This window comes from Nostoc sp. LEGE 12454, from assembly GCF_056620565.1.
This window is the reverse complement of the sequence record NZ_JBWQXL010000035.1, coordinates 1-57,671: the sequence shown is the minus strand read 5'-3', so window position 1 is coordinate 57,671 and position 57,671 is coordinate 1. Positions and strand designations below refer to the sequence as shown.

At 39.6% G+C, this 57,671-nt stretch carries 49 protein-coding genes and 1 pseudogene (1 of these 50 running past the window's edge); 22 read left to right on the top strand and 28 right to left on the bottom strand.

Annotated elements, in window-relative coordinates; genetic code table 11:
* From AC1F2U_RS26175 to AC1F2U_RS26150, 6 genes and pseudogenes are all read left to right on the top strand, one after another.
* A protein-coding gene (locus AC1F2U_RS26175) for a glycoside hydrolase family 15 protein (protein ID WP_480263749.1) crosses the window boundary here: on the top strand, positions 1-2,241 show its 3' portion. 156 nt of this gene lie to the left of the window's left edge; only the last 2,241 of its 2,397 coding nucleotides appear in the window; its start codon lies beyond the left edge, outside the window; the stop codon is at positions 2,239-2,241.
* 55 nt (positions 2,242-2,296) lie between these two features.
* Entirely contained in the window at positions 2,297-2,755 is a 459-nt protein-coding gene (locus tag AC1F2U_RS26170) for a cupin domain-containing protein (RefSeq protein WP_334702631.1), read from the top strand.
* 311 nt (positions 2,756-3,066) lie between these two features.
* Positions 3,067-4,251: pseudogene (locus AC1F2U_RS26165) on the top strand (cation:proton antiporter); the annotation flags it as partial.
* A gap of 171 nt (positions 4,252-4,422) precedes the next feature.
* Positions 4,423-5,214, top strand: coding sequence for an alpha/beta fold hydrolase (locus tag AC1F2U_RS26160; RefSeq protein WP_334702630.1), 792 nt, complete (start codon positions 4,423-4,425; stop codon positions 5,212-5,214).
* A gap of 23 nt (positions 5,215-5,237) precedes the next feature.
* Complete coding sequence (locus tag AC1F2U_RS26155; protein WP_480263748.1) at positions 5,238-6,878, top strand: alpha/beta hydrolase; 1,641 nt, start codon at positions 5,238-5,240, stop codon at positions 6,876-6,878.
* Between the two features lie 91 nt (positions 6,879-6,969).
* Positions 6,970-7,860, top strand: a complete 891-nt coding sequence (locus AC1F2U_RS26150) for a DUF3267 domain-containing protein (RefSeq protein ID WP_480263747.1) — start codon at positions 6,970-6,972, stop codon at positions 7,858-7,860.
* 3 nt (positions 7,861-7,863) lie between these two features.
* On the opposite strand, the gene AC1F2U_RS26145 is transcribed toward AC1F2U_RS26150, so the two are convergent.
* From AC1F2U_RS26145 to AC1F2U_RS26080, 14 genes are all read right to left on the bottom strand, one after another.
* Positions 7,864-8,589 carry a hypothetical protein gene (locus AC1F2U_RS26145; RefSeq protein WP_480263746.1) on the bottom strand — a complete coding sequence of 242 codons (726 nt, stop codon included), beginning with the start codon at positions 8,587-8,589 and terminating at the stop codon, positions 7,864-7,866.
* Positions 8,590-8,594: 5 nt separating this feature from the next.
* Complete coding sequence (locus tag AC1F2U_RS26140) at positions 8,595-10,208, bottom strand: alpha-amylase family protein (RefSeq protein ID WP_480263745.1); 1,614 nt, start codon at positions 10,206-10,208, stop codon at positions 8,595-8,597.
* Positions 10,209-10,369: 161 nt separating this feature from the next.
* Positions 10,370-11,452, bottom strand: a complete 1,083-nt coding sequence (pstS, locus tag AC1F2U_RS26135; RefSeq protein WP_480263744.1) for a phosphate ABC transporter substrate-binding protein PstS — start codon at positions 11,450-11,452, stop codon at positions 10,370-10,372.
* Positions 11,453-11,502: 50 nt separating this feature from the next.
* Positions 11,503-12,363: an HAD family hydrolase gene (locus AC1F2U_RS26130; RefSeq protein ID WP_480263743.1), complete on the bottom strand. Its 861-nt coding sequence runs from the start codon at positions 12,361-12,363 to the stop codon at positions 11,503-11,505.
* 154 nt (positions 12,364-12,517) lie between these two features.
* Positions 12,518-13,369, bottom strand: coding sequence for a DUF1206 domain-containing protein (locus AC1F2U_RS26125; protein ID WP_480263742.1), 852 nt, complete (start codon positions 13,367-13,369; stop codon positions 12,518-12,520).
* Positions 13,370-13,427: 58 nt separating this feature from the next.
* Complete coding sequence (locus AC1F2U_RS26120) at positions 13,428-14,843, bottom strand: Nramp family divalent metal transporter (protein WP_480263759.1); 1,416 nt, start codon at positions 14,841-14,843, stop codon at positions 13,428-13,430.
* A gap of 79 nt (positions 14,844-14,922) precedes the next feature.
* Positions 14,923-15,303, bottom strand: coding sequence for a peptidoglycan-binding domain-containing protein (locus AC1F2U_RS26115; protein ID WP_480263741.1), 381 nt, complete (start codon positions 15,301-15,303; stop codon positions 14,923-14,925).
* A gap of 72 nt (positions 15,304-15,375) precedes the next feature.
* Positions 15,376-15,882 (bottom strand): PRC-barrel domain-containing protein, encoded by a 507-nt coding sequence (locus AC1F2U_RS26110; RefSeq protein WP_480263740.1) that lies wholly within the window; start codon positions 15,880-15,882, stop codon positions 15,376-15,378.
* 38 nt (positions 15,883-15,920) lie between these two features.
* Entirely contained in the window at positions 15,921-16,769 is an 849-nt protein-coding gene (locus AC1F2U_RS26105) for a M48 family metallopeptidase (RefSeq protein WP_480263739.1), read from the bottom strand.
* A gap of 231 nt (positions 16,770-17,000) precedes the next feature.
* Positions 17,001-17,804: a hypothetical protein gene (locus tag AC1F2U_RS26100; RefSeq protein ID WP_480263738.1), complete on the bottom strand. Its 804-nt coding sequence runs from the start codon at positions 17,802-17,804 to the stop codon at positions 17,001-17,003.
* 64 nt (positions 17,805-17,868) lie between these two features.
* Positions 17,869-18,672, bottom strand: a complete 804-nt coding sequence (locus tag AC1F2U_RS26095; protein ID WP_480263737.1) for a hypothetical protein — start codon at positions 18,670-18,672, stop codon at positions 17,869-17,871.
* A gap of 183 nt (positions 18,673-18,855) precedes the next feature.
* Complete coding sequence (locus tag AC1F2U_RS26090) at positions 18,856-19,506, bottom strand: hypothetical protein (RefSeq protein ID WP_480263736.1); 651 nt, start codon at positions 19,504-19,506, stop codon at positions 18,856-18,858.
* Between the two features lie 317 nt (positions 19,507-19,823).
* Complete coding sequence (locus tag AC1F2U_RS26085; protein WP_480263735.1) at positions 19,824-20,393, bottom strand: DUF3611 family protein; 570 nt, start codon at positions 20,391-20,393, stop codon at positions 19,824-19,826.
* Between the two features lie 379 nt (positions 20,394-20,772).
* A complete protein-coding gene (locus AC1F2U_RS26080; protein WP_094351958.1) occupies positions 20,773-21,150 on the bottom strand; it encodes a response regulator in 378 nt (125 codons plus the stop codon).
* A gap of 192 nt (positions 21,151-21,342) precedes the next feature.
* On the opposite strand from AC1F2U_RS26080, the gene AC1F2U_RS26075 reads away from it, so the two are divergent.
* The 5 genes from AC1F2U_RS26075 (at position 21,343) to AC1F2U_RS26055 (ending at position 28,862) form a co-directional block, all read left to right on the top strand.
* Positions 21,343-23,421, top strand: coding sequence for an ATP-binding response regulator (locus tag AC1F2U_RS26075; protein ID WP_480263734.1), 2,079 nt, complete (start codon positions 21,343-21,345; stop codon positions 23,419-23,421).
* A gap of 217 nt (positions 23,422-23,638) precedes the next feature.
* Positions 23,639-24,262 (top strand): hypothetical protein, encoded by a 624-nt coding sequence (locus AC1F2U_RS26070; RefSeq protein WP_480263733.1) that lies wholly within the window; start codon positions 23,639-23,641, stop codon positions 24,260-24,262.
* A gap of 511 nt (positions 24,263-24,773) precedes the next feature.
* A complete protein-coding gene (locus AC1F2U_RS26065) occupies positions 24,774-26,582 on the top strand; it encodes a response regulator (protein ID WP_480263732.1) in 1,809 nt (602 codons plus the stop codon).
* Between the two features lie 43 nt (positions 26,583-26,625).
* Positions 26,626-27,675: an AI-2E family transporter gene (locus tag AC1F2U_RS26060; RefSeq protein WP_480263731.1), complete on the top strand. Its 1,050-nt coding sequence runs from the start codon at positions 26,626-26,628 to the stop codon at positions 27,673-27,675.
* Between the two features lie 89 nt (positions 27,676-27,764).
* Positions 27,765-28,862: an AI-2E family transporter gene (locus tag AC1F2U_RS26055; protein ID WP_480263730.1), complete on the top strand. Its 1,098-nt coding sequence runs from the start codon at positions 27,765-27,767 to the stop codon at positions 28,860-28,862.
* 260 nt (positions 28,863-29,122) lie between these two features.
* Here AC1F2U_RS26055 and AC1F2U_RS26050 read toward each other — a convergent pair whose 3' ends face one another.
* The 6 genes from AC1F2U_RS26050 to AC1F2U_RS26025 are packed head-to-tail and all read right to left on the bottom strand — an operon-like array spanning position 29,123 to position 35,565.
* Positions 29,123-30,349, bottom strand: a complete 1,227-nt coding sequence (locus AC1F2U_RS26050) for an HhoA/HhoB/HtrA family serine endopeptidase (protein ID WP_480263729.1) — start codon at positions 30,347-30,349, stop codon at positions 29,123-29,125.
* Between the two features lie 30 nt (positions 30,350-30,379).
* Positions 30,380-30,979, bottom strand: coding sequence for a DUF2238 domain-containing protein (locus AC1F2U_RS26045; RefSeq protein WP_480263728.1), 600 nt, complete (start codon positions 30,977-30,979; stop codon positions 30,380-30,382).
* Positions 30,980-31,023: 44 nt separating this feature from the next.
* Positions 31,024-32,373 (bottom strand): DUF2254 domain-containing protein, encoded by a 1,350-nt coding sequence (locus AC1F2U_RS26040; RefSeq protein WP_480263727.1) that lies wholly within the window; start codon positions 32,371-32,373, stop codon positions 31,024-31,026.
* On the bottom strand, positions 32,370-33,377 hold the full coding sequence (locus AC1F2U_RS26035; protein ID WP_480263725.1) for a mechanosensitive ion channel family protein: 1,008 nt from the start codon (positions 33,375-33,377) through the stop codon (positions 32,370-32,372). Before AC1F2U_RS26035 ends, AC1F2U_RS26040 begins: the two co-directional genes overlap by 4 nt.
* 32 nt (positions 33,378-33,409) lie before the next feature.
* Entirely contained in the window at positions 33,410-34,225 is an 816-nt protein-coding gene (locus tag AC1F2U_RS26030) for an ion transporter (RefSeq protein ID WP_480263723.1), read from the bottom strand.
* A gap of 56 nt (positions 34,226-34,281) precedes the next feature.
* The gene (locus AC1F2U_RS26025) at positions 34,282-35,565 is read right to left on the bottom strand and encodes a TIGR00341 family protein (protein ID WP_480263722.1); all 1,284 of its coding nucleotides are present in this window, start codon (positions 35,563-35,565) and stop codon (positions 34,282-34,284) included.
* 703 nt (positions 35,566-36,268) lie between these two features.
* Between AC1F2U_RS26025 and AC1F2U_RS26020 the strand changes: the two genes are divergently transcribed.
* The 4 genes from AC1F2U_RS26020 to AC1F2U_RS26005 all read left to right on the top strand — a co-directional run bounded on the left by AC1F2U_RS26020 (position 36,269) and on the right by AC1F2U_RS26005 (position 41,543).
* Positions 36,269-37,183, top strand: coding sequence for an S-layer homology domain-containing protein (locus AC1F2U_RS26020; RefSeq protein WP_480263720.1), 915 nt, complete (start codon positions 36,269-36,271; stop codon positions 37,181-37,183).
* Between the two features lie 224 nt (positions 37,184-37,407).
* Positions 37,408-38,292 (top strand): DUF2382 domain-containing protein, encoded by an 885-nt coding sequence (locus tag AC1F2U_RS26015; RefSeq protein WP_480263719.1) that lies wholly within the window; start codon positions 37,408-37,410, stop codon positions 38,290-38,292.
* Between the two features lie 444 nt (positions 38,293-38,736).
* On the top strand, positions 38,737-40,977 hold the full coding sequence (locus AC1F2U_RS26010) for an HD family phosphohydrolase (RefSeq protein WP_480263758.1): 2,241 nt from the start codon (positions 38,737-38,739) through the stop codon (positions 40,975-40,977).
* A gap of 98 nt (positions 40,978-41,075) precedes the next feature.
* A complete protein-coding gene (locus AC1F2U_RS26005; protein WP_480263718.1) occupies positions 41,076-41,543 on the top strand; it encodes a four helix bundle protein in 468 nt (155 codons plus the stop codon).
* A 108-nt stretch (positions 41,544-41,651) separates the two neighbouring features.
* Here the strand turns inward: AC1F2U_RS26005 and AC1F2U_RS26000 are convergent, their stop codons facing one another.
* The 6 genes from AC1F2U_RS26000 to AC1F2U_RS25975 all read right to left on the bottom strand — a co-directional run bounded on the left by AC1F2U_RS26000 (position 41,652) and on the right by AC1F2U_RS25975 (position 47,805).
* On the bottom strand, positions 41,652-42,425 hold the full coding sequence (locus tag AC1F2U_RS26000; protein ID WP_480263716.1) for a sucrose-phosphate phosphatase: 774 nt from the start codon (positions 42,423-42,425) through the stop codon (positions 41,652-41,654).
* Between the two features lie 136 nt (positions 42,426-42,561).
* Positions 42,562-43,947 carry a glycosyltransferase gene (locus tag AC1F2U_RS25995; RefSeq protein WP_480263757.1) on the bottom strand — a complete coding sequence of 462 codons (1,386 nt, stop codon included), beginning with the start codon at positions 43,945-43,947 and terminating at the stop codon, positions 42,562-42,564.
* Positions 43,948-44,077: 130 nt separating this feature from the next.
* Positions 44,078-44,299, bottom strand: coding sequence for a hypothetical protein (locus tag AC1F2U_RS25990; protein ID WP_480263715.1), 222 nt, complete (start codon positions 44,297-44,299; stop codon positions 44,078-44,080).
* A 609-nt stretch (positions 44,300-44,908) separates the two neighbouring features.
* The gene (locus AC1F2U_RS25985; protein WP_094351973.1) at positions 44,909-45,634 is read right to left on the bottom strand and encodes a response regulator transcription factor; all 726 of its coding nucleotides are present in this window, start codon (positions 45,632-45,634) and stop codon (positions 44,909-44,911) included.
* 191 nt (positions 45,635-45,825) lie between these two features.
* The gene (locus tag AC1F2U_RS25980; protein ID WP_094351974.1) at positions 45,826-46,206 is read right to left on the bottom strand and encodes a sulfite exporter TauE/SafE family protein; all 381 of its coding nucleotides are present in this window, start codon (positions 46,204-46,206) and stop codon (positions 45,826-45,828) included.
* A 276-nt stretch (positions 46,207-46,482) separates the two neighbouring features.
* Positions 46,483-47,805: a D-alanyl-D-alanine carboxypeptidase gene (locus AC1F2U_RS25975; RefSeq protein WP_334700542.1), complete on the bottom strand. Its 1,323-nt coding sequence runs from the start codon at positions 47,803-47,805 to the stop codon at positions 46,483-46,485.
* Positions 47,806-48,380: 575 nt separating this feature from the next.
* Between AC1F2U_RS25975 and AC1F2U_RS25970 the strand changes: the two genes are divergently transcribed.
* The 4 genes from AC1F2U_RS25970 (at position 48,381) to AC1F2U_RS25955 (ending at position 50,666) form a co-directional block, all read left to right on the top strand.
* The gene (locus tag AC1F2U_RS25970) at positions 48,381-49,217 is read left to right on the top strand and encodes a sulfite exporter TauE/SafE family protein (RefSeq protein ID WP_094351976.1); all 837 of its coding nucleotides are present in this window, start codon (positions 48,381-48,383) and stop codon (positions 49,215-49,217) included.
* A 1-nt stretch (position 49,218) separates the two neighbouring features.
* On the top strand, positions 49,219-49,599 hold the full coding sequence (locus AC1F2U_RS25965) for a DUF1634 domain-containing protein (protein ID WP_094351977.1): 381 nt from the start codon (positions 49,219-49,221) through the stop codon (positions 49,597-49,599).
* A gap of 343 nt (positions 49,600-49,942) precedes the next feature.
* Complete coding sequence (locus AC1F2U_RS25960; protein ID WP_334700543.1) at positions 49,943-50,380, top strand: RrF2 family transcriptional regulator; 438 nt, start codon at positions 49,943-49,945, stop codon at positions 50,378-50,380.
* A gap of 19 nt (positions 50,381-50,399) precedes the next feature.
* Positions 50,400-50,666 carry a type III secretion system chaperone family protein gene (locus AC1F2U_RS25955; RefSeq protein WP_094351979.1) on the top strand — a complete coding sequence of 89 codons (267 nt, stop codon included), beginning with the start codon at positions 50,400-50,402 and terminating at the stop codon, positions 50,664-50,666.
* A 403-nt stretch (positions 50,667-51,069) separates the two neighbouring features.
* Here the strand turns inward: AC1F2U_RS25955 and AC1F2U_RS25950 are convergent, their stop codons facing one another.
* Positions 51,070-52,995, bottom strand: coding sequence for a transglycosylase domain-containing protein (locus AC1F2U_RS25950; protein WP_480263714.1), 1,926 nt, complete (start codon positions 52,993-52,995; stop codon positions 51,070-51,072).
* Between the two features lie 301 nt (positions 52,996-53,296).
* Here AC1F2U_RS25950 and AC1F2U_RS25945 point away from each other — a divergent pair, with 301 nt between their 5' ends.
* The 3 genes from AC1F2U_RS25945 to AC1F2U_RS25935 all read left to right on the top strand — a co-directional run bounded on the left by AC1F2U_RS25945 (position 53,297) and on the right by AC1F2U_RS25935 (position 56,631).
* A complete protein-coding gene (locus AC1F2U_RS25945) occupies positions 53,297-54,697 on the top strand; it encodes a sensor histidine kinase (RefSeq protein WP_480263713.1) in 1,401 nt (466 codons plus the stop codon).
* A gap of 132 nt (positions 54,698-54,829) precedes the next feature.
* Complete coding sequence (locus AC1F2U_RS25940) at positions 54,830-55,207, top strand: response regulator transcription factor (protein WP_480263712.1); 378 nt, start codon at positions 54,830-54,832, stop codon at positions 55,205-55,207.
* A complete protein-coding gene (locus tag AC1F2U_RS25935; RefSeq protein WP_480263711.1) occupies positions 55,204-56,631 on the top strand; it encodes a sensor histidine kinase in 1,428 nt (475 codons plus the stop codon). Before AC1F2U_RS25940 ends, AC1F2U_RS25935 begins: the two co-directional genes overlap by 4 nt.
* A 229-nt stretch (positions 56,632-56,860) precedes the next feature.
* Here AC1F2U_RS25935 and AC1F2U_RS25930 read toward each other — a convergent pair.
* On the bottom strand, positions 56,861-57,671 hold an 811-nt coding region (locus tag AC1F2U_RS25930), incomplete at its 5' end, for a universal stress protein (protein WP_480263710.1).

Genomic DNA, 57,671 nt, shown 5'->3' with positions numbered 1-57,671 from the left:
CCCACAGTAGACAGTCCCCAAGTTCGGGATTTACAGTATCTAATTTCTGATGGAAAAAGCTTTTTTCACGAAGAGAAACGCCATCTCGAATCAAAAGTTGAACCGATGTGGACTCATGGTTTAGGATATCGCATCACTAATTCCGATCCACAAGGGCGTTATGCTGTAATCAAAGAAGTAATTACCGATCCGCATTTATCCTGTATTTTACAACGCACAAAGTTAACAGGAGATAGCGATTTTATTTCCCAACTCCAGCTATATGCTTTATGTGCGCCGCATCTGGAAGTTGGAGGTAGAGGGAATAATGGTTACGCTGTACAAGTTGCTGGACATCGGATTCTCACAGCCGAGAAAGGAGGAACATGGTTAGCGATGGGTGCAACAATTCCTTTTACCCGTCTTTCTTGTGGCTATGTCGGTGAAAGTGATGGTTGGACAGATTTAGCTGATAACTTTCAGATGGATTGGGAGTTTGATAGTGCTGTAGATGGCAACATAGCATTAACTGGAGAACTAAATTTAGACAGCAGTAAAGAGTTTACTCTAGGACTGGCATTTGGGACAAATCTACATAATGCCATTTCTACACTGTTTCAGTCACTCAATATTCCTTTTGAAAAGCAGAAGCAGCTATATAACGAACAGTGGAAGCGATCGCGCCAGGGCATCAAACCATTAGAAAATAGTTCTTATGATCAGGGTAAGTTGTATCACAACAGCATTAGTCTGTTGTTGGCACATGAAGACAAAACCTATCCAGGTGCATTAATTGCATCTCTGGCTATCCCTTGGGGTGAAGCCAAAGACGACCAAGACCAAGGAGGATATCACCTTGTCTGGACGCGGGATATGGTTAGCAGTGTATCAGGTTTAGTGGCTGCTGGGGAAACTGATACAGCAGTGCGATCGCTAATTTATCTCGCCACTAGTCAGCAGGAAGATGGCGGTTTTCCCCAAAATTTCTGGGTTGATGGGAAACCTTATTGGACAGGTATCCAGCTTGATGAGGTGGCATTTCCCATTCTCTTAGCATGGTTATTGCATCAGCAAAAAACTTGTTTAAACTTCGATATTTATCCGATGATTTTACGGGCGGCGGGTTATTTAATTCGTCACGGCCCAGCTACCCAACAAGAACGTTGGGAAGAAAATAGTGGTTATTCACCATCAACATTAGCATCTAATATTGCCGCCTTAATTTGTGCTGCTCAATTTGTTCGTGAACGTGGCGATGAAGCAACAGCAAACTTTATCGAAGAATACGCTGATTTTTTAGAATCTCACATCGAAGCTTGGACAGTTACTACTGAAGGCACTTTAGTTCCTGGCATCAAACGCCATTACATTCGGATTACTCCTACAGATATTAATAATCCTCAACCCAACGAAAATCCTAACCAAGGAACTCTTGTTATCAGCAGTCAACCACCTGGCGAACCGTCAGAATTTCCCGCGAAGGAAATTGTTGATGGCGGGTTTTTGCAATTAGTCCGCTATGGAATTCGCAAACCAAATGACCCGATTATTGTTGATTCTGTCAAAGTAATTGATGCAGTTTTAAAAGTAGATACATCTGCTGGGCCTTGTTGGCATCGTTACAACCACGACGGCTACGGACAGCAAGAAAACGGCAGTCCTTATACTGGTTTTGGTAAGGGACGCGCTTGGCCTCTCTTAACAGGAGAACGGGGACATTATGAATTAGCTGTTGGCGGCGATGTCAAAACATATATTAAGGCGATGGAAGGATTTGCATCAGATACTTGTTTACTACCTGAACAGGTTTGGGATGAAGCAGATATATCTGAGAATCATCTGTATTTAGGAAAACCAACAGGTTCGGCAATGCCTTTGATGTGGGCACATTCGGAGTATATCAAACTGCTACGGTCAAATCATGATGGTCAGGTATTTGATTTGATTCCACAGGTGAAGAATCGATATCTAGGCGAAAGAAAGCAGTGTAAATCGTTGGAAATTTGGAAATTTAACCGACAAATAGACAAAGTTCAAAAAGGCTATACATTGCGAATTCACGCTTTAGCATATTTTCACTTGCACTGGTCAGATGATAATTGGCAAACCGTCAAAAATACACCTGCTACTTCTACAAAATTAGGGGTTAATTTTGTAGATATTGCTATTTATCATAATCAGCAACAGCCCATCAACTTTACCTTTTTCTGGATTGAAAGCAGCAAATGGGAAGGACGCAATTATATGATTAGAATTTCGTAATTCCTAATTTCTAGTTCGCCTTTCAATACATTTCGGATCAAAAAGAGCCATTATTATGCAGAATAACTCATCACCCAAACCAACAATTGAATACTGGCACGTCTGGACTGACAACGACGGTATAAGTCACCAATCCCGTTGTCAAATTGAAGACTTCATAGAAAAAGGCATAGCCCCGGATACCTCACCGCAGTGGCTTTCTAATTTGAAACAGTCTGGTGCTACAATCACCTTTACTGTGCTACCCGTGGGATGGGTTGGTAACTGGCATGAGAACCCGAAACCCCAGTGGATCATCCCACTGTCGGGACGCTGGTTTGTGGAGACTATGGACGGACAGCGAGTCGAGATGGGTGTTGGCGAAATTTCCTTTGGAGAAGATCAGGGTACGAAAACAGACGCGCAAGGTCATAAGGGTCACTTATCTGGAACAGTAGGCGATGTACCAGCTGTTCTAATAATGGTGCAATTTGAAGAGACTCCGACTATAGAGCAATCCTGTAGATTTAGGTAAGTGAGTTAGTAGCCAATACAGTTCAGAATGAGCAACAAAATATTTGTAGAGACGGCGATTTATCGCGTCTCGAAAACCCAAAATTGTTGCCAGTAGCCCTTAACCCAGGCGTATTGAGTTAGCGATCGCTAGCAGTGCGTTAGTATACTCCTTTAGTGAAGTAAACTATGCATACCCTGTCGCGCCAGTATCAGCCTGTTAAAAAGCTAGTACAGCACAGCGTAAATAGCTATATTTTTTCCTGAAATATAAACCTCATAATTTAGGAAGATTCAATTATAGGAGGTTGTACAGCACGACTTAATTTTTCTATGGAAGAATCCTTGCCCATTACTATTCTGATCAGTGCAACAGTTGTGGCTGGTATTGCTGCTCAAGTTCTAGCTGGTTATTTTCACATTCCTAGTATAGTCTTGCTACTTCTGTTCGGGATTCTTCTGGGACGAGATGGTTTTGATTTTTTAAATCCATCTTTACTGGGCGTTGGTTTAGAAGTTGTGGTTTCGCTGTCAGTAGCACTTATTTTATTCGAGGGTGGTTTAAATCTACAGTTAGGAGAGTTAAAAGAGGTTTCTAGTAGTCTTCGCAATCTTGTCACTTTGGGAGTGCTGATTACATTAACTGGTGCTGGAATGGCTGCACACTGGCTGAGTGAATTTCCTTGGTCAATTGCTTTTCTTTATGCCTCCTTAGTAGTTGTGACAGGCCCAACAGTAATTAATCCACTCCTCAAACAAATTGGTGTAGAAAAAAAAGTCTCAACACTTTTAGAAGGAGAGGGTGTTTTTATCGATCCAATTGGTGCAATTTTGGCTGTGATTGTACTTCACTTTGTTTTGAGTGGAAATGTGGAGCCACTCATTTTAATTAAGGGTTTAGTTTTGCGTTTGGGTATAGGCGTAGTTATTGGTATAGCTGGAGGCTGGTTAATATCCCAACTTATCAAACAGGATCAATTCTTATCTCAAGAATTAAAAAATCTAGTCGTTTTAGCTAGTGTCTGGGGTTTATTTAGTTTGGCACAGGTTTTACGTGGTGAGTCTGGTTTAGTGGTTGCTGTAGTTATGGGGATAGTTTTAAGAGCTAATAACCTGCCTTCAGAGCCTTTATTGCGTCGATTTAATGAACAGTTGAGCATTTTAGCTAATTCGGTTTTGTTCATTCTGTTAGCAGCAGACTTATCAATTGCCAGTGTTTTCGCTTTAGGTTGGGGTAGTTTTCTGACAGTTATAGTGCTGATGCTAATAGTGCGTCCTATTAATATTTTAATATCTACCTGGAATCAAGGTTTTAACTGGCAACAGCAGTTATTTTTATCTTGGGTTGCTCCTCGTGGAATTGTAGCTGCTTCTTTAGCCTCTTTGTTTGCAGTTTCACTGACAAAACAGGGTATCAATGGCGGTGATTCAATTAAAGCCTTAGTATTTTTGACAATAATGATGACAGTTTTTTTCCAAGGATTGACGGCTGGTTGGGTCGCCAGTCTGCTTGATTTACGTTTAGTAGATCAAATAGATCAAGATTCTTTGCAAGCAACTACTGATGATGTCAATAAGCAAAAAGATGTAGATAAAAACAGCTTTACTTCTGAATTAATTGAGTCGTAGCTAAAATTTTTTACTGCCTTATCGAAATTATCACTCTTGTTCTCGTAAATTAGTTTATTTATGCCATCTAAAATTCGTAGTCATCCTTATTTTTTAACTCCCGAATTATCTAACTCTAATTATCCACTCTTTGTATTTCTACCTGGAATGGATGAGACTGGCAAGGAATTGATGTACATTCAAACAGCAGGTTTAGAAGCAGCTTTTGATGTACGTTGTTTTGTCGTTCCCCCTGATGTTCTAACAAGTTGGGATGAAATGACAGAAAAAGTAGCAAGTTTAACCAAGATAGAACTAGAAAAAGTACCGCAATCACACGTTTATCTTTGTGGGGAATCATTCGGTGGTTGTTTGGCGCTCAAAATCTTAGAAAAATTTCCTCAACTATTTACCAAGATTATTTTAATTAATTCTGCTTCTTCATTTCATCGAGTCCCTTGGCTAAATTTAGGTTCATTTTTGTTTCCTTACACACCTCAATTATTTTATAAAATTTCTTCGTTTTTATCTTTGCCTTTTCTAGCTAATTTAAGTCGAATTTCACCTGCTGCAAGCCTTGCTCTTTCAAAATCTACCAGTTCTGCACCAAAAGAAACTGCTAATCAACGGCTATCTTTGATGAGGAAATTTGATATTGATGAAAATAAATTATCTCAAATTACTCAACCTGTATTACTAATTGCTAGTAGAGATGATCGACTTTTGCCTTCAGAAGCAGAGGCTAAACATTTAAATAATATTTTTCCTAATTCTCAAACAATAACTTTACCTCATAGTGGTCATGCCTGCTTAGTTGAAAGAGATATGAATCTCTATGAAATTTTATTATCTGCTAATTTTCTCGTTGCCTAATATAGTATTTCAAGTGATATATAATGACTCAAACTATAAATAAACAAACTGTTTGGCTGAAATTGGCTTTGAGAATTTTTAGTATAGGGTTGCTGCCTACATTAACTGCTTATCCCGCTTTAGGTGCAGAGAGAATAAGATTCAATTACGGTATTTTAGAAAGGTCTATCCCAATTAGTTCACTCGAAACCTATGCTAGAACAGGCAAAGTGGACGAGAATTTAGCTGCATATAGAAAGTATGTAGACAAAAAGCAACTAGCTCAACTGCGAAAAGTTTTACTAACTCGCATTCCCCTAAATCAAGTAGAAGTTTCGCAGTTTCTTTATACACCCATTGGCGAACGATTATTAGAAAAGTTAGGGAAAGTTATTCAGACAGAATCTAACTTGTCAGGGTTTTATGCAATTCGTGCAGCACTGATTTTGTCAGCCGCAGATCAAAAAGAGTTTACGCTTTTAAATGTATTAAGCAAGTTTCCGGCAAGTGCAATTTCAATTAACTTGAACCAGAGTTTGGCAATTGCAGAATCATTACAGAATTTAGTCAATCAAACTCAAAATGCAGTAGCATTTATTAACCAACAATCCCAACAAAAAGTAACTACAGCTTCTACACTTAAGACCGTTCCATTAATGGACTTGGGTAAAACCGGAAGTTTTAATTTCTCAAAACAAACAATTACACTTAATGACCTCTCACGTCAGAGGAGATTTCCTGCTGATATTTACCTCCCAACTGCTCAAACTCCTCGTCCGATAATTGTCATTTCGCACGGACTTGGTTCCGACAGAACAAGTTTTGCGTATTTAGCCGAACATCTGGCTTCTTATGGTTTTGTGGTTGCTGTTCCAGAACATCCTGGCAGTAATTCACAACAAATACAAGCATTATTAGCAGGTATAGCAGATAGAGTTACTAATCCTAGAGAGCTAATCGACAGACCTTTAGATATTAAATTCTTGCTAGATGAACTCACTCGTTTATCAAAGTCTGATTCAATATTTAGGGGACGTTTAAATTTGGAACAAGTTGGTGTAGTAGGGCAATCATTTGGTGGATATACAGCATTGGCATTGGCGGGTGCAAAGATTAATTTTGAGCAACTGAAAGCTGACTGTCCAGCTTTGGAAAATACGTTAAATGTTTCGCTTCTCCTTCAATGTTTGGCGGTCAATTTACCAAACGCTCAATACAACTTATCTGACCCCAGGATAAAAGCAGCAATTGCTATTGATCCAGTCGTTAGCAGTATTTTTGGTCAAGCTAGTCTCAGTCAAATCAAAATTCCGGTAATGATTGTATCTGGTAGTTCTGATACTGTTGCTCCAGCTTTAACAGAGCAAATTGAACCTTTTACTTGGCTAACAACTCAAAATAAATATTTAGCACTTATCAATGGCGGCACACACTTTTCTACTATTGCAGAATCACCAAATGCCACCATACCTGTTCCTACACAGGTAATCGGTTCAAGTCCAGCCTTGGCACGTCGTTATGTTAAAGCTTTGAGTGTTCCATTTTTTGAAACGTATGTTGCCCAACAGTCAAGTTATCTTTCCTACTTGAGTCCAGATTACGTTAATACAATTAGTCAGCAACCACTACCGTTAAGTTTAATAAAATCTTTGACATCTGAACAATTACAAGAAGCGTTCAAATAAGGATTTTGAAGCTAGATAAACCTGTAGAGTGATGAAATAAACACTAAATATTATTAATTTGGAAAGCAAGGATTAATAATTAGCAGAAATTATGAATATAGCAACTCGCAATGAGCCAATTTATGTATTTCGCTTAACTCCAGAAATATCACTGATTTGGACTACTTTAGGTTCATTACTGTTAATATTGGCAGCAGCAGGTGCAAGCTGGTATTATAGCATCATTCACGAACAAGCAGTAATTTTTAGTGTAGAAAGTGCTGGAGGTGGAGCTTGGCGAGGTATTCTTGCTTTTGTGATTTTACTGGCCATTACTTTTATCACCATCATTGTTCATGAATTGGTGCATGGAATAGCGTTTGCTGCCTTTGGTGGTTCGCCACGTTATGGATTTAAATTTAAGTATTTCTTACCTCTTGCTTACGCCACTTCACCAGGTGACTTGTTTCGCCGGAATGCTTTTATTTTCATTGGTTTAGCACCATTGATAGTCCTTGATGTTGCGTGTTTGTTACTGCTAGCAATTTTTCCCCAAGCAAGCTGGTTAATTTGGGTAATTGCATTCAATACAAGCGGTGCAATTGGAGATATCTGGATAGCAGTACAATTGCTACGTTGTCCACAGTCAATTCGAGTCGAAGATAGAGAAGAAGGCATAGCAATTTACGCACCTCATAGTGTGACTTGCCGAGAACTTCCTTTTGCTAAAACTGGTAAGCGTTCAGGTGTAAAAGCTTTGTTAAACCTTGCTTTTATGGCTTTGGCGTTGGTGCTAATTTCTAGCTTTTTACTAATACCAGTATTGAAAACTTTAGAAGTTCCTTCATTTATTATCGGTAATAATCCTTTTTGGATTTTCCGTTGGATAAATAACACAAAAGGATTTAGTATTGAATTTAACTGGATATTTTTTGTGATAGTTATTTTTACATTATTGTTACTAAGCTTTTTAACTAATATGGTTCGGCGACGGGACAGTTAATAATTAAAGAGCTAATAAGAGAATTGCATAGCCGAACGCACCGAATGCAAATGCCCAAAAGCGGCTTTCTCGCTGTTCTGGTAATTCTTCCTTAAGGACATTGAGTACAATACCTCCCGATAAAAAGGCGAAGAGAACCGCAACAGCCGCCTGATGAATTTGTGTACCAATGCCAATTAACCAACCAACAATGATCGCAGCTACTAACAACCACCGCCCAATCCGATCATATATTTGTTTGTGGTTTTCGCGCAAACCATTATCGTTGACTACAAAATGCAGTGCCATCGCAAAAAAATAGAACAATAAACTCTTGATACTTGATTCTTCTCGGTGTACTAACAAGTAGCCAATTAAGGCGTTATAAACAGCAAAAGAAGCAATATGTATCCAAAAAACGTCTAAAGCAGTAACATCTCCCTTCCCTGCTTTTTGATTGCGTTGACGCGACTTGTTTGCAAATCGTTCTAAGCCATAAAACACTGCTAAACCTAAAAGTGCCACCAAATAAACGTGATGCTCTAAAAAAGCAAGTCCAATATTCAAACTGCTTTGGAGTGTTATTTGGGCTTTACTCAGTTCTGGCAAAATGTGAACGAACACATAAGCAACAGATACCCCACTGCCAAATGAGAGCCAACGACTACGCGGTTTAGCTCTAATAAATTGTAGTTTACCTGAATACAAATGTATGATGGCTAAGGCGATCGCACATATTGCAGCGATCATGCTTCTTACTTAACGCGAAACCAGCGATAGCCGTATGCTTCTATTGGGATGGAAGGCAAATTAATGTCGAGAGGTTCGTATTGCGAATCGCCAAATATATCTATTAGATGGTTATACTCATCAAATTTTAGCGTGACTGTACACGAGCGATCGCCTAAATTATGTAAAGCGATCGCACTTTCACCTTCCGACTCGCAGCAGTGAGCAAATACACACGGTTGATCGGTTTCTAGAATTTGCCACTTACCGCAACCAAACTCTGGACACTGCTTGCGAATACGGATTATATGTTCCATCCAGTTGATTAAGGAGTTGCGATCGCGTTGTTGATCTGTTACATTCACCCGTTTATAACCATACTCTCCTTCTTTAATCACAGGTCGGGTAAGAACATCTGACGAAGCGGTAGAAAAGCCGCCATTGATTGCATCTGACCATTGCATGACTGTGCGGACACTATTTCTCCCCTCAAGTGAAAGGTCTTCACCCATCCCAATTTCTTCGCCATAGCGTAGCACGGGTGTCCCAGGTAAGCTGAATAACAGACTGTATGTTAGTTCAATGCGACGTTTATCACCTTCTAACATTGGTGGTAAACGACGACGAACGCCTTTGCCGAAAATTTGCATATTCTTTTCCGGTGCGAAAGCCTGAAAAACTTCTTGGCGTTCGGAATCGCTAATTAAGTCCAGGTTGAGTTCGTCATGATGGCGGACAAAATTTAACCATTGACCGATGTCAGGAATATCAGGTAATGATTTCAGCCCGTCAAGCAAAGTTTGTAAATCTTTACGTGCCAGAGCTAAAAACATATATTTGTTGAGCAAGAAGTTAAACAACATCTGACATCGATCGCCATTACCAAAGTAGACGGGTATTTTGTCAGAACTTACATTTGCTTCTGCAAACAGAATTGCATCACCCCGACGCGAGGTAATAAACTCTCGCATATCTTTAAGGAAAGTTTGCAAGTCTGGACACCCTGGGATGCCAAGTGGATTAATTAAAAATGGCGCAGCATCGATGCGAAACCCCGACACACCAAGTTGCAGCCAAAAACCCATGATTTTGTAGATTTCTTCCCGTACCGCAGGATTAGCAATATTTAAATCAGGCTGCTCTTTGTAAAAATGATGCAGATAGTAAGCATCAGCTTGTTCGTCGTATTCCCAAAGACTATCCTCTACTCCAGAAAAAATTATCTGTTCTGGCTTGGTTTGGGGGGGATTTTCTGACCACACATAGTAATCGTGATATTTAGAGTTTTTATCTGAACGCGCTTGCTGAAACCAAGGATGCTGAATTGATGTATGATTTACTACTAAATCAACTAGGACTCGAATACCGCGATCGCTAGCTTGATGTATGAACTGTACAAAATCTCCCAGTGTACCCAATCGTGGATCAACATTGTAGTAGTCCATGACATCGTAGCCGTTATCTCGATTGGGAGAAGGATAAAACGGTAATAGCCATAAACAGGTAATTCCCAGTCCAGAAAGATAATCTAGACACTTAGTTAGTCCTTGGAAATCGCCAATACCATCGCCGTCTGAATCCATGAATGTCTCGACATCCAAGGAGTAGAAAATTGCATTTTTGTACCAAAGTTTCTGCATTTTCCTGCCTTTTTAATTACTGAAATGTAAATGATAGTGCTGAGTAAAACATTCTCAGACTGGCTGGAATTAAGCCAGGGATGCTGTATATCTGCATCTCTGACTCAACAAAGCTGGCATAGTTGCGATCGCAACAACTCACAAAAGTGATTAATATTACATTAACGAGCCGCTAATTTTTCACTAACTGTTGATTGCACTCTTTGGGCAAGTTCATTCGATATAGGTATATATCCAAGTTGTAAAGCGTATTTGTCGCCCTGAGTCAGCGCCCAGTCAACAAAGTTTTTGAGAGTCGTTGCTTGGGCAGGATTATCGTATTGGTTATATAACAAAAGCCAGGTTAAACCTACAATTGGATAGGCTTGCTGTTCTGGAGGGTCTGGAACTTCCAAAGCAAAGTTTTGTGGAATTGTTTGTCCTTGCAAGGCTCTAGCGGCTGACTCTGGTGATGGGTCTACAAATTGGCCAGCTTTATTTTCTAGAGTTGCCATATTCAAATTACTTTGCTTGGCATAGACATACTCAACATAGCCGATGGCTCCTTGAGTTTGTTGAACTTGCGCTGTTATCCCTTCATTACCTTTAGCGCCGATACCTACAGGCCAGTTGATTGACTTACCAACACCTGCTTTCCAGTTGGGACACACCTCACTAATGTGATTGGTAAAGAGGAAGGTAGTACCACTACCATCAGAACGATGAACAAACCTGATGGGAGTATTAGATAGGTTAACGTTAGGGTTTTGTTTAGCAATCAGCGGATTGTCCCAAGTTTTGATATCACCCTGAATAATGCCACAGTAGGCTTGGCGTGAAAGCCTTAAATTCTTGACATTTCCTCCTAGATTGTATGCAAAGACAACAGCACCACCCGTTAACGGTACTTGAATCGGTTCAGTATTGTATTTTGCTCGAAACTGTTGACGTTCTTCTTCTGTTAAAGGTGCATCGGTAGCTCCAAAGTCTACAGTTCTTCTTAAATACTGGTTAACACCAGCACCACTACCTATTGATTGATAGTCAATTTTGACATTTGGATTCTGTTGATTGTAAACATCGAACCAAGTTTGATACAAAGGAGCAGGAAAGGATGCTCCAGCACCAATAAGAGAGACTTGATTGCCTGGGGTCTGTGATTGGCAAGAGAGCAAACCTGTAGTCAGTACTACTCCAGTTATTGTAATAACCCAATGGGTAATCTTAGCGTTATTAAATGTGATGTTACCTAATTTTTGTAACATGATCGCTCCATATTTTATAGATTTCTAACTCTGCGTTGTTTTTCGCAGTTCTACTCACCTACACTCAATTGCTGCAAAGCAATCCGTTTGCAAAGACCTTCTACCACGAGTGTTAAAGATTGCATCAGTTCAGAATTTTCGCTGTAGTCAACAGGCGCGAGGTTAGCAACCCGTTGACTTTGAGTCATTTTTAAATCTCGTCCCCATTCTTCTGGAGTAATGTCTTTATATAATGCGATCGCTGTACCCTGTTCTTGATTCATTAAAGAAAAGCAGGGAATATCTGACTCGCCATCACCAACATAAATCACCTGTGCCAATGGAATGTGCAATTCCTTTGGTGGTAAATCTCGATATACAAATGATTTACCATCATCTTGGTAATCATCAAAACCTTTGGCAATTTGGAAAAGATAGCGGGTTTTCTCTGTGTGAGTGACAATCTTCTTTAAAAACTCTATACCGTTGCGATCGCCATAAGAAAATTCACAACCCCACATTGCTTTAAAATTTGGAGCAATACAGTTATGACGAGCAATTTCCACCATCCCGCAAGTTATTAAATAAAATTCTACCTCTACTTTGGGATTTAATTCGTGGGCGGATTGTTGCAAGTGGTCAAACATTTTATTAACGCCATCAAAGGGAGCTAATTCTTGACCAAAGCTAGCAATATATTCTTGTGTAATTTTGTTGCCTTGTCGTTTTGACTCTTCAATGAGGGCATAAAATCGAGCTAAAATTTTATCCCAACCTTTGTCAATTAAGGGTCGAATTTTTTCCTGGCGAAACTCCAGAGCATCAATACCTAAGCTTTCTAACAAAGCATCAACGGTATCTGGAACCAGAGTATCATCAAAATCGAAAACTATAGCGATGCGATTAGAAAGGGGTTTGGTCGAAACAGTCATAACAAAAGGTTCTCAACTATGGGATTTTTGCAAAAATATTAGTAATTTTGGATAAAATACTAGAATAGCCAAGATAATTAGTTAAAAAGTCGAGCAATTAATGGCAAAATACCAGCTTTACAAATGCAGTAAAAATTAGCGATTGCGTTAAAAATTATAAATTAGCAATATGCCGATAGCGAGCCTCTATTCCTGAATAGATGCCATAAGCAATCAAACCCAAACCCACTACAGCCAGAAGCCAAAGACCAAAGGGGTGTTGTGTTAGAACTGCCAATGCACCACCCAACCCTCTAGCCTGAGTGCCATCAGATTGAATTGCCGCCAGCATCAAAAAAATGCCGATAATGACAAAAACAATGCCACGGGCAGCAATGCCAAATCTACCCATACGCACTGCCCAACTTTGCTCAGTTAGACTCATTTGAGAAAGTTTTAAATGGTAACGGAATTTGCCTTTATACGCTTTATAAAGGTAAGAAAGACCAACACTAACTACCATCATCCCTGTCAGTGCTATTAGCCATCGTCCAAGGGGTTGAGCCAAGATATATATTGTCCAATCCTCAGTTGAATCGCTATCGCCAACGACTGAACCCATAATCAGTTTTACAGATGTCAAAGCCAAACCTGTATAGGCTAAAGCACTGATAGCATAACCAATCCGTTGGGCAATTCGTTTAGCATTAATTGGTTTTTTACTTTTTTCAGGATCAAAAAACGTCTGAACTAAACGCCAAAGTACATACCCAATAATTCCGAGAGTAACGATACTTAGCAAAAATTTTCCAAAAGGTTGGACAATAATTGCCTTTAACGCACCAGTTGTATTCGTGGTTTTACCACCAGAACCAATGGCTGCTTGGACTGCTAGTAACCCAACAATAAAGTAAACGACACCTTTTGCTGCGTATCCTAATCGTGCTAATCGCTTAAACCAAGGGAGAGAAGTTATTTCTTTAACTGGTTGCCTAATTGGTTCTAGGGGTGAATTAGGTAGTGTCATACGGCATAGTAACTATTTAGAATTCAGAAAGATGAAACTGCTCTCTATACTATATTTATTAACCTGAAGCGCCGCTTGAGCCAATTATACCAAGCAGTTGCAACAGATAAATAATTGCGAATACACCAAAAAAGATGCCAGCGATCGCTGTTCCGCCAAAGATAATTTTTGATGGTTGCAGTTCCTTGGGCAACATTCGATGATTTAAATAAAGAGTCAGTCCGGTGACGATAGGGATGTGAGCAGCTTCAATTCCGCCTGCGGTTTGTAGTAAGCCAACAGGTTCACCGAAAAACAGGTAAACGGCGATGGGTAAGGCTACCAATAGCACTACAATATACAGACGCTGCAAAAACTTTTCATTTGTCCAGCGTCCCCGCACGCCAAACCCTTGCAGTAATATCTGCGTACCATCGGCAAACATTCGTCCAAAACCATCTTCTACCGATAGTACGGTACTACAAAAGGTAATAAAAACGATCGCCACCATAAACCAAAAGCCAAATGGCCCCCAAAGGTCGCCCAGCAGACTACCCAAAGTTTCTGCAACCTGATTTTCTTTGGGTACAAGTCCTTGGGGACGCAGCAACTCACCACCCAGAATCAAGAAAGACAACGCCGCTAACAGCGCACCCACCACTGCTAAAGTGTTGGATATAGTCATCAAATTTAGCCAACCACGCAGCTTCTTTTTTTGCTCCTGGTTGAGTTGCTTGGGGTCTATACTCTGTTTTCCTTTAACACTGGCTGCACCATATCCTCTGGCTTCTACCCAGTAGGAATACCACATTAATCCGGCTGCTCCTGCCAACATGAAACCCAGCCAAGGTAGTATTTCTTGATACTGCACATCTTGTGGAATTTGCGGTACTAACCCAGTTGCTAGTTTGCGAACATTAGGGAAAACGAAAATAGCCGCAGCTACCACTGCTACAGTACGGGCAATCCCTACATAAGAAGAAATCTTTTCTACTACGTTGTATTGCCCCAAAAGTACGATCGCAGCTGTTACAACAATAATAATTACTGTCCATAGTTGCACACTTCCTCCAGCAACCAAAATTAGTGCTGTCGCGGCGGCTCCTGAAAGTCCAGCAACGGTAGAAATTGCTACCACTACCTGCGGCAGCAAAATCAACCAGATTGCCCAGTTTTTGGGGCCGGGAAGTTGTTTGAAACCTTCTAGGATGGTTGCGCCAGTACAAACTGAAAAACGACCAACTTCACCATTAATAAACCATTTCAAAATCACAGCAGCAAGTAGCGCCCATAGTAGGGTGTAACCATAGAGTGCAGCAATTCTTGGCGTAAATAGCAATTCACCTGAACCCGCAGCCGAAAGCATCCACAAAAAACTAGGGCCTAGCCATTTCAAGTTATCCCAACCTTGGGGTGAATCTGGGATGTTTACAGTTTTTTGTGGCTGCTGTTTGTTACTAGTATGTGTTGATAAATCGCGGCTTTTATTAATCATTTTCTGCTCATTTGTACTAATATTGTTAGCCACAATTTTTAGTCGCCAGTGCTAGTAATAAATTAGACTTTTCAAATTTTTAGAAAGCACGACGACGCACGGGTGGTATATTACTGCGTAAAGCTTGCCATGTCAGCGCTCCTACCCTACCATCACCAACTATTCTTTGCGATCGCTGAAAGGTAGCTACTGCTGTAGCAGTTCTAGGGTCATAAATACCATCAATAGCTCCGTTATAAAATCCTAAATATTTCAGAACAGCTTGCACATCTCTCACCGGCTGTCCGCGAGATCCAGGTTTAAGGAAAGGAGCTTTCACAGGAGAGTATTTTGAAAGCCTACCTGTAATTGAGGTTGTCTGCGCCTTAGCAGGTGCAAAACTAAAGGGTAACATCCCCAAAAATAATGCAGAAATTAACCCCAATGGTAAAATTATTGAGCGCATAAATCGAGTATTCATAAATTTATATTTCTCCTAAATTAAACACAGCCAATTTGATACCGATAAGAGAACTTTTCTAACATCCTCCGATCAAATTTTTGCTCTATTTGGATTTCTCCCATTTCTCAGGTTTTCTTCATAGGTTCTGAAGTTGGGATCGTTCAGTTCGTAAAAGTAAGGCTCTAGCGTGTAATTATAAAGAGCAGGAGTACCTAACATACCCGGCATTACTGATGGCACTAAAGGTCGGTAAACCCCTCTAACTTTCTCTTCATAATCATTATCGATTGCTAAATCTTCGCTAAATTCAGGTAGATTTTTTACTTGATCTTTAGTCAAGTTAGGAACAAAAAGATGTTTCTTATCATAGTCAAGACGAGCTAAACCCACTGGGAGCAATACTCTTTTGCCGAAAATCCAGAAGCCTGTATCAATGATGAAATACCGGAAACGTCCATCACTTTCATCAACTAATATATTGACAACAAAGCCAACCATGTTATCATCGGCATAAACATCAATTTTTTTGATGTCATTACCATCAAAAATTTCATCTTTGTAGTTGGGATTGTATTCGCCAAGTTTGTACAAAGCCATATTTTCCTCCTGTAAAAACTGTTTAATTTTGTGATTAACTAACTTAAAGGTTGAATTTTTTCCTCATATACAGTATTGTTTAAACCGCCACCTCTATGAGCTTTTTGAGAATTAGCTGCACTTTTTAAGGCAGTAATGCGATCGCTTGTTGCGGGATGAGTACTCAAAAATGTCGGTACTAAAGGCTGGTTGAGTAACTTTTGCATAAAAGCAATCATCGCAGACTGAGCATAACCAGCACGTCCTAAAGTCCTCAGTCCTCTTTGATCGGCTTCAAATTCATCTTGGCGGCTGTGGGGACGGCGTAATGCCAAATCCACACCAATCTGAACTGCTGTACTACGCTCTAATCCGGCTGCTGTAGCAAAACCACGAGCGATCGCTGTTTCTCGCATCTGTTCTATTGAATGCCGACTAGCAATATGACCAATTTCGTGAGCGATAACGCTGGCTAATTGAGCTTCATTATCTGCGGCTTTTAGCAATCCGGTAGTGACATAAACATAGCCTCCCATTGTGGCAAAGGCATTTACACTATCATCTTGAACTACCTGAAATGTATACGGAATACCAGGACGAGTGCTATTTGTCGCCAACCATTGACCAACTTGGTTGACATAGCGATTCACATTTTGATTGCGATAAAGCTTAATATCGCTATTAACTAACTGTTGATTAATCTGCTTGCCTAGTTGGACTTCCTCTCGATCCGAAATAGTGGATAGCTGGAATATTTGGATTCCTTGATTCAAGAGATCAAACAATGAAATTGCCTGTGTCTTTTGGGGTGAACCCACACCAATGCCAACCGCTACTAAAACTGACAGTAAGAAATATAACCAGCGACGATAGAAACGAGAGTAAATAAAAGAAAAAGAATTTGGCATAATCTTCTTCAAGTTAACTACAGTGTTCAAAATTAGTGAACAACCCTTGCCAGCAAACTTGTTCAAAGTGTTCTAAATCCAGCATTATCCTCAATTAGCTACTTCATTGCTATCCACCCAAACTTGTTACGGCTCTAATCTGTGTAGGTGTAATTGAAAAGCTACATAACGATCTCATAGAGTCTTACAGAAAGCACAGCATTTAAGACCGTCATAAAAAACTGAGAATTTCTAAGAAGGATGATATACAGTTTCAGCAACTAAAATAGGTCTGTTGCCGTACTCAGCCTCTAACTCTCTTTTTACATTTAGATCCCAGGTAAAATTATATTCTTTCTCAATTTCAGTAATGACAAAAGGACGAACTTCACCAGTTATCGATACTGTTTGGTTCTGATTTATTGCTACTTTGGGCGGTGCTTTTAATAAAACTAGCAAATCTTGCCCACCAAACAATTGGTTTTCATCTAGCGTTAGTAAAACCGGACTGCGAATATTTTCTACTTTTCCTGTAACTGTAACTTGACGACGATAATATTGTTTGGGACGTTGTGTTATTTGGCCAGGTTGAGGCGCTAATACAAGGTATCGAGCAATAATTGCAGGTTTATTGATGTAATCTTTGTAATATTCGTCCTGTATATTGAGATTAAACTCTTGCTCAATTTTGGGAATTACTAAATTACGAACCTGACCAGTAACCTGAACTTTGATATTTTCGTCAGATGGTAGATTAAAAGGCACACCTGAAGCATTGACAACTACAAGAGGTTCACCGCGAAAGAAGCGTGCATCACTAACCGTAAATGAACTTGAACCAATTTTCTTAATTACTCTGCTTTTAACTGTTACAGAGTTCCCCATAAATTCGTCCGTGTTTTCAGCGATTTCAGATGTGTTAGTGATAGTTGCCTTTGCGTCAAAAAAGCTACAACTTCTCACTATCAGAGCGATCGCTATCAGGAAAACTAATACCCCTGCCTTACTCAGTGCTTGTAAGAAATCTCCCCTTTGAGAATTGTCATTTATTGCCATTATTCTTATTTGTTTTGAGGCTATTTATCAAAAGTTTTCCTGATAGACAATGCTGTAGAATCCCTTATTGCGGAATTGCTGAGGGATATACCTCTGTTGCAACTAATACAGGTTTATTCCTGTATTCTACTTCTAGCTGCTTTTGTAAGGTTAAATCCCATTTAAGGTCGTAATCTCGTTCTAATTCAGCTACAACAAACGGGCGCAACACACCTGTGACTGCAACTTTCTCACCTTCATTGACAGTTCCTTTCGGATTACTGACGCGGATCACTAACAAGTCTTGTCCACCAAATAATTTGTCTTCATCAAGAGTGAATGAGTTTGCATTTCTAATGTTTTCGACTTCACCTGTCACTGCCAAGTTTTTACCGTAGTATAGTTGAGGGTTTGTGGTAAGTTCACCTGGTTTAGGAGCAAGTGCAATTGATTGAGCGATAATTGCAGGTTGGGTTTCGTACTCTTTGTACAAGTTTGGATCTAAGCCCAAGTTGTAATCTCGATTAATATCTGCAATCACCAACTTACGAACTGGGCCTGTCGCTTGAATTGGTGTATTTGGGTCAGTAGGCAGGGTGAAAGTTTTACCCGAAGCGTTTACAACTAAAATTGGTTTAGCACTAAAAAATTGCTTATCGGCAATTGTAAAAGTTGACGGCCCCAATTTTCTGACGGGTGTACTTCTAATTGTTACAGTTTTACCAATTAGTTCGTTTGTATTATCTGCGACTTCTTCTGTAGTCACATTGGTTTCTGGTACTCCGGCCTGTTGATCTAATTCGTTGGTACAACCTCCAAGCAGCATTGCAGATATTGCTAGAGCAATTGTTCCTTTAGAACTCCATTTAGTTTGCATAAAGTTGGTCATTTCAAAATCTCCATTTGGGTTAACTAATTATCAGGTTCAGATCGTGACTTATTATTCAAAATCTTTTACGTCAGTCCTAGTGATAATTTTTAAACTGAACCTGATATTATTGAACGACTACAAAATTTTTGATTTGTTGTTATCAGCGTTTTCAGGCGTTCAACATTTCTGCGGTGAATTATATTAATTCAAAAAGACTTGACCATCTCTTTGAATTCTCAATACGCCTTGATTGTCATCGAAATTGGTTGTTTCATCTAACGAGACTGCGAGTGTCCCTTCAGAAGTAGACGTGGGCATAACTTTAAGCAGTCCACCATCTTGACGTACCAAAGTAATACTAATAGGTGTTGGTAAGCCTCGTAGGACAAACTCTTGTCCACCTGCTAGATATCGAGGTTGGGTCTGACCAATTGCTTGATAAGAGATACCAGCGTTAGTGTTATTTTTCAATTTCACATCGACTGTACCTGCTGTTGGTGTGATAGTTGCGATCGCACTTTGCCGACTTTCTGGAGCAGGTGGTTGTATGACATTAACATTTGTGCGTCTTCCATTCATAGGATAGGCAGGAACCATAATACTCTGAGAACCAGTATTTCGCTGTTGTCTTTCAAATCTTAAAGTTGCAGCATTCGGTGGACATCCTGCTGGAACCATAACTCGATCGCGGTGTGGTTCTTCATAGAAAATTCTAGGGCAAGGATTAATTTGGGAAATTCGCGGCTGCGCTACTGCTGATTGACTCATTGCAGACAAACCAATTAGCAACGTTCCAAAAATTGTTCCTACCGATCCAACTTTTTTGAAAGAAGAATGATTGAACTTGTGCATAAATACCTCCTGATAATTTTATCTTTGCTTGTTGTTTTAAAATCCCAATAGTGACATCTAGTGAAAGATGAGAAATACTCTTAACTTAGAGAATATTTAATTTTTTTTGCAATAATTCAAATTTTTGATTATGTACTTTAGGGAAAGTTGAGCCGCTCAACCAAAAGAGGAGACATGAAAACAGACTGTATTTTGAGGTTAAATCTCAATGGTGGAAAAGTCGAGGAGAATTCTAATACATTTGGCAAATACTACTTTCGATATAGATTAGTACTTCCATAGCAATAGCTGACAAAATCAAATCAATACTGCACCTATTAATCTTCTAACCAATAAAGTAGACCAAGAGAAGTAACTCCACCAAAAAAGTGAGCGCCAATCATGTTGACATTTGCTAACATTACAAAAATGTCTAGCGAACGAATTACATTTTCTGCCTGATAAATTGCGACACCTTGAGGTTGTGCTACTGCTTTACCCAAAATGATTGAAACCGTCACTTCCGAAGCAATAAAAGCTATTAATAACCCTACCAAACTCACGAGTAATCCAATTCGTAAATTTTGAATTACGTCTTCCTTCTTGGGATGGTTTTGAGAATTTGGTGTTTGTAAAAGTTTAGCCATTTTCCGATAACGCAAAGCCCAATAGACTCGAAAGCACAGCAATAAAATACCAACAATAGCCAAAAATATCCCAAACCCTATACCTGCATTGCTTGTCTGAGTAGTAATGTTACGGCTAAAGTATGCTAACAATACAGCAATGCCAGAAATCCCACCAAGTACTAATTGTACCCAAAAACTAATTCGACTTACTAAACGCAATGTAGCAGCAAATTTTTGTTTGCTTGGTGGATGGGAAAGTGATTCTAAATTATTTATCATATACCCCCTAAGTAGATATTTTAAGTAAATAGATGAAATTAGAGTTTAATCTCATCTATATAATAAAACTCACCAATTAATGTATTTAATTTTTGAAATACTAGTTGTTTTACTGAAAAGAATTCATCTTAAATTCAGAACTACTATTTATTGATTTAGTTCTAAATTAGAGAGTAAAAGTGGAAAACTAGTGGAGGATATATGTTTTCGGAAAAAACTACGACTTCAGAAAGAGACTACCAAAACTATAGATAGACCTTTTTTTAAAGCAAATCTATCCTAAAGTAGAGAGACTACAAGAATCTTATCTCTGGCATCTAAATTACCACAAATAATTTAGGAATAGCTAAATTGGAAACACCAGATTTTTTAATATACTTTAGCTCAGGCTCAGTGCTGCTGCTACTTGAACAGCTAGTTTCTGAGGATTAAATGGTTTACTGATTATGCCTCTGACACCTAGATTATTAAATAAGCTTTTGTCATTATTACGTCCTCTTGCTGTAAGGAAAATCACAGGTATGTGTTTAGTTATTTGATTAGCTTGTAGTTTTTGAAAAGTTGTCAAACCATCCATATCAGGCATCATTACGTCCAAAAGGATAGCATCGGGTTGAGATGACTGAGCTAAGAATAATCCTTGATTACCTGAAGTAGCAGTCAATACCTTCCAGCCCCCCATTATTTCCAGACAAGTCTGAATCAATTGACGGATGTCATCTTCATCATCAATAACTAAGATTTGCTTAGAGGTCATCGTTATTATTTTCCTTTTTTAAATTATTATTACTTAGTGCTTTAATTATTCCAATGTAATGAGGGGCATTGTTTAAAGCTACCATCCTCTTAAGATTAATTTCTAATGGTAAAACTTGAAAGTGGAAAACTAGGGTAGAAGTTTAATAAACAGATGACATAACCAGAAGTAATAGACCAAAAGTAATAGAAAATGTGGAGATTGACACGATGGGCTTTGCCTCGCCTTCCCTACGGAACGCCCCGCGAACAGCGATTCTCGCAGCTAAAAGGCTATAGCATTGCATTCTTAACGGTTTTACTAGCTTTACTGCTGACACTGCTTCTATGGCAGCTACACAGGCTGAATTCTATTTACCCACTGTTTTTAGCTGCTGTCATGGTTAGTTCCTGGTATGGTGGCTTAAACCCAGGATTGTTGGCAACTTTTTTGTCTGCCATAGTCTGCGCCTACTTCCTTTTGCTCCCTTTCTATTCTTTGTCTGTTACTGGGTTCGGTGTGGTGGGGTTGGTTCAGTTTGTGCTGGTAGCAGTGTTGATTACATTACTTAACACCGCACTGCGTCAGGCGCGATCGCAAGCTCAGAAAAACGCGCGAGCCGCCCAGCAAAATTACGAGTCTCTACGTCAAATCCAAGACACTCTGCGCCAAAGTGAAGAACGTTATCGATTGTTAATAGAAGGAGTAACTAATTACGCAATTTTCATGCTAGATCCCAACGGTAACTTTACCAGTTGGAACATTGGAGCCGAGCGTATTTTAGGCTATCAAGAAGCAGAAATTATTGGTCAACCTTTTGAGCGAATTTTTTCACCAGAAGCAATTGAGCGCGGACAACCACAACAAGTATTAACAAAAGCCATAACTGAGGGTTTTACTAAAGAAAATCGCTGGCATATCCGTAAGGATGGGACTTTTTTCTGGGCGCATTGTGTAATCACTCCTTTACGAGATGAAAATGGAAATCTGCGCGGTTTCTCTAAAATTATGCAAGATATTACTGAGCGCAAACAAGCCGAGGAAGAAAAAGAGCAACTGCTGTTACGAGAACAAGCTGCACGCGCTGTGAGCGAAGCGGCGCAAAGTGCAGCAGAAGCTGCAAACCGTTCCAAAGACGAATTTTTAGCAATAGTATCCCATGAATTACGTACCCCCATGACTGCAATTATTGGTTGGGCGGGGATGTTGCAAACGGGTGTGCTAGACGAAGCTAAAGTAACTCTTGCATTGGAGATAATTGAACGCAATGCTAATTTGCAAATGCAACTTATTGAAGACTTACTTGATATTTCGCGTATTGTTAGAGGAGAACTTTCACTCTCCATTGATTTGGTAGATTTAGTAGAAGTAATTACAGCCGCGTTCGAGGTTGTACAATCATTGGCAGATGCTAAGAGTATTCAAATTGAAACTATACTTGATACTTCAATAGAAAAAATTTCGGGTGATTCAGATCGCTTGCAACAAGTTGTGTTAAATTTACTCACCAATGCAATTAAATTTACACCCAACGACGGACGAATTAAGGTGCAGTTGTCAAAGGAATTGGGGAGTGGGGAAGAATTTTCCCAACCCTCAATTTCTAACTATGTTCAAATTCAAGTCAGTGATACGGGTAAGGGTATCAGTGCTGACTTTCTACCTCATGTATTTGAGCGCTTTTGCCAAGCAGATAGTAGTCATACTCGTTCAAATAAAGGACTAGGTTTAGGGCTAGCGATCGCTCGTCATGTGGTAGAACTGCATGGTGGCACAATCCAAGCCCAAAGCCAAGGAATAGGGCAAGGTGCAATATTTACAGTCAAGTTGCCCATTTTAGAAGAAAGCAGAGGAGAAAGTCTTTCCTCCTCATCTCCCTCATCTCCCTCATCCCCCAATCCCCTTACCAACTTGCGAGTGCTGGTTGTAGATGACGAAGCGGATGTGCGGCAGTGGATTACCGCAGTACTCGAAGAGTGTGGAGCAAAAGTTAGTACTTTTAGTTCTACAAGACAGGCACTTGAGGCACTAGAAGAATTACATCCAGATGTGTTAATCAGCGACATTGGGATGCCAGGCGAGGATGGCTACGCGCTGATGCGTAAAATCAGAGAAATTGAAGCAGAACGAGGTGGGCGGATTCCTGCTGTTGCACTGACGGGGTATGCCAGGGTAGAAGATTACAAAGAGGCATTAGCAGCAGGGTTTCAGCTACATGTTGCGAAACCAGTTAGAGCAGCTGAGTTAATTGCCGTTGTTGCCAGCCTGGGTAAAATGTCTGATAAAATCTGAGCAATTTTGCAAATATTGCTCAGATCCACAAGTTTTCCACTTTTCCTAGATAACTTCAAAAGTGTAATTCAGGCGAGAAATGGTGTTATCCATACAGTTAATGAAGTTGGCTGACATCAGCTTGAATCAGTTAGGAAAGTAACAGTAATTTGGTTGCATATTAGATTGCTTTCCAATGCCTGATTCCTTCATGCAAAATTATTTGGAAATTTGAAAAATGAATAGTATTTGGTTACAGCGATTTTCTGCGTTGTTTATTTTCTCCACAATCACAATGCTTGGAAGTGGATTATCTGCTCAAGCACAAATACCGAATCCCGGTAAAATTTCAACAACAGCAGCCGATTTAGTTCCCCAGCCAACACAACCTGCTTCTAAAACTTCTGCTGAGGTGGCGCAAATGGATGTTAATCCAGGTCGAACTACCCGTGGTGGCTCCAGCTATATTGGAGTTGCTGGCAACATTGGTTTAGGCGGTGATTCAGCTTTAGGTGAAGGTAGCTTTATGGTGATCAGCAAAATTGGGCTGACGCGTACCTTTTCTGTACGTCCATCTGTGGCGATTGAGGACGACCCTGTTGTTCTGCTTCCTCTCACCTATGACTTTAACTTTCGGACAGCAGATGCTTTTGAAGATACATTCGCTGTAGCACCATACATTGGGGCTGGCGTAGCGATTGAAACTAGTGATGATGCAGACGTTGGTTTGCTTTTATCGGGTGGTGTAGATGTTCCTTTAAATACTAACCTCACGGCAACAGCAGGAGTGAATGCGGCGTTTTTAGATGAAACAGATGTCGGGCTGATGATCGGAGTAGGTTACAACTTTACTGGGTTGTAAAAAAGGCTGTAATACCCATTTGGAAAATGATTACGATAGATATTTTTTTGAATTGCTGACTGAGACGCGATCGCACTTTAACAAAATCGATGGTGTATCACTGGTGCGGCTGTTAGTCAAACGACATCCGGCTTAATCATACCGTAGGTATTCCTAACTAGATGAACAAAAATATTTAATGTCATTGCGAGCGATCGCAATGACATTGTGTAATTAATTCGGTTTACTTAATTCTTAAGGTAAATAACTGCTTAACTATCGCTTGTTCGTCATCTTTTCGCTCTAGTCTATATCAGTATTGCTCTGTTAATGCTACATTACTACCAGGTTTTCTACTGTCCTGACTTGTAACAGCCCCAAGTAAATGTTTTGTCAAAATAGATTAGACGTGGCGAATCTGTTACTTAAACCTTGCCTTTGATAGATGCCATATAAAACTGAAAAGGGCATAACCTAAGTTATATAAATTCGATTACAGCAATCAGGGTTGCTTCTAAAAGCAAACATTTTCATGAGAATTCTGTTGGTTGAAGACGATGATTTGCTTGCTCAAGCTGTAGCAAGATATCTTACCAAACAAAATTATGTGGTTGATATTGCAGCTGATGGTGAAGCCGGTTGGGAATTGGTACATGTCTGTAACTATGACCTGATTTTGTTAGATATTGTTCTGCCAAAGTTAGATGGCATAAGTCTTTGTCGGCAATTACGACAGTCAGGTTATCAAATGCTGATTCTTCTTTTAACGGCAAAAGAGACTAAAACTGATAAAGTTATCGGTTTAGATGCCGGAGCAGATGATTATGTAGTCAAACCATTTGATTTTCAAGAGTTATCAGCTCGGATTCGTGCTTTATTACGTCGGGGAAATACTTCTTTACCTCCAGTTTTAGAATGGGGAGAGTTGCGTCTCGATCCTAGTACTTGTGAAGTGACTTATGCAGACATTTCTCTAAATTTAACAGCAAAAGAATTTAGCCTTTTAGACCTTTTTTTACGCAACAACCAGCGCATCTTTAGCCGGAGTGCGATTGTAGATCAACTTTGGAGTGCTGAAAAAGATCCACCTGAAGAAAATACGATTAAATCTCATATCAAAAGTTTACGGCAGAAACTAAAAGCAGCAGGTGCATCCTATGATTTTATAGAAACTGTCTATGGAATGGGTTATCGTTTAAAAGCTCTAGATCGTGAGCAAAGTTGCCCAAAACATGAGCCAGAAATAGATTTAAATCAACAGCAAATTCTACTAACAGCCATTGCTCAAGAGCGGGAAAGTTTCAAAGCTAAGGTTGGTTCGCGCATTGCAGTATTGAAACTAGCAGCTGATGCTTTAAGAAAAGGTACACTTGACGCTCAATTGCGGCAAAAAGCAGAGCAAGAAGCTCACAAGCTAGCTGGTTCCTTGGGTAGCTTTGGCTTTCCAAAAGGTTCGCTATTAGCCAATGAGATAGAAGATTTACTTCAAAATAAAAAACCTATTAGCCAAGTTAAATGTTTTTATTTAGATAATCTTTTGCTGGAGTTGCAACGAGAACTAGAAAAAACCCCAGTTGAACAAACCCAAGGTCTACTATTAGTAATTAGTAACGATCAACAAGTAGTTGAGGAATTGAGAAATGAGGCTGAGAATCAGGAACTACAAGTTAAGATTGCTACTAATATCGCCACCGCCAGAAGTATAATCATATCTTTAAATCCTGATGTGGTGCTACTCGATCTTGATATTGAGAAAGATAGTTTGAAGCTAATAACAGAATTATCCCAGCGAACACCACAAATACCTGTGTTAATTTTTACAGAGCGAGATAATTTTAGCGATGCCTGGGGCGGGCTTCACCTACGCCTAGAGGTTGCACGATCTGGCGGACGTGCTTTTTTGCAAAAATCCATGCCTCCTAGCCAAATTTTGGAGTCAGTGGCCCAAGTTTTACAACAAAATCGTATTACTGAAGCGAGAGTAATGGTTGTAGACGATGATGCACAGGCGTTAACTGTCATACGACAAACCTTAGAACCATTGGGACTTACTCTAAAAACTCTTGAAGATCCACGAGATTTCTGGGATACTCTGACAGAATTTTCTCCAGACCTGCTAATTTTAGATGTAGAAATGCCTCATATCAATGGCATTGAACTTTGTCAGGTAGTACGTAACGATCCGTACTGGAAATTGCTGCCAGTGCTGTTTCTGGTTGATAATTTATCAGCAGATATTGTTGAGCAAATATTTGCGAGCGGTGCTGATGATTGTGCAAACAAAAATATTAAACAATCACAACTAATCACTCGAATATTGAACCGTGTAAAGCGAAGATAACTATTAAAAAATATAGAATTAGTAAATAAAAATAACCAAATATATGAATAAACCTGTAAAACAGCCAACTAAAAAAACTTTTTGGAGTAAGCTTAGTACAAATACACTAGTTCGCTTCTTACTATTTGCTGCTTGTGGTTGGGTATTAGTAAAAGTTTTCTGGTATTTCAAAAATGTAGTTTTTATATTTACCTTTGCGACAATTTTAGCACTCATTCTTAACTATCCTGTGCGCTACTTAGAAAGGTTTGTGAGGCGAGGTTTTGCCTTGGGTACAGTCATGGTTATCAGTTTATTAACAATAATTTTCCTATTTGTATTTGTTGGTAATACATTGGTAACGCAAACACAAGAATTAGCAGGTTTACTATTACAAATTATTAGTTCTAATAACAATCCTTTTAATGAATTACAAAGCGCATTAGCCGCTCGAAATATTCAAATAAATTTAGAGGCAGTAGAAACACAAATTCGCAACTGGGTTGTGTATGGCATAAACATTACGTTAGGCTTTTTGCCCAATTTATTAGAAAGTTATGTCGGATTTATCATTATTATTGTAGTTGCCTTTTTTATAATGACTGATGGAGAAAAAATCTGGCAACTGATTCTTAATAAGATTCCCGATAATCAACGCGATCGCTTTGCAACAGCTATTCAAAAAAACTTCATTGGTTTTTTGCGAGGTCAATTGCTAATCTCATTGATTCTTAGCATTGCCACTTTTTTGGTTTTCGCACTTTTTCATATCCCATTCCCGTTTCTTCTAGCTATCACTGTGGGACTTTTTGACCTGATTCCCGGTATCGGAGCTACACTAGGAGTTAGTTTAGTTTCTCTAATTGTATTGGTACAAAGTGGTTGGTTTATTAGTATAAAAGTATTAATCTCTTGCATAGTTTTGCAACAAATACAAGATAATTTGATTGCACCTCGTGTAATGCAAAGCACAGTTCACTTAAATCCCCTAGTAGTATTTTTTGCTCTTTTAATTGGTACACAAATAGCTGGTTTATTAGGAGTATTTCTTTCTATACCCATTGCTGGGGTAATTGTTAGTTTGTTAGAAATTGAGGAATTACAAGCTAATTAAAAAAATAAAATTAAATAATTTATTGAATAAAGGAGAAGTTTGGAAAGTGAATTTTTAGGCTATAAATAGCAAAATTTTGGAGGTGAATTGTGCGTTTAGGGCAATTGATCGGGTTTCTCGCTCTTGTTATATCTCTTTATGTTTTATGGCAAATTCGACAAATACTTTTGGTGGTATTTGCAGCAGTAGTTTTAGCTACAATCCTAAATCAACTAGTGAGGTTTTTTCAAAGATTTCGCATTAATCGAGGCATTGCAGTTGCCATATCAGTTATTCTCTTATTGGTCGTTTTAGTCGGGTTTTTTGCACTGATTGTGCCGCGTCTTATTGACCAATTACAACAATTTGGTAATATTATGCCTATAGGGCTAGAACGATTGCGATCGTGGAATAATTGGTTACAAAATGTAATTCCTGACCAACTATTAGAAAATATTCGAGGACTTAGGTATATCACCCAAGGTTTACAAGATTGGTTAAATCGATTAATAAACAACTTTTTTAGCTTAGTCAGTAGCTCGCTTTCTCTTATTTTAGGTTTGCTGCTTTTTGTAGCTCTTACCATCATGTTATTAGTCAATCCCTCGCCATATCGGCAGGGATTTATAATGTTATTTCCTGCTTTTTATCGTCAGCGAGTTGATGACATTCTAAATAAGTGTGCAGTCTCGTTGACTGGCTGGATAAAAGGCACGCTACTGACTATGCTGGTCATTGCAACATTCAGCTATATTGGACTGTTGATTTTGGGAATACCATTGCCATTAGTTAATGCTATTTTGGCAGGATTATTAGAATTTATCCCCAATGTTGGGCCAACCTTGAGTGTGATTCCGCCTGCACTGCTAGCATTAAATGAAGAACCTTGGAAAATCGCCGCAGTTATAGCTTTGTACTTTGGAATTCAGCAGGTTGAAAGTTTAGTTATAGTGCCTTTAGTGATGAAAAGCCAAGCATCTCTACTGCCAGCAGTTACTTTGGTAGCAGTGGTGTTTTTTGGCAGATTTTTTGGATTTTTGGGTGTATTTCTCGCTGTTCCGTTAGTAATTGTGTTTCAAACATGGATAAAAGAAGTTTTAGTCGAGGATGTACTCAACAATTGGCAGCAAAATAAAAAAGATAATCAAGAAGAGAAAGTATTAGCTGTGGTAAATGGCAAGTCTGAATCATCTGTTGAAAACAGTTGATAAGTCATATCAAGTTCGGGTGATTACTTATAATAAAACTTCTCAATGTAGGTTGGGTTGAACGGCAGTGAAACCCAACATGAACAAGGATCAAGCGTTGCAATACTGCTCGGTTAAGGGAAATTGTAGGTTGGTTAGGAGCGTAAGCGTTACCCAACAAATCTCGGTAAATGTTGGGTTTCGTTCCTCAACCCAACCTACAGATATTATAAGTATTTAACCGAACCTAATATCAGGTAAGCATGATCTACCTGACAAACTTAAGGCTGGATGTTGTTTGGAGATGCCAGTGGTTCAGGTTTTACTGTAAATGCTAAGTTCTGTGCGTTGCGTAGCACTTGGATTTGTAAGTTATTATTTAAGCCATTCTTTTCAATAATTTGCTGAACTTCTTCAGACGTAGTAACGGGTTGATTGTTAATTCTGAGAATAACATCTCCTGGGCGCAATCCGATTCTGGCAGCAGGAGAATTAGGAATAACGCGAATAATAAGAATTCCTTGCTCTGCTACAATGCGGACGTTACTGTTTGGATAATCCTTGACTCTTTTCTTGACTTGAGGTGTTAGTGTCACCATCTGAAGACCTAAGTAAGGATATTCAACTTTGCCTTGAGTAATTAATTGCTGGGCAATTCTTTGAGCTGTATCTATAGGAATGGCAAAGCCGATACCTTCAGCACCTTGGATAATTGCAGTGTTAACGCCTATGACTTGACCGCGAGCATTTAAGAGTGGCCCGCCTGAATTTCCGGGGTTAATTGCTGCGTCGGTTTGAATATAACTACTAGGTCTGGTGGAGAGATTTAAGGAACGGTTGATCGCACTTATAACACCTACTGTTACTGTTTGTTGTAAACCTAAAGGATTACCGATCGCAACTGCCCATTGTCCTGGTTTTAAAGTATTGGAATTTGCGATTTCTACTGCTGGTAAGTTATTACCAGGAATTTGCACAACTGCAACATCGCTCACCGTATCTTGTCCTAGCACTTTGCCCTCAACAGTACGACCGTCAGAAAATGATACCGTCACCGTATCTGCATTGTTAACAACGTGAGCATTGGTGAGAATCCGCCCATTGGGATCGATGATAAAACCGGAGCCTACACCGCGCACTACTCGTTCTTGAGGCTGTGTTGGTACAGTATCACCAAAAAAGCGCCGAAAGAATGGGTCATTTAATGTATCAGGTAATTGTGGTACTGCGCTTCTGATAGTTCGGGAAGTATTAATTTGAACTACAGCTGGTTCTACTTTTTCGACAACTTCAACTACAAAATTATTATCCTCAGCAGTTGGTGTTAGAGGGCGCGAACTTTGATTCTGTGTCTCCTTAACTGTCGGAGAAGTAACAATTGGAGGACGAACTTTTCCAGAAAAATCTGTTGAACAGCTACTCAAAAAACCTGTGGTTATGCCAATAAAAGGTAGCAGCAGATGAGTTGCTAGTTTCCGAGTCAAAAAATAATTTTTTGATGTATTCATAGTTCTCTAAAGTATTAAATCTTATGTAATTTAAATGTATGTCTCAGTTTGCGAATGATTTGCCTCTGCATTACGACTTGTCCAGTTTCGCAACACCCAAAGGCTAATTAAAGCTGCTAATCCAGCACCGAGACTGTCCATAACTAAATCAATAATGGTGTCATCCAAACTTTCAATCACTTGAGTGCTGAGAATTTTACCAGCAGACCATTCCGTGACTTCCCACAAAGCACCAATAGCAATCCCAAAACTAGTAATTGTCACTAAATACAAAAGTGTATGATTCCGAAATATATTCAACATTGAACCATAGACTAAAAAACTGAGTGCTAGGGTAATTGCAGAAGTCGTATAAGCATGAACAATTTCGTCATAGGGGCCTGGTATACCAAACAAATTCCATACCCAACCAGTAGCATTGAGCAATGCAGCCAACACAAACAAAAAATCAAATAAAGTGGGTAATTTATCATCGCGGATGACAAACACAAAGGATATAACAAGGAAGACTGCAAGACCCAGGGCATTTGACCATTTACCTTGAACTGCTGCGGCTATGACAAAAATCGTTAGTAGAGCCTGTCCTATCCATGCGATAATTCGATAACCTTTCCAATTCAGAATTTTCATAATTATTACCTCAAAAATGTTAATTTAAAACGCTATTTTTATACTTAATCCCAATCTTTATTATTGTCATCATTATTTAAGTTTTTAATGACCTGATAATAACTCTCTTCTACATCTTTGTAGTCTCGTTCTTGTGATAGTCCTTCACGGCTATCTTGTAAAATCATGTCAGCATGATGGCGCAGGCTTGCTTGATATTTAGAATTGTTGGTATAAGTAGCAATTGCAGCGATAGCTTCTAACAAACGAATAGTTACTCCTGCATCCGATTTTCCATACTGCCGAATTTGGTTAAAAGCACGATCAACCAATCCTTGAAAATCGACTCCTTCGGCAATGAAGCGCAATTTTTTATTTTTATCGTAGCGGTAGGGCGAAGGGAAATCTCGTTGAACTAAGTGGCACAGCCCTGCGCTAATTCGGTCAATACAGCGAATTGCAGTAAATGGATCATTTATTCCAGGGGAAATGGCACGCAGAGCTATTTCTACTAATTGATCGATTGGAAACTCTATATCCTGTTGTTCTGTACGTTCTTTGCCTAAAATAAAAGCATCATTGATTTGTTTAGTAAGTTTTTTATTTACTTTTTCCCCAGGAAAAACCAAGGCTAAATCGCTACCTTGAATTAGAAATTTTCCCGGTCTAACCTGAAGGCGTATTAGCAAATTATGTTTACAAGCAATTTCCATCAATTCCCCATTATCAATTGCTTGTAAATAACCAGTGCCATTAGCTCGAATCGGTAAAGCTTCTTTCTCAAAGGACATGGGAATTTCTTCTATTCCTTGTCTATGTTCTGGTTCACCATGCCCAATTCTTTCTGGAAATAGCCGCTTAATTGCTGAATGTAAATCCTCACTAACATTTTGGATTACCTGAGATGCCTGAATTATGGTTGAAGCATGATGGATAAAATAAATTAATACACCAATGCTAATAATTGCGAGTAAAGTGCCGACTGTAACCGAAAGTTGTGGCACATATTGTTCGTATCCATCTCCTTCTCCATGAATTGTCCGCAGTACAAACAAGCAGTAGATGAACGTACCAATAAATGTGCCTAGTACAATTTGATTACCTGTATCCTGCATAAAATTACGCAGTAGTCGCGGCCCGAAATTGGAAGCAGCCAATTGAAGTGCCACAATTGTAATTGAAAAGGCTGTAGCAGCAACGCTAATCATCGAACCTGCAACCGATCCTAACAGCGATCGCGCCCCATCTGCTCCACCACCGTAAACCCACCAATAATCAATGTTTACCTTGCCTGTACGGTCAAGATTCAGCATTGTGAAAGCTAAAGCAGTAGCTCCCACCGCCATAACTGCCGGTATGAACCAGTAACTTGAGTGGAGTTGATCCCACAGTTTGCTTATCTTGACATTTTTCATTGTTCGTTGCTTTGAGAATCTATTTTGCCGTTATTATCTTGTGAGGAGCGTGCTTGAGCAAGCAAAAGAAGTGAATCGCTGATGCGGCGAGGCTTCGGTACTTCACCTTTACCAGATGGCCAACCTTCACGCTGACGAGAGCGGTTTCCATCTGTCTCTTCTGTCTGGTCGTGGAACAGAATTTGTTGAGTTGGGAAGGGCAAATCAATACCGTTTGCAACCAGCTTTTTCTTGATTGCAATAATCACTTTATCCCGCGAAATCAGATTATCTGCGCGTCGTGGTGGATGAACCCACCAGCGTACCCGGATGTTGACAGTGCTTTCGGCTAGTTCCATTGCTAGTACATCAGGAGCCGGGTCTTTTAAAACCTCGTCTACACTAAGCATTGCGTCTAGCATTAACTGCTTGGCACGGTCAATGTCGTCGTTATAGCCAATGCCGACATCGTACTCTAATCGTCGATTATCAAATGCAGTGTTTACAGTTACCGAATTAGTAAATAATTCTGAGTTGGGAATGACAATCCGCCGACCGTCATAAGTTCTGATTGTTGTTGCGCGTGTCTCAATATTTTCGACTGTTCCCTCAAAGCCTTTAAAAACAATTTGGTCATCAATTTGAAAAGGTTCAGTCAGCAGAATTAAAATTCCAGCTAAGAAATTTTGCAAAATATCGCGGAAAGCAAAACCAATTGCAACACCACTAATTCCCAAAAGTTGTACCAAATCACCGGCTCTAAATGTAGGAATCACAATGGAAAGGGCGATAAACAACCCAATCAAAATTGTTAGTCCTTGCGCTAACCTTCCTAGTACTAGTCCCAGATTTCGCGCAGAACGACGATTGCGAGTTAACCGCTTGACCACTACTTTAATTCTGCTGGCAACAAACAAAAAGAAGATGAAGACAATTAACCCTAATACAATGTTCGGTAGCAAAGCTATGAACCCGTTAACCATGCTTTGAACCTTATCCCAAGCTGTCGAGATTTCTGCATTCATCAAGTTTCCTCACAAAGTAATTTTTGCTAACGTTAACGCTCAGAATTTTGATGCAATAATTCTTGAATTTCCCCGCGCAATGCTGCGATTTCACTCTGAAGCATTTGAATTGATTTCGCTCCAGCTAACTCTGCTTCGTCATCATCGGCATCACGACCAATAAAAAACGTCGCCAGAGTTGCAGTGACATAACCAAACACGGCAAACGCATATAACGCTAAGAAAAAACAAAGCACCCGACCTTCGGGCGTTTTGGGCGAATAGTCAGAACCCATTGTTGTCATTAGCATTGCTGTCCACCAAAAAGCAGTGCTGTAGTTATGCAGCCCTGATTCCACAGGAACTTCGTTTTCAAACGCATACATCCCTGCTGCTCCTACTACAGTAACGATCATTGTTAACGCCACAACATAACCAAACCCTCGACGGCTAATACTTGCTGCTAAAACCCGCATTCCTCGGTTAGCACGAGTCATAACTCGCAACAGTTGTAGCCCTCGTACAGCCCGTGCTGTTCTTAATACCCGTACCAGCCGTATAATCCGAAAAGTACGCAGCGCTGGTAACACCAAAGAAATAGCTGTTAGCCAGTTGCTTTTGATATAGTCAGGTTTGTGAGGAGCGATCGCTAGTTTAAGTAGAAAATCTAATATAAAAATAATCCAAATAGTGATGCTAAAGGCTTCCAGTAAAGAGTTTAATCCCCAGATGATCTCGATGATGAATAGTGCTAGCCATACAAAGCCCAGCACTAACATTGGAATTTCTAGCCAATCTTCCAACTGTTGCAAGACTTCATTACGTTCTCTTTCTAGGGCTTGTTTTTCTGAAAGCTTTGGACTACTCATGAGATTAATTCGTAATTCGTAATTCGTAATTTTAGAGAATTTTTAGAGAATTGTCCTTATTGTTTACTAGCAGGGGTTTCTAGTACTTTGACATCAACTAGAGGTGTCACATTTAAGTCCTGTTTCAATAATTGGGTTTGAATTGATTGGGTGAGGCGTGAGCGTATTTCTTCACTAGACGCTGTAGCTCCCGGTTGACGCTGTACATAAATAACAGATAATAAGGTATCCTGCCCTTCAATATTGGATCGTGTGAAGCGCACATTTGACTCGACTAATTTTGCTAAACCAACTTGCTCCACAGTTTTCTGAACTTGGGCGTTAGCACGTTGGGCTAGGCTAGAGCGTTGTAAATTGGGAGAATGAGAAAACTGCCAAGTCAGCAAAAGAGCCAATGCGATGACAGTTATCACTAAGGCAGAAAAGAATACCCGTTTTTTACCACGCCCATAGCGAGTTCCTTGAGCAGATAACCCGAACACTCGGAACAAGAGTGCTGCTGAAAAGTTAATACCGCATAGTTGCAAAAACAGTAAGAATAGCTCCGAAATTACCATGTCCCATCTGCCAATTGCACTTGCCATACCTACAATTCCCGCAGGTGGAGCTAAGGAAGCGGCAACTAACATTCCGGTTGCTGCTCCAGATACTAAACTACTCCGTTCTGACTGCACCAAATTGAGCGCCCCTGCTGCTCCGGCTGCCAATGGTAAAATCACTGCTACTGCTGAAACCTGGCTACTTTCTACCATTAAACTGGTGGGAATTTCTTGCCGTAATATCAGGCTAAGTAGCCAAGTAGTGGCAATTGTGACTGCTAAAGCGGAAAAATATCGTAAAATACTCCGTCCTAAGAGTTTGCGATCGCCCCATGCAGTAGCGATCGCTGTATTCATGGCCGGGCCTGCAAACGGTGCAATCAGCATTGCCGCCACCAGCAAGTAAGCTGTATTAGTATACAAGCCAATCCAGACTACAAAGCCTGCCAGTGCTGCATAACCAAGAAAGCCTCGCCAAGAGCCAACACTTTGCAAACCAGAAAGAAAAATCTCAATCGGACTGCGTTCTTCCACATCTACAACTTGTTGCGGCGCTTCCGATGCGGGGGGTTGCAGAGTGATCACACCAGTTGGTATGAGCGTAATTTGTACTTTGGGTAAGTCTTGCAACTTGTCCAGAACTTTGCCAACTTCCCGATTGGAAACGTGAACAATCACTACATCAATCGGTTCTTCTGCATTTCCTTCAAATCGAGCCAGATTTGTGCCGTTATGAGATTTGGCAATATCGATAACAGCTTTTCCATTTCCTCGTGGTACTTGGATAATGAGTTGACGCATTCTACCCTCCTACCGCTAACCATCTTGCGTTTTCAGACAATAACTCTACTATCCAAAGAAAGATTTTTTGAAAGATGTATCTCATATTCAATTAACACTTAATTTTTGTACGTAAAATGGGTACATAGTAAAACAACTGATAGTTAAGGTAGCAAAAAAGTTATATAAGGAAAATTTCATTAATTTATCGTTTGAGACTTAGATTAAATCTAAATAGTGGAAAAGCCGTGGAGAACTCTGCTATATTTTTATTCTCGAAAGCAAGTTTTATATTTTATTACTTAGATTTATACCAGTCCTAAATCATTCGTTAAAATTATATTTCTCTTTTTTCTTTCTTTGCTTTGCATCCTATCCTACCCTGCGGGAAGCCACTCCGTGTCTATGCGTCCTTTTCTAACGAGATGCTGCGCGTTGGTGGAAGCCTCTCGTAGAGATGGCGGTTCGTTCCGTAATCTATATTTTTCACCACTAAAATAAGATTGCTATAAAATTCTTCTATTAATAACATAAACCGTTACTAAAACAATGAAATTTTTGATATTTTCATTGTTGCGTTATATATCTAAAGTAATAAGCATAGTCAGTCTTTAGTAGTGTTTCAAGTTGTAGGAGAAATTTCTCCACTAAATTTCCACTATTTTTTAATAACTATTGAAGTATTAGAAATAATGAAGAATTGAAAAAACAGGGGACATGGATCATGACACAGTTAACTAAGTTCGTTTCAGCAGGTGTATCTTTACTAACTTTAAATTTCACAGTACTAGCAGTTGGAGCATTAGAAACATCTGCTCAATCTTCCCCTACAACTACCTTTAGTGATGTTCAATCTAATTACTGGGCACAGCCATTTATTCGAGGTTTGGCTGCAAGAAATATTGTAACTGGATATCCTGATGGTACATTTCGACCAGAACAACCAGTAGACCGAGATGAGTTTGCAGCAATTATTCGTAAAGCTTTTGATCAACCACCAACTCGCCAGATACAAAGTGGTGCTGTATATAAAGATGTTCCTACTAACTATTGGGCTACTCGTCCCATTGAAGAAGCATATCAACAAGGATTTATGACAGGTTATCCTGGTGGTTACTTTCGTCCCAATCAATCAGTTTCTAAGGTTGAGGCTATAGTTGCTTTAAACAAAGGTCTAAATCTAACTACTGGTACATCAGCAGTTACTGTACCCACAGTTACGCAAAGAGTAGTTCCTCAAAAAATCGCACAAAAACCTGTAAAAAGACGTATTTTAATGCCGCTTGCTGTTACTACTTTAATGCAGCCTTTATTCATATCAAAGGCCCAGGCTGTACCAGCTAATGCTGTGAATCTTAATCGCCCTGCGTCATTTATTATTACTAACACTTACGCAGATGCTAATAAGATTCCACAATATGCAGTTGGAGATGTAGCAGCCGCTACTAAAGCAAATATAGTGGTCAACTATCCAAATCCTAAAGTTCTTAATCCAAGTAAACCTGCAACTAGAGGAGAGATTACGGCTTTAGTTTATCAAACTTTAGTTTCCCAAGGAAAGATAGAACCAGTTGCTATTAATTTACCTGCTAATCAGTATATTGTTCGTACTCCGATCAAAAAACAAAAGGCTCAATAAGTACGAATTTCTCCGAGATTTTTGCTGATTTCAGGTTTAACAACTTAGTTATAAGCCTCTATAATCGTATGCAGAGATTTACTTTTGGTTTGATTAACCCGAATTTTTTAAAACAATTAATTCAATAGTAATGATTTTTTAGACATTAATATCTTTCTTGAGAAAGAAGGATTAAAAAATTATATCCTTACGATTGTAAATATAGATGTAAAAGGAAAAAGAATATGGCTTTATATAAACTCGAAGACTTTGCTGGTAACTATGGTGATGCAGATTTTGATAGCTATGAAGTTAGGGATTTTGATGTCTATTCAGATATAAATGACGATAAAGTTGGGACTGTCAAACACATCTTGGTGGATGATTCGGGTCATTTCCGCTATTTAGTTGTTGACACAGGTTTTTGGTTCTTTGGTAGACAAGTATTGTTACCAATTGGGCGTTCCCGAATAAGCTATAGCAATAGATGCGTGTATGCTATTGGACTGACGAAGGAGCAAGTAGAAAATTTACCAGATTTTAATGATTTGGAACATGTTGATTACGATTATGAGGAACGGGTGCGTGGAGTTTATCGTACTCCCGTAAGACAAGCACCTTTAGAGACATCAACACCTGTAGAGACATCGACACCTGTAAATGCTCCACCAGTCTCTAGCGATCGCAATACATATACGTATGAAGATGAACCAAATCTTTATGATATGAATCAGCAGGATCATCAAAATCTGAAACTATACGAAGAACGTTTAGTTGCCAATAAATCTCGTGTTAAGACAGGAGAAGTCTCTGTTGGCAAACACGTTGAAACTGAGACGGCAAGAGTTGCTGTGCCAGTTGAAAAAGAACGCGTAATCATTGAACGCACTACTCCAAACGAAGCTGGTAGAACTGTATCGTCTGGTGAGGCTAACTTCCGTGAAGGAGAAGTTACTCGGATGGGGATTTATGAAGAAACCCCGAATATTCAGAAGGAAGCGGTTTTGCGTGAGGAAGTGAAAATTAAGAAAGTAGTTGAACAGGATACAGTTGAAGCCGAAGGTACTGTTCGTCGTGAGGAATTAGACGTTAATACGAATGATGAGCGGTTGCATGAGAGAAGAAGCTAAATGGCTTTGAGATAACTGTTAATGAAATATCCCCGCACTTACTTAGCTTTTCAAAGTGCGGGGATATTTCATTAACATTCAAAGTTAATTTTGAATAGATTGCGATCGCTATGCGGGTGCTGTTGTCCAACCATCCTAAAAGAATGGTTGCACCATCGCCTATCCTGGGGCGTAGCCTATCGCCAACTGTGGGGGAATGGCAAAATATTAAAAATACCTGCGGTAGTAGGGTAGTGAGTTAGATAGGGGAGGAATGTAAAGTAAGTTTTGTTGTAGATAAAATAGATTGGTCACTGATATCGATAATTGCCCAATTATAATGAACAAGCACTATAGTGGTGTAGTTTTTGGGGGTGATGTTTGAGTTTATTTCGTAGGGATTACAGGCAAACTAGACCTAAGAGTAAGCGATCGCATCTAAAAAACCGTCTCTATTCTGCTGGGATGTTTTTGTTTGTCGTACTATCTCTCTCCAGTGGACTAGGCTACCGTTTTTATAACCAACCAAAGCTGGATGTAGATAAGATAGCTCCTCAAACACTTACCGCACCAAGTTCAGCCAATGTTGAAGATGTAAAAACAACAGAAGAAAGACGCAGGGAGGCTCGTAGCGGTGCTTCAGCAGTCTGGGTTGACGATCCAGTAATTAATGAGCAAATCCATCAAAATCTCCAGCAATTATTCACAAAAGGCAATCAAATCCGCGAAAATTTGGGCAATTTTCCCTTTGTTAAGACTTCGGTGTTGTCCACTGCTACACAAACTTACCTGCGACAAGCACCAGAACCTCAATGGCAGCAAGTATTACGAGGTTTGGATAAAAATAGCAATCTGACTGGTTTAAATTCTGCCCAGCAGCTAGCAGTGAAAAAACTGCGAACTTACCGAGAGTCTAACTCCTCCCAGGCTTTTGCTCAACTATTAAAAGCGATCGCCCAAGCTCGTCAGCGCTATAATATCAGCCTAAAAGCCCTGAGCGCGATGTCTAAAGACAACACGCAAAGCGTCTATGCCCAACCCGAAACCCTTTACGATGCCACTTTCTTAAACCTGTCTGATACAGATTGGCAAAAAACTCAAATCCAAGTGCGTCAAACTTTAGACCGAATGTTAGCACAGGGCATTTATCCAGGGCTATCCAAGGCTAACCTGAACTCTGCAATCGGGATGCAGGTGAGTGTTTCTGTGCCAGAAACAGCACAACCTTTAGCCAGCCGATTGCTATCAGAGGCGATCGCACCTAATCTAATTAAAGATATTGAGCAAACCAAGCTGATTGCAGAACAAGCAGCCGAAGCAGTAGAACCGGCGATCGTCAGCATTCAAAAAGGTGAAGTTATCGTTCAGGCTGGAGCAAAAATTACCCAGGCTGATTTTGTTCTATTAGACCACTTTCACTTGAGTCAACGCGGAATCGATTGGCTGCATCTGATTCGTTTTAGTGGGATGGTGGGATTGGCTGTGGCTGTTTTCAAATTGGTAGAACGAAGGATTTACGCCAAATTACGACGAAGCGATTATCTCTTGATACTGCTCCTTACTCTCAGTGCGCCGTTGCTAATAATCTTGACCAAATCATTTACAGGCTTACCTGCTATTGGTTTGCTTCTTGGTAGCTTCTACGGTACTGCGATCGGAGGTACTGTTATGGGGTTACTAACGATATTGCTCTCAATGGGAACGGAACTTAGCTGGCATTATTTAGTACCTAGTGCAGCTGGCGGAATTCTTGGCGGATTGATGGCGGGACAATGGCGATTCCCTGGTAGAGAAGCACTGCGAACGCGAGAGGAATTAGCTACCTTGGGAATCTTAATTGGGTTGACGCAGGGAGTAGTTTATTTGTTGGTCAACACTGCGATCGCACCCCTTTGGTATGCTGTGCTGGGTGCAGCAGTCCTCAACGGTTTAGCAGGGTTAGTTTGGAGCATCTTAGCACTAGGTTTAAGCCCCTACCTAGAAGCTTTATTCGATCTAGTCACGCCTATTCGTCTGGCTGAATTGTCCAATCCCAACCGACCTTTATTAAAACGCCTAGCTAATGAAGCTCCTGGAACCTTCCAGCACACACTGTTTGTCGCTACTCTAGCAGAAGCTGCGGCACGAGCATTAAATTGTAATGTGGAACTGGTTAGGGCTGGGGTTCTCTATCATGACATTGGTAAAATGCATGACCCTCTAGGATTTATTGAAAATCAAATGGGAGGTATTAATAAACACGATGTGATTAACGATCCCTGGAAAAGTGCCGAAATTATCAAAAAGCATGTGAGCGAAGGGTTGGTAATGGCTCGTCAACACAAGCTACCGAGCGCTATTCAGGCATTTATTCCCGAACATCAAGGAACCATTTTAATTGCATATTTCTACCAACAAGCACAGCAACAAAATCCTGAAAAAGTTTTACACGAATCAGATTTCCGCTACGACGGCCCCATTCCCCAATCCAAAGAAACGGGGATTGCTATATTGGCTGATGCTTGTGAGGCGGCATTACGCTCCCTCAAAGACGCAACCCCAGAAGCAGCACTGGCAATGGTAAATAAAATCCTGAAAGCACGTTGGCAGGATAATCAGTTGGTAGATTCAGGGTTAACACGGGCAGAGATGTCTCAAATTGCTCATATTTTTGTCCAGGTTTGGCAGCAATTTCATCACCAACGGATTGCCTATCCTAAACTTTAGATATTAGCTAAGGCTACTCCTGGATTTCCAAAGTGCAATACCTGCACTTCTCACAAGTGATAAATTCAGGGGGTGTGGGAGGTGTGGGAAGATGAAGAATGAAGCGGTCGAAATTAAAGAATATGGAAGAAAAAGGGAAAAAGTATTTTAGAACTCATGAGGATTTAGCCATTTATCAATTAGCATTTGAGACGGCAATGCAAATTTTTGAATATTCTAAAAAGTTTCCAGTTGAAGAAAAATATTCATTAACTGACCAAATTCGTCGCTCCGACGCTCGAAGACTCGCTACCGCTTCGCTATCTCGCTCTGTCTGTGCAAATATGGCAGAGGCTTGGAGAAAACGGCGATATAAAGCCGCTTTTGTCGCTAAACTGAATGATTGTGTTCGCGGAGCGTGTCGTAGACAGGCAGAGGCAGCAGAAACTCAAGTTTGGTTAAAGTTTGCTGTGAAATGTCAATATCTTACGGTCGAACAAGGAAGAGAACTCTACGCTCCTTACAATCAAGTCCTTAGTGGGTTAGTCAAAATGATTACCCATCCAGATGATTGGTTACTTGACTAAATTCCCACACCTCCCACACTCCCCACACTCCCCACACTCCCCACACCTCCCACCCTATGAGTGAGAAATTCGGGGATAGAGCTCATTAGAAATGGGTTGCGATATCATCTATGGTGGGGCGTAGCCCATCGCCTTCCAACTATTAGGGAATGGCAAAATATTAAAATAAATCAATCCTTCAAGAATACCCGCAGCACCAGGGTAGTGAGCTAAAAAGTGCCAAGGGTAATGCGTCTTGTAATACCACCACAAAAGTTCCGTTTGGGCATTACCAACGATAATCCCAGCTGATGGCTGTTGAAATAAACTGATGTCATTTCCAGAACCTCCACAGATAACGGTTGCATCTAATTGCGCTTGCAGCAATTCTTGCAGATATGCAGTTGCTTCACCTTTGTTACTGTTCTTGGGTATGATATCAACGTCCCGCCCATTGCTAAAAATCACCTCAGACTGCAATCCAGTAAAAGTTAACAAATCCTGCAAATCATGGATAACCTCAAGCGGCGCATCCATATCTAGGCAAAAGCTTAATTTATAGGGAGTTTGTTCGCTGTCGGGTTGAGGTATCAGTGCCGGAAAGTAGCTAGCAATTGTCCAAACTGCATCCCAATCCCAATCTTTTGAGATTTGATTTGCCCAATCCTTTTCTAAAAGCACACCTTGTTGATAAATTTCAGTACCTACACTAGCGATTAAATAATCGGGTTTCAAAAGCTGTGCTTTTGTTATCACCCGACGACTAGAAGCATAAGAGCGTCCGGTAACATAGACTAAGTAAATCTGATTGCGTATAGCTTCTAGCCTTTGGTTTAAAGCGGCAATAGCTCGATTGTTCCCAACCAAGGTATTATCTAATTCAATCACCAAAAGCAGTTTCATCTTTGTTTGTTTTCACTAAAATAGTACAGTATTGATAAATCTCTTTCCCTCTGCTCTTGTTAGGCTCCGCTCGGTACAAGTTACAGCAAGCCTGCTCCCAGGAACAACTGCGCTCTTTAAGCGGACACGATATCATTTAACTGGTTGCCCACTGCACAATGTCATTAGAAAAAGAGTCAATTAATTTTTCTAGAGCTTTAATTTCGTTGGATTTCAAAACTTTTGACTTCAATAAATTTTGGATTTGTCTTTCTAAATCTGGAGTTAACTTTTTAGTTTGAATAATTTCTTGAACAAATGTATCAAGTGTTAAAGATTGATAGAGTTCGTGAACTTGGGCGGCAACTCCCTGAGTGCTAAAACGAGACTGAACCCAATTTTGTGCAGCATTGCCATAGCTTTCTTTGAGAGTTGGGTTTTGTAATAAACTGTGAATAGCGATCGCCAATGCTTTACAATCACGAGGAGGAACTAAAAATCCGGTTTCACCATGCACCACCGTATGCTGCAATCCTCCCACATTACTCGCAATTACGGGTGTTCCAGCTGCCATTGCTTCAATCGCCACTAAACCAAAAGGTTCGTAGTAACTCGGTACAACGCAGATATCCCCTGCGGCATAGTAAGCAGGTAACAGCGCTTGAGAAATTCGTCCAGTGAAAACTGTAACTGCTTCCAATCCCAGGTCATTCACTAAAGTTTCAATGCGTTGTTGTTCTTTGAAGTCTGCACCATCTTCACGGCAACCACCAACTAGATAGAGTTGAAATCCTGAAGGCAAATTGGCGCAAGCTCTTACTAGGGTTTCAACTCCCTTGCGGGGGTCAAAACGTCCTACATACAAGATTATCTGAGAATCTGCATCAATTCCCAACTGTTGGCGAGCAACTTCTTTACTTACAGAACCAAAGTGTTGAGTATTAATCCCGCAGGGAATGACTTTAATACGACCATGTTGCGAAATTAACTGACGTAAATCTTCCGCTTCTTGAGGGCTAGTCGATATTACATAATCTGCTTGTTCTAAAATTGCCCTCTCCACACAATTACGAATTGCAGCAATCTGCGGTGGATTTTCCACATTACCGTATTTAACTGCCCCTATAGAATGATAGGTATGAACTTGAGGTAGTCCCAATCGAGATTTAAGTTCCAATCCTACCCAAGCAGAAAGCCAATAGTTAGTGTGAATCAAGGCATAGCTGCGCCCTGTTCGTTGTTGAAAATTCAGCCAGGCTTCTACAAATTCTGGTAAATATTCAAATAAATCGTTTCTAGTAATGAATTCTGCTGGCCCAGCATTTAAACGAATAGTGCGACACCCTGGTGCTAATTCCACAATTTCTTCTTGGTCGGGGTATTCGCGTCGGGTAAACATATCAACCTGACAGCCGCGTTTTGCTAATGCTAATCCCAATTCTCGCACATAGACATTTTGACCACCTGCCCCTTCTTTACCAATTTCAGCTGTTGGGTCGCCATGAACTGAAATTAGGGCATAAATGGGTTGATAATTTGGCATTTCTGAAGCAGAATTTTCTAGAGATTTAACTAAATTTAAAAAAGTAAGAGTATTCATAATCAAAATTCACTATGGTATGTGGTACAAAAATTCACAGCTAGGTAACTTGGAGAAAAAATTATTTATTAAGTTACCTATCATCAAAAGAAACGTGTAAAAATCTTCTAGGAAACATAACCGAATGGCTTCTACTTAATTCCTTATTATTTTGAGAGCATTCTGGAAGAGAATCAATTAATAACCGTATTGCTTGATGAATTGATATTTGATTATCTCCTGCATAACCTCTAAGCTTGCGATGCTCTTTATTGGTAATAACAATATTGGAAATATTTATTGAAAAATGGGGCATAAAAATTTCCTTAAAACTGAAAGAAACTTACCAAAATACTTTCGTTCCAAGATGTTACATTTTAGAAGTTGAAATATCGGTGAGAAATCGGTGAGAAATCGGTTACTAATAAAAAAATGTTATTTAAATTAATTTCTATCTCATTTGAAAATATCAAATATCTAATAGTTAAATTTTAACTAAACGCGGCGATTACGTCGCGTTACCTATAGCAAATAGAACTTCATAAAACTGAAAATTCAATATAAGTTTGACACTATGGTAGCACTCAATACTTCTCGGTTAAGGGGGAAAGAGAAAGAAAAAACCTTTAACCCTTTACCCCAAACCCAATTTCTAGTTAAAAATACTTCATCGAGAAGTATTGTGGTGAAACTTATTCTCAGCCATCCAAATATTTCAAAATAGAAATATCTAAAAATAGGGTAATTATGTATTTTTTAGTTTAGTTAAATAAAAATTAAAATTCTCCAAATCAATAATTAAATAGATTTGGAGAATAATAGTGTTCTAGTGTAAAAGAAGAGGTTAATTTCAGTAATGTAATTGAAGTATAACAATCAGTTGTGGAGATAAGGGGCAAATATAAGGTAGAAATCGGTTAGTTTTCTAAAGCTGCTTTAAGCGATAGCCTAGTCCATGAACTGTCTCAATAAAATCATCGGCAGCACCTACGTCTTTAAGTTTATACCGTAAACTTTTAATGTGAGACTTAACAGTTTCTTCGCTCGGAGGGTCATCAAGTGACCAAATGCGCTCAATAATTCCGGCTCGACTTAGCACCCGCCGACCGCTAGAAACCATTAGTTCTAAAAGAGCAAATTCTTTAGGTGTTAGATGTAAAGGCTGGTCAGCATAAGTGACTTCATAAGTGCTGGAATTTAAACGCAAACTACCCCAACCAAAATCTGAAGAAGATGTTGCGGCACTATTGCGGCGCAATAGGGCGCGAACACGAGCCATTAACTCTGGCATTTCAAAAGGTTTGACCATATAATCATCTGCCCCAGCATCCAAACCAGTAATTTTGTCACCAAGGGTATCGCGTGCTGTTAACATGAGTACAGGTATTGTGTTATTGCGCGATGAGCTGCGCCCTGATGTAGGCGATGGGCTATGCCCCACCATAGGCGATCGCAACCGTTGACAAAAACTTACACCATCTAACTTGGGCAAAGTAATATCTAGTACCACCAAATCATATTCCAACACTTTGATGCAATCCCATGCTTCCTCTCCATCTTGGGCTATATCTACCACATATTGACGGTCAGTTAGGGCTTCCATCAGCATCTCTGCTAGCTGAACATCATCTTCGACTACCAAAATACGCATTGTGATAATATTTCTATATTAAAAAATAGATAATACTATATTTTTTTAGAAAAATAACTTTCCAATCAGGTTTATTATAATAAAGTGAGTTAGACAGGGGAACAACTTTTATAAGTAAGAATCCCTAAATCTGACGATGACAAGGAGTAAATAAGATGTATTTTGTGATGTTCTTGAACAAAATTACTGAGTTATAAAGTGGAATCGCCTACATTTGTAAACAGTACTCTGATAGCACTAACAAGCAGTAAAACTCCAAATATTCTCGCCAATATCACATTAGATAATCCTGTTCCTATTTTAGCACCCAGCCATCCACCTAATACAAAACCCAAGCAGAGCAATCCTGCTATTTTAAAGTCTACATATCCTTGCTTGTAGTAAGTCCAAGCAGCCAAAATATCAATCGGAGGAACAAGCAAAGCTAATGTTGTACCCTGAGCTTGGTGTTGAGATAAGCCAAACAGAAAAATTAAGGCAGGCAGAATAATTATGCCGCCGCCAATTCCAGTTATTCCGCTTACTATTCCTGCAATTAGTCCCAAAATTAGACAAAGTAAAATGTTATCCATAGCTTTGAAAATCCTTGATTTGCTACAAAAGATTAAAATATTTACTTTCTCTAGGCTAGAAAAAATATTTGATAAAAATTTGTCATTGTTATGAATAAGCTATGACATTTTTATAAGAATTCGATATAAATGCATCTACCATATTAAAAATTAATAATCAATTATTTTTACCCTGTACTTAGTACTAAAAGCGTTTACATTCTTGATTATTTATTGTTAGATTATACCTTGAAAGCTTAGTTCAGACTCATACTCCAGCTTTAGTTTTTGAAAAGGCTAGTTTCTAAATAAAATTTCATTCCGACTGTCTACACCGATTTGAGGTAAAGAGTTCATCGCTAAGTGGGGAGTTAGGATACTAGGAACTACTTGAGGTAGTTGCAACTGTTTGATCAAATTTTGCAACAGTTTATCTTGCTCAGAACGGAAACCTGCTGGGTTTGTGCCACGGTTCAGAATTGCAAACCAGACCAAACCGCGATCGCGTGTAGGCATCACACCAGCTAAACTACTGACATCATGCAATGTCCCAGTTTTAATTACAGTCGCAACAGGAATATGTCTGCGGTGAATTGTCCCCCGATGATCCAACCCGGAAGTGAGAAATAAGTCAGCCAAATTCATCTGATGAGCGACTGCTTCCCGCTCTAGCGCCATGAACATTGCACAAATTGCTCTAGGGGAAATGCGATTTTCTGGGCCTAGTCCAGAACCATTGATTAATTGAATTTCTGACTGTGGTACTCCAGCAATATTAGCGGCTGTTGATTGGACTACACTAAACCCTCCCACTGACTCTGCTAGCATCTCTGCCATATCATTGTTACTGAAAACGTTCATCTCCTTGATAAGTTGTTGTAAAGGCAAAGACCGGTGACGCACTAACAAATTTTGTTGGGGAGTCGATTGTAAATCTACTTTAACAGTACCCGCAATTATGACTTGTGGTTTTGGTGTTCCCTTGGGCATAGTTGAGTAGTGGAAAATAACAGAGCGATTCCATTTAGCATAATTTAGTGCTTGTTTAAGCATTTGACCTGCCAAGAATGGATAACGCTGGAAATTCATGGCGAAGTTACCACTAATTACTAAATTACCCTTCACCTGTTTAATGCCCATTTGGTTGAGAGTATTACCAAGAGCGATCGCTTCTTCCCACACAAACATCGGATCGCCACCGCCAGTAATTATTAAATCGCCCTGCAAAACCCCATTTACTACCGGGCCAGTAGCGCTTACCAAAGTCTCAAATTGGTGGTCTGGCCCCCAGGTTTTGAAAGCAACTAATGAGGTAGCAATTTTGGTTAAAGAGGCAGCTGGCAGAGGTGTTGTACCTTGGTGATTAGCCATAAGCATTGGCCCCGACTGTATCCAAATCCCTTGGTTTTCTTTCAAATTCTGTGCTATCAGTTTTGATGTGATTAGCTCCTTGAGATATTCTTGCACTGTAGTGTTTCCAGATGGATTCGGATCTGAGGCAAGAACCAAGCTAGGACTAATTTGCCAAGCTAGTGCATCTAAAGCATCTAAATAATTGATTTGGATTCCAGCTTTTTGTAGCCACAGCGTTACTAAGCCTGAACCTAATAACTCAAGCATAATTTATTCCTCTCTAATATGGGATTACGTGATTTGCTATGCTAAATTCTTCCGTCTTATAATTCGACTAGTCAATTCTTATGAATCAGCCTCATCAATTCAATAAGATGCCAACAGTCAGAAACTTTTACTTAGATTTACTTCACCAGCTTTACTGCAAACTGTACTTAAGACTATAAAAAAGAGCATATTTGATCGAATGTAGAGAATATCTGTTAAGAAAACATCCACAAGATAACAGTCATCTGTGACATAGTTATGACCAAGTTATGACCAAGTTATGGCATAAATGTGACGTTCACAAAACTACTATATTTGGCTGGCTTTACAGTAGTTTAGCTGGTTAAATATCTGTTTAATCAATTTGATCAAAATTTAGCGGAATAGACTATAGACAATTTGTAATTTTGACAGTTTTTCAATGCTTATATATACAATATAATTAAAAAGTTTTATTGAATTAATAAGAAAAAATATTTGTTTTTATAAATGAAAAAATATAAAGTAAAACCAACTAACCAGTGTGAAACTAATTGGTGTATTAACCCATAAAACCAAATAGTGGAGAATAAACCTTGAATACTCTGGATTTTTCGCTATTAGTATGGTTTGGCTCCTTGAGCGCTGGATTTTTAGGAGCCTTGACAGGCTTGGGTGGTGGCGTAGTAATTGTTCCTTTTCTATCTGTAGTTTGTAGAGTGGATCTCCACTATGCTATTGGTGCTTCCTTAGTATCTGTAATTGCTACATCTAGTGGAGCAGCTTCTGCTTATGTAAAGGAAGGTTACACTAATATGCGGCTAGGCATGTTCCTAGAAATAGCAACAACCTTTGGCGCTGTAGCTGGAGCGGTTGTGGCAGCGAAGATTTCTACTGGAGCGATCGCTATTGTGTTTGGGATTGTTTTACTTTATAGTGCGTACCTATCTCGTAAACCCTACTCCGAAAACATCGATAATTTACCGCCAGATCCCCTGGCAACACGCTTGAAGCTAAATAGTACTTATCCAACTTCTACGGGAGAACAATCTTACAACGTGCGCGGTGTTCCCTTTGGATTTGGGCTAATGTTTATAGCTGGTGTACTTTCCGGCTTGCTAGGTATTGGTTCGGGAGCGCTCAAAGTGCTGGCAATGGATCAAATAATGCATATTCCATTCAAAGTTTCCACAACTACCAGCAATTTCATGATTGGAGTAACAGCAGCAGCTAGTGCAGGAATATATCTAAACCGAGGTTATATCGACCCCGGATTAGCAATGCCAGTGATGTTGGGAGTACTGTGTGGTGCTGTATTGGGGGCGCGAGTACTTGTCAGAGCCAGGGTACAACTTTTGCGAAATATTTTCAGTGGTGTGATTTTGGTACTGGCGCTGGAAATGATCTACAAAGGTCTAACTGGGAGGCTTTAAAATGGTTCTAAACAGACGTACTAAGTTTGAGCAGCGTTTTGAGCAATTTATTGGCAATCTGTTAAGAGTCGGGGTCATCCTTGCTAGCGTTCTGGTTCTAACGGGTGGAATTTTGTACTTAATTCGCCACGGGACTGAGGTTCCTAATTACCAGTTTTTTCGGGGAGAACCAGCAGAGTTTCGCACTCCAGCTGGGGTAAAAACATCAATATTATCAGGTCGTAACCGAGGCATTATTCAACTAGGATTACTGCTACTGATTGCTACTCCAGTTATGAGAGTGGTTTTTTCTCTGTTAGCCTTTGTTCGACTCAAAGATTATACCTATGTAATTGTGACTCTAATTGTACTGGCTGGGCTGATTTACAGTCTCATTGGATAAAATTCTTAGATAGGTCTAAGTTGGCTTAGTATTACTTATGTTACTCTTGTACAAAGAATACATACTCCTGTCTCTCTTATGACAAGCTGTTGGAGCCAAGGGAGCAGAAGGCGAAGGGTACAAGGAAAAAATAATAGTTAGTACAATACTTTCTTTAATAGCCTCAAGAGTTTATTAGAACAGTGTTAGAAGTTGAAAACTTGCATACATACCTTGAAATTACTATTTTGTCAATCATTCTTGTTTATCTTTTTGAAAAAAAATCAAAATAGCTCGTATTACTTTATTACTTTAGAGTTTAGATAGAATTACAAGTTTAAAAGCTTGTATAGTATCTAGCCTGATGAGACTACCAAATAAATTTGAATACTCACTTCTAGCGATGTTGGCATTGGTAGATTCCTACCAGAATGGCGATCCAATGCAAATTAAACAAATAGCAGAGCTAAAAGGTATACAAAATCGCTACTTAGAACAACTACTGGCAACATTAAGATGTCAAGGTTTAATTAATAGCATACGTGGCGCTAAGGGCGGCTACATCTTAGCACGTGACCCCCGAAAAATCACAGTTTTAGATGTTTTGACTGCCATAGAGAGAGTAGAGATTGATGCACCTGCCAACAATACAACTATTGAAACTATGGAATCGGGCATAGTGGAGGAAGTTTGGCAAGAAGCCTGTCAAGCAGCTAACTTCGTTTTCCAAAAGCATTCACTCCAAGACCTTTGGGAAAGACGGTCTAAACGTCAACAAAGAGAACTTATGTACTATATATAAAAAGGTAAATATTGTAACAATGTTTAACAATAATCTTTTTTCCGAACCTTTTGGTGAAACAACTGACGTGGAAATTTGGCTTAGTCGGGCTGGGCTAAAATTTGAAGACTTAGGTAATGATGTCACTAGTATAGCCATTCGTAAGCAATGGCGGGAATATCAAGCGGCAGTGCAAAGATGCTGTGCAACCTTCCATCAACCACCAGAACGTGTTCAACTGAGTGGCATTTATCAAAAGTTGAGAATACCTAGTAGTGAAGCAATGAGGTATAAAGTTCTTAATTAATTGGTGATCTAGCGATGCGGCACTTAAGCAGCAAGACAGTAGTAGCTTCTGGGTGAGGAGGGTAACTTCCTTGCTTACACTCAGATGTTGTTTGCGTCCATATATTTTTTTGATGCTATTATAGCCTACATCGATGGAAATCATCGTTGCTGCTTCCACTGGTTGACTATCAACTGCCGCTTCTGATGGACTAGAGCGTGTCATCAATTTAAGCAGATAACAGAAGCAGCTAAATAAATTGCACCATTTGGCTTATCCTAAGAATCCCTGATTCCAGTTTATCTAATTGATGACACGCCCTAGATATAATATGTGGCGCTCTAAATTATACTTTTTGGAGCCTGAAAGACTTGCTGTGAGGTTTTCATCTGGAAAAATTAAATCCTCTCAGCTTAGAACATTTTCAATTTGATTTCGGACGAGGAAAATTAGAAGGTGGCTGAAACTTTTCTACTGGTACATCCTTAAGTGCCTTCTGCATAAAATCACGCCAAATAGGAGCAACCATACCTCCGCCTGTCGCGTGGTTAGATAATTGTCGGTTGTTGTCCCTTCCTACCCAGATGGCAGTCGTTAACTGCGGTACAGTACCAATAAACCAAATGTCCTTCTCTGAGGAGGTTGTACCCGTCTTTCCCGCAACTGGACGACCTATATCTGCACCTCTACCAGTTCCTTCTTTAATTACCGTTTGCATCACGTCTAAAGTTGCTGCTGATGCCCAAGGGTTAAGCACTAACTGAGGTTTAGGAGTATTATCTATTAACACATTACCACTACCGTCAGTAACACGGGCAATAATCGTTGCAGGCGATCGCCAGCCGTAATTAGCAATAGTTGCATAAGCACTAGCCATTTCTAACGGTGTCACACCGATTGCACCTAGCGGTAAAGAACTCACAGGTAACATTGGACTCATAATTCCCAAAGTACGGCAAGTTTCAATAACTTTATTCATACCCACAGCTTTGCCAATCTTGATTGCAGGAATATTACGAGACAGAGCCAGAGCAGTGCGAACTGGTATTGCTCCCATAAAGCTATTATCGTAGTTTCGGGGAGAATACCAACCATTACCGTCACGGTAACTAACTGGAGTATCTAGAATTGTTGTACGTGGTGTAAATTTACCACTAGCAAAAGCAGTATAGTAAACAAACGGTTTAAAAGAAGATCCTGGCTGACGGTGGGCTTGAGTTGCTCGATTAAATTCGCTAGTTTTTGAATCTACGCCACCCACTAATGCTTTAACAAAATGTGTGCGAGGATCAATTGCCACTAGAGCCATTTGGTTATTATTTAATCCCTGACGTTCAAGGGTTCGATGCCACTTCTTAATAGTTTTTTCTGCCATCATTTGGAAGCTAGTATCAACTGTGGTTTGTACATGCATTCCGCCTTTCAGCAATGTTTCACGCCCAAACTTTTTAATTAATTCCTGAGCTACTGTGTTGGTAACGTAGGGCAAAGCGCTACCTTGAAATGACCTAATTTCACCAAGTTTAATTTTTTGTTTGAGGGCATCATTATACTCTTGTTGGCTAATCCAATTCAGTTCTAACATTCGCCCCAATACTTCTTTTTGTTTTTGTTTTGCCAACTTCATGCTGACAAACGGGCTAAATTCTTCTGGAGCTTGAATCAAACCGGACATCATTGCTGATTCGCCCAAAGTCAAATTTTGTGCTGATTTTTTAAAGTAGGTGCGTGCTGCTGTTTGAACACCATAGTTATTGTGACCCCAGTAAACTTGATTGAGGTACATTTCTAATATTTCATCTTTACTAAGAACTTGCTCTAAGCGAATTGCTAATACTGCTTCTGCTATTTTTCGGGTAAAAGCACGTTTTTGAGATAAGAAAATATTTTTCACCAACTGCATGGTGATTGTAGAACCACCCTCTCGGACTTCTCCAGATGCAAAATTGACTAATGCAGCACGTCCAATACCACCGGGATTAATACCATGATGCTCATAAAAGCGACTATCTTCACTAGCTAATACTGCCCGTTTTAAATTTGGGGATATTTGATCTAAAGGCACTACTTGGCGATTAGCTTCCCCGTGTATACGCGCTAAAAGCTTGCCTTTAATATCATAAATATAAGTTGTTTCTGAGGGTATAAAGCTTCGTAGTTGTCTAACATCTGGCAGATCGCGGAAACTAATGGCTAAACCAACTAACCCTCCAGCTAATATAGAACTTGATAGCATCGTAATTGATAGGAGTGTGCCACCAGTTACTTGACCGACTTTTTTCAAAAACTCAGAAATAGGTAAAGTCTGAACTTGTGATTGTTTCTCTACAAAAGTTTTAAAGGATGACACGGCAATTTGATTTCCTCAATTATTAAATTTTGGTTTTACCTATATAAATATAAAGAAAATAAAATTTCTCCAAATAAACATTTAAATTTATTTGAAGAAAAGTTAGTGTGATGCATAATTGCATAAGGAGTTATTTTAAATAGCATTTTAACAAATAGCTGTGGAGATAAAGGGCAAAAATCGGGTAAAAATCGGTTAGTAAGAAAAATAATTTTGAACTAAGCTTTTATTGGAAAAATCTTTACTTTGATGTAAGGTCTTGGATAAGATATGGACTCTGAACCATTAATTGATTTTTTCTATGAAATGGTCGCTGGAAAGGAAATGGATAACCTCTGGCTTTGGCTTGAGCTTATTATTAATGGGTGTAGCTAGTATGATTTCTTACCAGAACGCTACTCAGTTAATTACAAGTAGCAATCAAGTGAAGGACACACATGAGGTAATGAAAAATGTTATTGACATCTTCGCTACACTAACCGATGCAGAAGCCGGACGCAGGGGTTATATTCTTTATAGAGAGCAATCAGAACTCAAACGTTACTATCAGGCAATGCAAAGCCTGGATGCCAAAGTCAAAAAGTTGCAGCAACAACTTGCTGATGACTCTTATCAACAGCAGCAAATAACGAAGCTGAAATTCCTAATTGCTCAAAGAGTTCAATTATCTAAACAGTCGATTAACCTCAAAGAAGTAGGTAAATCAAGCTTTGCTATTCAAGCACCTCTACTTACTCAAAGTAACCAAAACCGTAATCAAATCCGCGAAACGCTTACCCAAATGCAAGCTAGGGAGGAACAGTTACTGCAAATCTCAGTCAGACATTCCCAAGAGAATATCCGTAACCGGATGTTGATTGAATTCCTCGGTACTTTCTTGAGTTTTGCCATTTTATTAGGAGTTTATGCGTTACTTTATCAACAATTAGTGAAGCGCCAAGAAGCAGAAGCTATTCAACAAACTTTAGCTCAAGAAAAAGAACTTAGCGAATTGAAGTTACGCTTTTTTTCAATGGTATCCCATGAATTTCGTACACCATTGAGTATTATATTAGGGTCGGCTCAACTATTGGCTCAAAGTAATCAGCAGTGGACGGAAGAGAAGAAACTTAAAAATCTGTATCGCATTCAATCTTCAGCTAGGTCAATGAACCAGTTACTAACCGATATTTTAACTTTGACTAGGGCAGAAGCTGGGAAATTAGAATTTCATCCAGAACTGATAGATTTGGAAGCATTTTGCATTAATTTGATCGAAGACCTCCAATTTTCTAATCAACAACATCATACTATTAAATTTATCAGTCAAGGTAACTGTACTCATGCCAAATTAGACGAAAATATACTTTATTCTGTTCTGAGTAACTTACTCTCAAATGCAATTAAATATTCACCTCCAGAGGGAAGTATTTTCTTAATTCTTAGTTGTGAATCATCCGCAATATTTTTCCAAGTTAAAGATAATGGGATAGGAATTCCTGGCGAATTTAAAGAGCATTTATTTGAGCCTTTTCATCGTGCTAATAATGTAGGCAAGATTGTTGGCAGTGGACTAGGACTTGCTGTGGTGAAAAAGTGTTTAGAAATACATCATGGAGAAATTTATGTAGATAGCGAAGTAGGAGGTGGAACAAGTTTTACGATAAAATTTTCCCAACAAGGAACAGTAATAATCAAGAGTAAATTAAGCAGTCATGATTAAACTTAAACCTTCTTGGTGATAAGGTTTTCATCCTTACTATTTAACAAATTAATTTCGAGAGGAAGATGTTACAAATATATCTGTTAATACAAAATATTATTATAAATAACTCCCGATAATTGAGAATAAACAATGCCACACGTATTACTTGTAGATGATGAAGCGGCTCTTTGCGACAGTCTCAGCTATACACTACAAAAAGAAGGTTACACGGTAACTACAGCCGCCGATGGACATAGTGCAATCAAACAGTTTCACAAACAAGTACCAGATATAATTTTGCTTGACTTGATGTTACCAGTAGTTGACGGTATGGAAGTTTGCTGGCGGATTCGGGCATTTTCCAATGTACCTATTGTGATGCTCACAGCTAAAGATGAGGATATTGATAAAATTTGGGGGTTAGAAGCAGGTGCAGATGATTATATTACTAAGCCTTTTAACACCCGCGAACTACTAGCACGTATCAAAGCAGTATTGCGTCGTCGTTCTGGGGAGCAGCCTTCATGAGAGGCTGGATACCTGGGATTAAATTAAATACAATTTATGCCAAGTTGTTAGGCACATACCTGATGCTAACAGCTTTTGGAACGTCACTGATGGCAGGTTATATCCTTTGGTCGTTCCATGATTATTTTATGCGATCGCGGCAAGTAGATTTGGATAACTGGACGAGTGCATTAAGCGAAAGTGTTGCAGATGCACTAGAAGAAAAAGATATTAAACAGGTAAATTTACTGGTGCAACGGTATGGCGCACCACAAACTGTAACACTACGTGTTTTTAGTCAACAAGGCAGTTTATTAGCCACTTCTGACCCAAAGTTAGACAGCCAAGTTAAGGATTGGTTTCAGGTTCCGGGAATACGGGAAGCTCTACAAAATCATGTAAAACAAGGAATCGCCAAAGGCGTTTTATCAAACGACGATCGCCTCTATATTACCAGACCTATTGAGCGTAACGGTCAATTGTTGGGCATAATCCGAATGTCTATGACTTTGGAGCAGCTTCAGCAACAGTTTGCTACGGTAATTTGGAGTATTTTGGGAACCCTAGCAATAACAATTCTACTATGTGCATTAATTAGCAGTCGGTTTGCTCGCAGTCTTTCAAAACCAATTGAGATTATGCAGAATTTTGCTATTCGCTTGGGTGGCGGTCATTTTGGCGATAAGTTGACCATCCATGAGAACAATGAGTTAGATCAATTGGCAACTGAACTCAACCGGATGAGTGAGCGGTTAGCTTCCTTAGACAAAGAGCGACGGGTGTTTTTAGCCAATGTCTCCCATGAACTGCGTACCCCTATCAGTAACGTTCAGGTGACAGTAGACGCACTCAAAGCTGGAGCATCTGAAGAACCAGAATTACGCGATCGCTTTTTTCAAACTATCGAAAGCGAAATCAAGCGTTTATCACGATTGATTCATGACTTGCTGGATTTAGGACGTTTGGAAGCAGGAGTTACTGAACTAGAAAAGCAAGCTATTTCGCTGGATGGATTGATTAACCGTGCTGTTAATGCATTAGAACCGCGAATGCGAACTCTGAGAATTTCTACACAGGTGAACGTGGGAAATCTAATAATTCAGGGCGATCCAGAGCGACTATTACAAGCGATCCTTAATTTGTTGGATAATGCGATTAAGCACTCACCAGCCAATTCTCAAGTATCTATTTCTGGATACAGCCAAGGCAAACAAGCTATTATTCAAATTCAAGACCAGGGAAAAGGCATAAAAGACGGTGATTTACCCAGAATATTTGAGCAATTTTATACAACAGACCCCGCACGCAAAGGTAGTGGCAATGGTCTGGGGTTAGCAATTTCTAAGCGGATTATTGAAGCTCATCAAGGCAGTATTATCGCCAGCAGCACACCAAATCAAGGGGCAACTTTTATTATATACTTGCCGATAATTCGTAATTCGTAATGACGCTCCTGCGTCGCTAACGCTGTGCTAACGTAATTCGTAATTCGTCATTTGTAATACTCTACGGGTAGGGTTGCGCCTATATAATTAACGCCGTGTGGGACTTTATCTCAGACCTAACCCCCAACCCCTTCCCTACTAGCGTTGGCGAGCAAGAATCAAAGCCTCTCGACCTTTCGGGGAGAGGAATGGAAGTGGGGTTTCAAGAATAAGTCGCACATCGCGTTAATTAAGTTTTGACCATGATAACCGTACAATTACTCTTGCGAGAAATATTCTCGGCAATATTTCCTTGAATCGCTTGTTGCAGTAGACTTTCACGGCTAGCTCCCAAGACAATCACATCACTGTTGTCAAGTTTTGCACAATTAAGAACAGCATCAGAAACAGAACTGGCACGAACTGGAGTAGCCATCACTTTACCGCTAACTCGGCGTTGCAGAAAGCGAACAGATTTATCTAATAATGTTGTGTCAGGAATCGAGTTAGTCGGCTGGAAAACCTGACATAGCTTGATTTGTGGTGATGTACTTAAAGAAGCAAGAGCTGGTAATAACTTAATTGCTTGGCTGGAGTTAGGGCCGCCTGCCATTGGCAACAACCAACGGTCAAAGGATCTTTTATCATCTAATTTAGCCAAGATAACATCACAACCTGCCTGTCTAATTATGGTATCCACCACTCGGCTAAAAACTCTACCAGGAGTTGATGTACTGCCTTTCCATCCCATCAGCACCAAATCAATATGTCGTTCTTTGACAGTCTCCAAAATTGCCCCAGCAACATTATGGGCAACTCGGATCTGGGTGTGAACGGGAATCCGCGAATTCTCTCCTAAAAGTATTGCCCGTTGCAAAAGTTGAAGACTTTTGCTGATTTGTACTGGTGTTTCCGATGGGATGCGGCTAGACGGAACGATAATCACTTGTAGGCATTCTATTTCGTAATTGCGATCTTTGGCGATCGCAACTGCCATTTCCAATAAAGTCTCGGCTGTCTGAGGATGTGAAAGTGGTACTAGTAACCGTCCTTTACCTGTA

Excerpts from the sequence above, each read along its gene's own strand:
- AC1F2U_RS25985 (WP_094351973.1), bottom strand. The coding sequence starts at position 45,634 with ATGCGTATTTTGGTAGTCGAAGATGATGTTCAGCTAGCAGAGATGCTG.
- AC1F2U_RS26095 (WP_480263737.1), bottom strand. The coding sequence starts at position 18,672 with ATGACCAACTTTATGCAAACTAAATGGAGTTCTAAAGGAACAATTGCT.
- AC1F2U_RS25975 (WP_334700542.1), bottom strand. The coding sequence starts at position 47,805 with ATGCTTGAGTTATTAGGTTCAGGCTTAGTAACGCTGTGGCTACAAAAA.
- AC1F2U_RS26105 (WP_480263739.1), bottom strand. The coding sequence starts at position 16,769 with ATGCCAAATTCTTTTTCTTTTATTTACTCTCGTTTCTATCGTCGCTGG.
- AC1F2U_RS26045 (WP_480263728.1), bottom strand. The coding sequence starts at position 30,979 with ATGAAAATTCTGAATTGGAAAGGTTATCGAATTATCGCATGGATAGGA.
- AC1F2U_RS26125 (WP_480263742.1), bottom strand. The coding sequence starts at position 13,369 with ATGACACTACCTAATTCACCCCTAGAACCAATTAGGCAACCAGTTAAA.
- AC1F2U_RS26140 (WP_480263745.1), bottom strand. The coding sequence starts at position 10,208 with ATGCAGAAACTTTGGTACAAAAATGCAATTTTCTACTCCTTGGATGTC.
- AC1F2U_RS26100 (WP_480263738.1), bottom strand. The coding sequence starts at position 17,804 with ATGGCAATAAATGACAATTCTCAAAGGGGAGATTTCTTACAAGCACTG.
- AC1F2U_RS26030 (WP_480263723.1), bottom strand. The coding sequence starts at position 34,225 with ATGAGTAGTCCAAAGCTTTCAGAAAAACAAGCCCTAGAAAGAGAACGT.
- AC1F2U_RS25940 (WP_480263712.1), top strand. The coding sequence starts at position 54,830 with ATGCCACACGTATTACTTGTAGATGATGAAGCGGCTCTTTGCGACAGT.
- AC1F2U_RS26080 (WP_094351958.1), bottom strand. The coding sequence starts at position 21,150 with ATGACCTCTAAGCAAATCTTAGTTATTGATGATGAAGATGACATCCGT.
- AC1F2U_RS26130 (WP_480263743.1), bottom strand. The coding sequence starts at position 12,363 with ATGACTGTTTCGACCAAACCCCTTTCTAATCGCATCGCTATAGTTTTC.
- AC1F2U_RS25995 (WP_480263757.1), bottom strand. The coding sequence starts at position 43,947 with ATGCCAAATTATCAACCCATTTATGCCCTAATTTCAGTTCATGGCGAC.
- pstS (WP_480263744.1), bottom strand. The coding sequence starts at position 11,452 with ATGTTACAAAAATTAGGTAACATCACATTTAATAACGCTAAGATTACC.
- AC1F2U_RS26025 (WP_480263722.1), bottom strand. The coding sequence starts at position 35,565 with ATGCGTCAACTCATTATCCAAGTACCACGAGGAAATGGAAAAGCTGTT.
- AC1F2U_RS26015 (WP_480263719.1), top strand. The coding sequence starts at position 37,408 with ATGGCTTTATATAAACTCGAAGACTTTGCTGGTAACTATGGTGATGCA.
- AC1F2U_RS26090 (WP_480263736.1), bottom strand. The coding sequence starts at position 19,506 with ATGCACAAGTTCAATCATTCTTCTTTCAAAAAAGTTGGATCGGTAGGA.
- AC1F2U_RS26005 (WP_480263718.1), top strand. The coding sequence starts at position 41,076 with ATGAAGCGGTCGAAATTAAAGAATATGGAAGAAAAAGGGAAAAAGTAT.
- AC1F2U_RS25980 (WP_094351974.1), bottom strand. The coding sequence starts at position 46,206 with ATGGATAACATTTTACTTTGTCTAATTTTGGGACTAATTGCAGGAATA.
- AC1F2U_RS25990 (WP_480263715.1), bottom strand. The coding sequence starts at position 44,299 with ATGCCCCATTTTTCAATAAATATTTCCAATATTGTTATTACCAATAAA.
- AC1F2U_RS26010 (WP_480263758.1), top strand. The coding sequence starts at position 38,737 with ATGTTTTTGTTTGTCGTACTATCTCTCTCCAGTGGACTAGGCTACCGT.
- AC1F2U_RS26155 (WP_480263748.1), top strand. The coding sequence starts at position 5,238 with ATGACTCAAACTATAAATAAACAAACTGTTTGGCTGAAATTGGCTTTG.
- AC1F2U_RS25945 (WP_480263713.1), top strand. The coding sequence starts at position 53,297 with ATGAAATGGTCGCTGGAAAGGAAATGGATAACCTCTGGCTTTGGCTTG.
- AC1F2U_RS26115 (WP_480263741.1), bottom strand. The coding sequence starts at position 15,303 with ATGAATACTCGATTTATGCGCTCAATAATTTTACCATTGGGGTTAATT.
- AC1F2U_RS26170 (WP_334702631.1), top strand. The coding sequence starts at position 2,297 with ATGCAGAATAACTCATCACCCAAACCAACAATTGAATACTGGCACGTC.
- AC1F2U_RS25935 (WP_480263711.1), top strand. The coding sequence starts at position 55,204 with ATGAGAGGCTGGATACCTGGGATTAAATTAAATACAATTTATGCCAAG.
- AC1F2U_RS26000 (WP_480263716.1), bottom strand. The coding sequence starts at position 42,425 with ATGAAACTGCTTTTGGTGATTGAATTAGATAATACCTTGGTTGGGAAC.
- AC1F2U_RS25960 (WP_334700543.1), top strand. The coding sequence starts at position 49,943 with ATGAGACTACCAAATAAATTTGAATACTCACTTCTAGCGATGTTGGCA.
- AC1F2U_RS26065 (WP_480263732.1), top strand. The coding sequence starts at position 24,774 with ATGAGAATTCTGTTGGTTGAAGACGATGATTTGCTTGCTCAAGCTGTA.
- AC1F2U_RS26060 (WP_480263731.1), top strand. The coding sequence starts at position 26,626 with ATGAATAAACCTGTAAAACAGCCAACTAAAAAAACTTTTTGGAGTAAG.
- AC1F2U_RS26150 (WP_480263747.1), top strand. The coding sequence starts at position 6,970 with ATGAATATAGCAACTCGCAATGAGCCAATTTATGTATTTCGCTTAACT.
- AC1F2U_RS26120 (WP_480263759.1), bottom strand. The coding sequence starts at position 14,843 with ATGATTAATAAAAGCCGCGATTTATCAACACATACTAGTAACAAACAG.
- AC1F2U_RS26050 (WP_480263729.1), bottom strand. The coding sequence starts at position 30,349 with ATGAATACATCAAAAAATTATTTTTTGACTCGGAAACTAGCAACTCAT.
- AC1F2U_RS26075 (WP_480263734.1), top strand. The coding sequence starts at position 21,343 with ATGTGGAGATTGACACGATGGGCTTTGCCTCGCCTTCCCTACGGAACG.
- AC1F2U_RS26020 (WP_480263720.1), top strand. The coding sequence starts at position 36,269 with ATGACACAGTTAACTAAGTTCGTTTCAGCAGGTGTATCTTTACTAACT.
- AC1F2U_RS26085 (WP_480263735.1), bottom strand. The coding sequence starts at position 20,393 with ATGATAAATAATTTAGAATCACTTTCCCATCCACCAAGCAAACAAAAA.
- AC1F2U_RS25955 (WP_094351979.1), top strand. The coding sequence starts at position 50,400 with ATGTTTAACAATAATCTTTTTTCCGAACCTTTTGGTGAAACAACTGAC.
- AC1F2U_RS25965 (WP_094351977.1), top strand. The coding sequence starts at position 49,219 with ATGGTTCTAAACAGACGTACTAAGTTTGAGCAGCGTTTTGAGCAATTT.
- AC1F2U_RS26160 (WP_334702630.1), top strand. The coding sequence starts at position 4,423 with ATGCCATCTAAAATTCGTAGTCATCCTTATTTTTTAACTCCCGAATTA.
- AC1F2U_RS26110 (WP_480263740.1), bottom strand. The coding sequence starts at position 15,882 with ATGGCTTTGTACAAACTTGGCGAATACAATCCCAACTACAAAGATGAA.
- AC1F2U_RS26070 (WP_480263733.1), top strand. The coding sequence starts at position 23,639 with ATGAATAGTATTTGGTTACAGCGATTTTCTGCGTTGTTTATTTTCTCC.
- AC1F2U_RS26035 (WP_480263725.1), bottom strand. The coding sequence starts at position 33,377 with ATGAATGCAGAAATCTCGACAGCTTGGGATAAGGTTCAAAGCATGGTT.
- AC1F2U_RS26145 (WP_480263746.1), bottom strand. The coding sequence starts at position 8,589 with ATGATCGCTGCAATATGTGCGATCGCCTTAGCCATCATACATTTGTAT.
- AC1F2U_RS26040 (WP_480263727.1), bottom strand. The coding sequence starts at position 32,373 with ATGAAAAATGTCAAGATAAGCAAACTGTGGGATCAACTCCACTCAAGT.